The organism is Polaribacter sp. Hel1_33_96 (genome assembly GCF_002846595.1).
GTDB lineage: Bacteria > Bacteroidota > Bacteroidia > Flavobacteriales > Flavobacteriaceae > Polaribacter.
The window spans coordinates 3,005,072-3,062,492 of the sequence record NZ_PJMV01000001.1; the positions used below are offsets into that span (position 1 = coordinate 3,005,072).

The following is a 57,421-nucleotide window of genomic DNA, read 5'->3' on the forward strand; positions in this document are numbered from 1 at the left end:
CATTAAAATATTATGTATATATTTACTCCATGGGAAATCAGAAACTATATAAAGGTTCTTTGCAAACCATTATTTTAAAGTTATTAGAAAGTAATGATAAAATGTATGGATATGAAATTACTCAAAAAGTAAAAGAACTCACCAAAGGCGAATTACAGATTACTGAAGGAGCTCTATATCCTGCGTTGCACAAATTAGAGGCAGACGGTTTGTTAGATGTTGAGGTTGCAAAAGTTGGGAACCGTTTGCGCAAGTACTATAAACTTACAGAAAACGGAACCAAAGAAACGGCCAATAAACTAGAAGAAATGCAAGAGTTTTTAAAAACGATGCAGCATTTGGTAAACCCTAAATTTAGTTTGGAGTAATTTTTAGCTATGGAATTAACAAAAAATCAAATACATAAAGTAGAACAGTACTTAAAGCATAAAAACTTTGATTTTGTAGATTTAAAAATTGAAGTTTTGGATCACATTATTTCTGATATAGAAATGAAAATGAGCAAAAGTTTTTCTTTTGAAAATGCATTTAAAATGACAGTTTTAAAATGGAATAAACATTTTAAGGAAACCTCTAGTTTCTTTTTTGGGATGATGTATTCTAACTCTAAAATTGTTGTAAAAAAAGCGGTTAAGCTATTTAAGCCTTTCTATTTTTTATATCTATTAGCGTATATATTGCCTGCTGCTTTTTTTAAATTATTTCCTATAAGTTTCTCTGCAAGTACTGTAGATTTTATAAACGGGTTTTTACATTCTTTTTCTATTGTAATGATAGCATATGTATGCTTTATCTACATAAAAACAAGAATGTCTAAAATAAAAACAACTTATCGTTTTATTTTGAGCACGCAATATTTTGGACTCATTTTATTAATTATGGGCGTATCAGTAGGTGTTTTTAATGAAGATGGTTTGCTAAATCCAGTTTTTACAGGTTTTGTATGCGGTGGCTATGCAGTCGTTTATATCTGTCATTACTTTTATAAAAAACATATAGAAGAAGTTCAAAAATATAAAATATAATAAGCTATGGAATTAACTAAAAATCAAATTGATGAACTTTACAAATTTACCAGAAAGCACTATGTGTATCATTATGATGTACAATCTGAATTGGTAGATCATCTGGCTAATGATATAGAAAATATTTGGCAAGAAACACCCAATTTATCATTTGAACAAGCAAGAGATAAATCGTTTAAGAAATTCGGCATTTTTGGCTTTATGGATGTGGTTGAAAAGAAACAATCTCAAATGACAAAAAAGTACTATAAAATAATTTTCAAGTTTGCAAAAGAGTGGTTTCGTTTACCAAAAATAGTATTGACTTTAGCCATGATTTATGGCTTTTACAAATTACAAAATGTTGAATCTTCGTATACAATTTATTTAATTATTTTCTTTATAGTAATTAGTGCTCAACTTATTGGTGTTTTTATAAACTCAAGAAAACTCAATAAAAAATATCTAGAATCGGGCAAAAAATGGATGTTTGAAGATATTATTTCTATTAATGGATTAGGAAATACAGCATTACTAATTTTTTATGTATTTGATTTTCCTTTTAGAACGAGTGGTGACTTTTTGTTAATGGGAGAGTTTAGGAAGTTTTTATCCGCTTTTTTAATCACTTTTGTAGTACTTTTAGGTTATATTACTCTGGTGGTAGTCCCTAAAAAAGCACAACAATTATTGCAAGAAATGTATCCACAATATAAACTTGTTTAAATTTTTTATTGATGAAACTTACAGCATCTCAAATAGATAATCTTTTTAAATTTACACGCAAACACTATGTGTATCATTATGATGTACAATCGGAGTTGGTAGATCATTTGGCCAATGATATAGAAAGTATTTGGCAAGAAACACCAAACTTATCTTTTGAACAAGCAAGAGACAAATCGTTTAAAAAATTCGGAGTTTTTGGTTTTATGGATGTTATAGAGGCCAAACAAAAACAAATGAATAAACGGTATTGGAAAATTCTATTAAGATTTGTAAAAGAGTGGTTTACGATGCCTAAGCTTCTTACTACAATACTCATGTTTTCAGGTATTTATTTAGTGCTTCAAGTTCAGTATTCAAAATTTATTATTTTAGGAAGCCTGTTATTAGCGATTATTTTTGAGTCTGTATATTTATACAAAGACAGGCAGGCTCAAAAGAAAAAAACCGAAAAAAAAGAAAAGATATTCTTATTAGAAGCAATGATTGGGCAAACGAAAGGTGGTTTTGTAAGTATTGCTTTTGTAAACATTTTCAATTTTATTCATTTAACTAAAGTTGAATTCAGTTCTTTAGAAACGCATTGGCTCCTTTTAATCGCATTTTGTACCACTGTTGTAATGATCATGTTTTACGTTACTTCTTATGTGATTCCTAATAAATGTCAAGAATTATTGCAAGAAACCTACCCAGAATATAAACTTGCAAAAAGTTTGTAACAATACACTTAAAACGAATACTTATTATAAGACCAAACGAACTAAAACTATGACTTTACGCTTTTTAAAATTAGAATGGAAACAATTTGTTCGTTCTGCTTCCTTTGGGAAAAGTATTGCCTTAAAAATAATTATGGGCTTTTTTGCATTATATTTTTTGGTTTCTTTTTTGGCAATCGGCATTGGAGGTTACTTTATCTTAAAGAAAGAATTTCCAGCGTCTGACCCATTGCAATTAGTAAATTCTTATTTACTTTTTGCCATTCTTGGAGATTTAATTTTGAGGTATTTAATGCAAACATTACCAATTATGAATATAAAGCCAATGCTTACTTTACCTATCAAGAAAAGTAAGTTAGTGCACTTTGTTTTAGGAAAATCATCTTTTTCATTTTTTAATATTTTAGGATTGTTTTTTTACATTCCTTTTGCAATCGTTTTAATAAAAGAAGGATATCAAACGGCAGGTGTTTTAGGATGGTTATTAACCATGATTTTAATTATTCAATCTGCAAATTTCATAAATTTCTTAATTAATAAAAATAATGTTGCTTTGGTTTTTATTGTTGGACTATTTGTGATTTTAATTGGTTTGCAAAAATTCAAAATTGTTGATGTTGTTAGTTTTGGAGGTCAAATATTTGATGCTATTTATGTAAATCCAATCTTTTCTTTAATTAGCGTTGTTCTGCTGTTGGTGTTATATTGGTTAAATTATAAGCAATTACGAAACCAAGTGTATTTAGACGAAGCAGTTGCAGCTAAAGTAGAAGAAGCAAACACCTCTGATTTGTCTTGGGCAGATAAATTGGGCGATGTTGCCCCATTTATAAAAAATGATATTCGTTTAATCTGGAGAAATAAAAGAACGAAGACGGTGTTTTTAATGTCTTTTTTATTCCTTTTTTATGGTTTAATTTTTTATACTATGGACGCTTATAAAGACTCGCTGCCAATGTTGATGTTTGCGTCCTTATTTGTGACTGGAGGTTTTACGTTAAATTACGGACAATTTATACCTGCTTGGGATAGCGCACATTACAAAATGCTAATGAGCCAAAGTTTTAGGTACAGAAAATTTTTAGAGTCGAAATGGGTTTTAATGGTCTCAATGACTACTATTCTGTATTTTTTAAGTTTCCCTTATTTGTATTTTGGGATAGATATCTTTTTAATGATCACTGCAGGTGCAATTTTTAATATTGGCTTTAATTCACTCTTTTTATTATATGCAGGTTCGTTTAATAGAAAAAGAATAGATTTAACCAAAGGTGGTTTTGGAAACACACAGGGAACAAGTGCAACACAGTTTCTCGTTGTAATTCCACTAATGTTATTTCCAATGTTATTATTTTGGGTTTTCAATACGTATGTAGGATATAATTCAGGTTTTATAATCGTGGCAAGCATTGGGTTAATTAGTTTATTATTGAAAAATTACGCGATGAATTTCATTGAAAAGAAATACATTAAAGACAAATATGCTATGATTAACGCTTTCGGAAAAGAAGCATAATTTAAATTAAAAAAAGACAATGATTACATTAGATACGATTTCAAAGAAATATGGAAAAGCAGAAGTGTTAAATGTTCCATCAATAGAAATTCCAACAGGCGAAAGTTTTGGCTTGGTGGGAAATAATGGGGCAGGAAAAACCACCTTATTTAATATTTTATTAGATTTAATTAGACCAACAACAGGATCAATTACAACGAATGATATCGTTGTGAATACGAGTGAAGAGTGGAAAAAATTTACAGGATCTTTTATAGACGAATCTTTTTTAATTGGCTATTTAACACCAGAAGAATATTTCGAATTTATTGGAGATTTAAGAGGAATGAACAAAGGCGATGTGACAACTTTTTTAGCTCAGTTTAATGAGTTTTTTAATGAAGAAATTTTAGGTAAGAAAAAGTATTTAAGAGATTTAAGTAAAGGAAATCAGAAAAAGGTAGGGATTGTTGCTTCAATGATGGGGAATCCAAAAGTGGTTATTTTAGATGAGCCTTTTGCTAATTTAGACCCAACAACACAAATTAGATTAAAAATATTGATTAAAGAATTGATTAAAAATAAAGAAGTTACCGTTTTAATTTCCAGTCACGATTTAACACATGTAACAGAGGTTTGTGAGCGGATTGTAGTTCTAGATAAAGGAAATGTGGTAAAAGATATTCAAACATCGACGGAAACTTTAAAAGAATTAGAAAGCTATTTTTCAGTTTAAATAGGCTATTCTTAATTTATTACTATTTTTACACGCTGATTTATACTATTTTCTAAAGATTTTAGTTTTAAATAAGAGTTTCTAGTTTTTTTAAAACAAATTTTTAATTTAGATTTACCTGTGTGAAAAACACCCAAAAAATAATAGCCTTTCTTGTTCTTTTTGTTGCTGCATTTGCCTGTAGCACAAAAAAAGATACTGTTGTCAGCAGAAATTTTCATGCGATAACTACCAAATACAATGTCTTATTTAATGGTAAAGAGGCCTTTAAAAAAGGAATTGAAGACATCAACAACAATTATAAAGACGATTGGTTTCAGCGTTTGCCAATTGAGCCAATTGAGTTTGAAGAAGATAAAATAGTTTTATCTTCCTTTAATAACAATGGTCCAGGAGCAGGTTTTGGGAGCAATGAAGATGAAGAGAAAAAAGAGCTAACGACCTTTGAGAAAGCAGAAGAAAAAGCAGTAAAAGCGATTCAAAGGCATGGTATGAATATCGACGGAATTGAACGCAACAGACAAATAGATGATGCCTATTTGTTGTTAGGCAAGTCTCGTTATTATACACAACGTTTTATTCCTGCAATTGAAGCGTTTAATTATGTGATTGCAAATTACCCACAAGCAGATTTAATTGCAGAAACAAAAATTTGGAGGGCAAAGGCAAATACTAGAAATGATAATGAAGAAATTGCTATAGAAGCAATGAAATTATTATTGGTTGTTAGAGACAGTTTAGAAACTAGCTTGCCCGATAAAATTAAAGAGCAAGCGCACACAGCTTTGGCGATGGCCTATGTAAAAAGTGATAGTATGCAAAAGGCTAAAAAGCATTTGCAATTGGCAACTAGAACTTTAAAAAATAGAGACCAAGGAGCAAGAAACCTATTTGTTTTGGGGCAAATATATAGTAATGAAAATAAAAAAGATTCTGCTTTTTATGTTTTTGAAAAGTTATCCAATTTTAAAAAAGCACCCTACAAATACAAGATTCATGCAAACATAGAACTTGCGAAAAATTTCTCTAAAGATTCAATATCAACAACCATATTAGAAAGAATACAAAAACTGATTAAAAATAGAGATAATAGACCTTATTTAGATGAGTTGTATTATCAAGTAGCGGTTTTGCATCAAAATAAGGACAGCATTCAATTGGCCTTAAGCAATTACAATAATTCATTAAGAGCTAAAAATGGTAGTGATCAGCAGAAAACTTTTACGTTTGAAAAATTAGGAAATCTTTATTTTAAAGATGCTGAATATCAATTTGCAAGTGCTTATTATGATAGTGTTTTGCAAGTCTCTACAGATACTTTAGATATTAGAATTAGACGTGTTAAAAGAAAGTATAGAAATTTAGCATCCTTAATTAAGTTTGAAGAAGTTGTAGCTACAAATGATAGTATTGTAAGAATTGCTGCTTTATCGAAAGACGAACAAAAATTATTTTTTGAAAGTTATATAGAAAAGTTAAAGAAAGCAGATGAGGAAGCTGCTCAATTAAGATTGAATCAGCTTGCATTCGGGGATTCAGGCGATGGTTTGCAATCTTCTAACAAAGGAAAATGGTATTTCTACAACAGTCAATCTTTAAGTTTTGGTAAAACGGAATTTCAAAAGATTTGGGGAAGCAGAAAACTAGAAGATGATTGGAGATGGTCTGAAAAAGCAACAATTGGAGGTGCTTCAGAAAAAGATTCTACTCCAGTAAATAAGGTAAATTTAAAATATGATTTAGATGCTTACTTAAGTAGTATTCCCGTTAAAAAAGAAAAAATAGACAGTTTACAAACAGAAAGAAATCAGGCATTATATGAATTAGGTTTGATTTATAAAGAGCAATTTAAAAATCAAAATTTAGCAAAACTAAGATTAGAGAGATTGACTAGGTTACAACCAAAAGAAGCATTAATTCTACCAATAAATTGGCATTTGTATCAGATTTATAACAGCTTAGAGGATGCCGAAATGACTGAAAAATATAAGAATGTAATTCTTACCCAATTTGCGGGTACAAAATTTGCAAAAGTAATATTAAATCCAGAGGAAAAAATAATTGAAGAAGTTGCTGTTGACGAGGTAGAAAAAGTTTATAAAGAAGTGTATTATTTATATAAAGCAAACAAATTTGAAGAGGTAATCTCTAAAATTAGTAAGTATGTCGCCAAAGTACCAGGTTCAACCTTAGTTCCGAAATTCGAGCTTTTGAAAGCATTTGCAATTGGTAAATATCAAGACCCTCAGGCTTATAAGATTGCATTAGATTTTGTAGCAGTAAGTTATGGAAGCACAGAAGAAGGTAAAAAAGCCAAGGCAATTTTAAAGCAATTAGAAAAATAAAAAATAGCGTTTAAAAACTGAGCCAAAAAATATGGAAAGAAATGTTATTGGTAAAAACACCATTATTGTTGGAGAAATAAAATCTGACGGAGATTTTAGAATCGACGGAACTTTAGAGGGAAATTTAACAATTAAAGGAAAGGTTATTATTGGTGCAGCAGGCATAGTGAAAGGAAATATATCGGCTTCAACTGCAGATATAGAAGGTGAAACTTCCGGCCAATTAAAAGTAATAAAAACCCTTACCGTTAAAGCAATGGCTAAAATTTCTGGCGATGTAGTAGTTGGTAAACTTTCTATTGAACCTGGCGCTACTTTTAATGCCAGTTGTGTTATGAAAGGTTTCGCGAAAGAAGAAAATAAACCTGATGAAAAACAATCACAATCAAAAAAACAACCCCAAAAAACCTTTAAATAAAGCACTTCAACTTTCTGGGGCAGGTTTACAAATGGGACTTACTATTTATCTAGGTTTTCTTCTAGGTAAATGGTTAGACAGAAGTTTAGAAACTAACTTTTTAAAAGAAACAGTAACCTTGATTGCTATTTTTTTAGCAATGTATTCATTGATAAAACAAGCCAATAAAATTAATGATTAAAGCAATTTTCGGTTACTCTTTAGTATTTTTTTCTTTATTTTTTATAGGGCTTTTTTTTCACGAAAATGTGATAGAAAAACAAGGGGTTATTTTACCTTTTTCATTAAAAAAAGTATACCTTTTTCACTTGGGGTTTTCATTGTTAATTTGTGTCAATTTTAAATTGTTTTCGACTGTTGATAAAGTTTTTGAACAACTAGGTTTTATCTATTTAGGAACACTTCTTTTAAAAATTGTGCTTTTCTGTGCAATCTTTTACAAGTCTATCTTCACAGAAGAAAACTTAACTCAAATTTCAAGATTATCATTCTTTATTCCAGCAATTATTTTTTTATTAACAGAGACCATTTTTGTAGCAAAAGTTTTGAATAAAAAAAATATTTAAAAAAAGGGTTTGTAGTTTTGAATTATTACGTATTTTTGCGCCGAATTTAGAAAGCGTATTTGAACAATGAAGATTGCAGAAAAAACAGTCAGGTTTCTTACAATAGCAATGATAGCTCTTTTTACAGCTGCAGGATTTGCTGCTGTTACAGATAAAAAACAAGACATTCAAAATGATGGTGGGCGTGTAAATACGAAGGAAGAAGTAGAGGCTTATATTTTACATCACATCAAAGATTCTCATGATTTTTCTTTATGGTCTTATACTTCGGATGAAGGCGAAAGAAAGCACGTTGGTTTTCCTCTACCTGTAATTCTTTGGACAAGTAAAGGGCTAGTAACTTTTATGTCTTCAGAATTTCATCACAACGATGATGGACATGTAATCGTAGAAAAAGATGGATTAAAATTTGCGAAGATTCACTCTAAAATTTTTGAATTAGACAACAATGCTGTAACGATTTCTTTTGACGAAACGCACCATGCAACAAATGCACACAAGTTATTAGATTTTTCTATTACTAAAAGTGTTGTAGGAATTTTGTTCATAGGATTCTTACTGTTGTTTTGGTTTTCTAGATTGGCAAAACAATACAAGACGAAACAAATACCAACAGGTTTTGCAAGAGTTTTAGAACCTTTAGTATTGTATGTGCGTGACGAAATAGCAAGACCAAATATTGGTGATAAACATTATAGAAGATTTACTGGGTATTTATTAACGGTATTTTTCTTCATATGGGTTTTAAATTTAGCAGGTTTAACCCCTTTAGGTTTTAATGTAACGGGACAATTAGCAGTAACAGGATGTTTAGCAATTTTTACATTAGTAATTTATACAGTTAGTGGAAATAAAGATTATTGGATGCACATGATTTGGATGCCAGGAGTTCCTTTTTTAATTCGTCCAGTTTTAGCAATTATAGAATTAGCTGGAGCATTAATCATTAAACCGTTTTCATTATTAGTACGTTTGTTCGCAAACATTTCAGCAGGTCATATTGTGGTAATGAGCTTAATTGCAATTATGTTCACTTTAAAAGAATCTTTAGGGGTTGTAGGTGCAACAGGATTGTCTTTAGTCTTATCATTTTTTATAACATTAATTGAGGTTTTAGTGGCTTTTTTACAAGCATATATCTTTACAATGCTTTCTGCATTGTTTATCGGTATGGCTGTGGCAGATCACTCGGAAGCTCATTAATACAAATTTGTTTAATTTAATATAAATACATTTATTATGTACAATTTAATTGGAGCAGGATTAATCGTAATCGGAGCAGGAATTGGTCTAGGTCAAATTGGTGGAAAAGCAATGGAAGGAATTGCTCGTCAACCAGAAGCAACTGGAAAAATTCAAACAGCAATGATTATTATCGCTGCATTATTAGAAGGTTTAGCATTTGGAGCATTATTCTTAGGGAAATAATCCAAATAAAAACAAAGATAGCGTTCTGCAACGGTTGGTTGCAGAACCTATTTTAAAATTAAACAAAAGAAATAAAAAAATAATTAGTTTATAGAATGGAAACTTTATTAAACGATTTTTCACCAGGATTATTTGCAGTGTCAACAATCTTATTGCTCGCATTAATTGCATTAATGGTAAAATTTGCTTGGAAACCAATTTTAAATTCTTTGGAAGAAAGAGAGTCTGGAATCGAAAATGCTTTAGCAGCAGCAGAAAATGCGCGTAAAGAAATGCAAAACTTACAATCTGATAATGAAAGATTAGTAAAAGAAGCAAGAGCAGAGAGAGAGGCAATGATGAAAGATGCAAGAGATATTAGAAATAATATAATTGCCGAAGCAAAAGAAGATGCCAAAGAAGTTACTACAAAATTAATAGAAAATGCGCAGGCAGCGATTATTCAAGAAAAGCAAGCAGCCATTGCAGAATTGAAAAAGAATGTTGCAGAGCTATCTATTTCAATTGCAGAATCAGTAATTAAAAGAGAATTATCTTCTAAGAAAGATCAGCTAGAGTTAGTTGAAGGAATCTTAAAAGATGTTACTTTAAACTAAGTTAATCATGAAAGACGCAAGAGCAGCAATACGTTATGCAAAAGCAATCTTAAATCTTGCTAAAGATTCTAAAGAAGAAAAGGCGGTAAATGACGATATGTCATTGATATCAACTACTATTGCTGACAATGATGAATTTGAAGTAATGTTAAGAAGTCCTATTGTTAAATCTTCGGATAAAATTAAAGTTTTAAATGCTTTGTTTGATGGTAAGGTAAACAATATCACGCTTGGCTTATTTCACTTATTACAAGATAACAAAAGAATTGCAATGTTGCATTCTATTGCAAAACAATATGTAATTATTTATTCTTTTGACAAGCATATGCAGGTTGCTAAAGTAACAACAGCAGTTCCTTTAACTAAAGAAATAGAAGTAAAAATTTTAGAAAAAATAGTTTCTTTAACAGGAAAGAAAGCAAATTTAGAAAACGTAATAAATGAATCAATCTTAGGAGGGTTTATTTTACGTGTTGGAGATGTGCAATATGACGCAAGTATCTCTAATTATTTAAACGAATTGAAAAAGGAATTTGACAACAGTCATTACATTCCAAAAATTTAATTATACATCAAATTATAAAAGATGGCAAGTATCAAACCAGCTGAAGTATCAGCAATTTTAAAGCAACAGTTAACAAATTTTGAAGCAAAAGCTACTTTAAACGAAGTAGGAACTGTTCTACAAGTAGGAGATGGAATTGCTCGTGTTTACGGTCTTTCAAATGTTCAATATGGTGAATTAGTAGAATTCGATAATGGATTAGAAGGTATTGTATTAAACCTAGAAGAAGATAATGCAGGTGTTGTATTATTAGGAGCTTCTACTTCAATTAGAGAAGGTTCTACGGTAAAGCGTACTGAAAGAATTGCATCTTTAAGAGCAGGAGAAGGAATTGTAGGAAGAGTAGTAGATACTTTAGGTAGCCCGATAGATGGTAAAGGACCTATCGCTGGAAAAACGTATGAAATGCCTTTAGAGCGAAGAGCTCCTGGAGTTATTTATAGAGAACCAGTAACTGAGCCATTACAAACGGGTATTAAATCTATTGATGCAATGATTCCTGTTGGTAGAGGTCAACGTGAATTAATTATTGGAGACCGTCAAACTGGTAAGTCTACGGTTGCGCTTGATACCATCTTAAATCAGAAAGAATTTTACGATGCTGGTGAGCCAGTATTTTGTATATACGTTGCTATTGGTCAAAAGGCTTCTACTGTGGCTGCAATTGCAAACATGTTAGAAGAAAAAGGCGCAATGGCATATACTACTATTGTTGCAGCAAATGCATCGGATCCTGCAGCAATGCAGGTTTATGCACCATTTGCTGGAGCTGCTATTGGAGAATATTTTAGAGATTCTGGAAGACCAGCTTTAATTATTTATGATGATTTATCGAAACAAGCTGTTGCTTACCGTGAAATTTCTTTATTATTAAGAAGACCTCCAGGGCGTGAGGCATATCCTGGTGATGTATTTTATTTACACTCAAGATTATTAGAACGTTCTGCAAAAGTTATTAATGATGACAAAATTGCTAGTGAAATGAACGATTTACCAGATTCTTTAAAAGGAATTGTAAAGGGTGGAGGTTCTTTAACTGCATTACCTATTATTGAAACACAAGCAGGAGATGTATCAGCATACATTCCAACAAATGTAATTTCGATTACAGATGGACAAATTTTCTTAGATGGAGATTTATTTAACTCTGGTGTTCGTCCAGCAATTAACGTGGGTATTTCGGTTTCTCGTGTTGGTGGTAACGCTCAGATTAAAGCGATGAAAAAAGTATCGGGTACATTAAAATTAGATCAAGCTCAATACCGTGAATTAGAAGCGTTTGCAAAGTTTGGCTCTGATTTAGATGCAGCTACAATGAGCGTAATTTCGAAAGGACAACGTAATGTTGAAATTTTAAAGCAAGCACAAAACGATCCTTTTTCAGTAGAAGATCAAATTGCAATCATTTACGCAGGTTCTAAGAACTTGTTAAAAGATGTTCCTGTAAATGAAGTAAAGAAATTCGAGAAAGATTATATCGATTACTTAAACGCAAAGCATAGAGATACTTTAGATGTATTGAAGTCTGGAAAATTAACACCAGAAGCAATTGCTGTATTAGAAGCAGCAGCTAAAGAAATTTCTACTCATTTTGCATAATAAATAGTTGTCATTCCCGCGAAATCGGGAATTTCAAAATTACAAAAGAATGGCAAACTTAAAAGAAATACGGAATAGAATTACTTCTATTAAATCAACAATGCAAATTACATCTGCCATGAAAATGGTTTCTGCTGCAAAGTTGAAAAAAGCCCAAGATGCAATAACGGCAATGCGCCCTTATTCATCCAAACTAACTGAATTGTTGCAGAATTTAAGTGCAACTTTAGATAGTGATGCTGGTGGAGTATATTCAACTCAAAGAGAAGTTTCTAAAGTTTTATTAGTAGTAATAACTTCCAATAGAGGTTTGTGTGGTGGTTTTAATTCATCAATTACTAAAGAAGTTATTAAAACAGTTAAAGATAAATACAATAATGTTGAAGTAGATTTATTTGCTATCGGTAAAAAAGGTGGTGATGTTTTATCGAAACAGTTCAATATTGTAGCAACAAGAAACGATATTTTTGATGATTTAACTTTTGATAATGTTGCGGCAATAGCAGAAAATTTAATGAGTATGTATGCCGAAGGAACCTATGATAAAATAGAAGTTCTTTATAATCAGTTTAAAAATGCAGCAACTCAAATACCACAAGTAGAACAGTTTTTACCAATCAAACCTGTTGAAGGGTCAGATTCAACAGAAGTAAATTCTGATTATATTTTTGAACCATCTAAAGAAGAGATTGTTTTAGCATTAATACCAAAATCTTTAAAGACACAACTATACAAATCTATTAGAGACAGTTTTGCTTCGGAACATGGTGCGCGTATGACTGCAATGCACAAAGCAACAGATAATGCAACGGACTTAAGAGACGACTTATTATTAACTTACAATAAAGCACGTCAAGCAGCAATTACGAATGAAATTCTTGAAATTGTTGGTGGTGCAGAAGCATTAAAAAATTAAGAAATTATAAGTTATATATATTGAAAGCGAACCAATGTGGTTCGTTTTTTTATTTTTATAGACATGATTAATACAAAGACAAACTAGTTTGCTGATTTTTTATATCTTGGCACAACGTTTGAAATATATTTATTAAATATAAAAAATTGAAGAGAATGAAACTTTTATCAATAATTGCAATTATAGTTAGTTTTACACAATGTGGGAGCTTAAAACTTGAAAATAATCCTCCTTTTAAAATAGAAAAAGCATCTTACAATAAATGGGTTGGTGGACAGCCTGGAGTTTCAGGGACTAAAATAGAAATAGCGTTGAAAGAAAATTCAACGATTGTTTTTGATTCATTATTTTTTCAAAATAAATCAACTAAAGTGGAAATTAATATTGCTGCCGGCAAAACCCTTTTAATAGGACATTTCAGTACATCAAGTAAACAAAATAGAGATCTTATTTTAGATATAGATGCTACCAAAGAAATAGAAAATACCTTACCAGAAGTTAACAAGCTTCCTTTTGAATTAGAAGAGAACGAAGCGATTCTTAGTTATAAGGTAGGAGATAAAATCAAATATTTTAAAATTAAAGATATAGAGGAATCAAAACCTGCGTTTTTTCCAAGAGCAAATAAAAATCAGTAAGTTATCTAAAATCAGTACTTTACCTATTCTAATTAGAATAGGTATTTTTTTTGGCACACATTTTGAATCTTTGTAAGTATATCTTATAAATACAAAGCTTATGAAGACTCTAAAACTACTTTTTACAATTATTATAGCAGGCGCGCTACTAACTTCTTGTTCTACCATTTTCGAGGATTCTTATTATGAGTATGAGCCAACTTTAGAAGAAGTAGTTTCGGAATATGATTTATGGTATGTAGATTATCACAGAACTATTGGAAGTGGCGATATACCTTATGTTTCCAGAGCATTTACATTATCATTTATAAACGGTGTAGTATATGCAAATAACAACATTGTAGATATTGGTAAAACAGGCAATGGTTTAGGAATTGATGTAGGAAACTACAATACATATAATGGATTGCTAGAAACCAATCATGTACTAGATGGCGCAAACGATTTTGAAGTAACTATTATTTCGAATAATGAAATAAGGCTATATAATTATAGAGAAAATGTAAGCTATTACTTAATAGGGTACAATGCTCGAAATTTTGATTACGATAAATTATTTTATGAAAATATAGAATATTTTTTACAAGAATATATCGCTTGGGAAAAAGTAGATGCTGTTGGCGGAACTCAAAATGTTTTTGATCAAGAAAATTATCTCTCCTTTACTCCTGAAGATATAACAACATTTTATAGTTCTCAGGACACTCTTGGCACAAATATTGATTTAATTAATTGGAATTTTGTTGGAGGATATGAAGTGTATGATGTAGTAGATTATGAAGATCTAAAGATTTTAACACTTAATTATGATGAGGGAGATACGGAAGAATTTGAATTGAACGTTATAGATGACAATATTATTCGTTTGTATCATGTAAATTCAGATACTATATACGATTTTTCTGGAAGAGGATTTTTACAGTATTTGAAAAGTGAAAAAACTGGAAAAAATAGTAAACAAATTGTAAGAAACAACAACAGAAAACGTACTAAAATAAATAGAAAGACAAAGATTAGAAGAAGTTTAAAATAAGTTTGGTTAGTTGATTTTTGGTTGGTTATTTCTCAATAATCAATCGAAAGGAAAACCGCTCTGAAAAGAGCGGTTTTTTCTTTGTTAATAATTGATGAAAAATTCAAATTTTAAAGAACAAACGAAACAATTTGTTTTTATACTTTTATATTAGGTTTGGTATCGCTGAAAATAAGATGTTTTTTGTTAGAAGGTAGCGCACATGCTTTAGGAAAGTCAATTGATAAATATCTTTTTTTTAATGAGTATTTAAAATAAATTATGAATAAAACAGCATTTATTACAGGAGCAACATCAGGAATTGGAAAGGCAACTGCAGAAATTTTTGCCAAAAATAATATTAGGTTAATTCTATGTGGTAGAAGAGCAGAGCGCCTAAAAGAACTTCAAAATGAATTAAGTAAACTAACAGAAGTAACTACTTTACAGTTTGATGTTTCTAAAAGAACAGAAGTTGAAGCCGCCATGAATGCACTTCCCGAAAACTTTAAACAAATAGATATTTTAATAAATAATGCAGGTAATGCCCATGGATTATCAACAATACAAGACGGAAATGTTGATGACTGGGATGCAATGTTAGATATTAATGTAAAAGGGTTGTTGTATGTTTCAAAAGCGATCATTCCTCAAATGATTGAAAACAATAATGGTTTTATCGTAAATATTGGATCTACAGCAGGAAAAGAGGTTTATAAGAACGGAAATGTATATTGTGCATCAAAGTTTGCTGTGAACGCCTTAAATAAGTCTATGAGATTAGATTTGAATGAACACAATATTAGAGTTTCTGCAATTCATCCAGGTTTGGTGCAAACCGAATTTTCTGAGGTTCGTTTTAAAGGTGATATAGAAAGAGCAGAAACGGTTTACAAAGGCTATAAAGCATTACAGGCAGAGGATGTTGCAGATATTATTCATTTTGTTATTACAAGACCATATCATGTAAATATAGAAGATTTGGTAGTTTTTCCTACAGCACAAGCAAGTGCAACTATGATTCATAAAACCTAAAAGGGAAACAAAAAGCTACTTTTTCCGAATAATAATAAGAAAAGTAAAATATAATTAAGTATATTTTAAATAGAGTAAAAAGAGGATGGTGTAAACACCTAAGTAAAATCGATAGAAATTTCGTTGTTTAATATATTCCTTATTTTCAGGAAATAAATTACCCAACAATCCTTTAAATTCTTTTATAAAAAGTGGTTTAATATTGATTAGCCAACTATCTGTTTGGTACACTATTTTCCTGAATTTACTTCTGTAAATACTTAAAGGAAAACCCCAAATTAAGAAGAGTATAAACCAGATATTTTCTTTTAAAAAATCAATCATCTTTATTTTTTAGGAAACCAAGGAAAAAAGGAATTCGTGTTTGCTATATACTCCTTATATTTTGGTTTTGTGTTATTTAATGTTTTTTCTAGCAAGGCAACTCCAGAAACTTTTATAATTAATAAGGTCATAATTACCGCTCCAATAATTTGCCAATAACCACCTGCAGCAACACTAAATAAAGCATATGCCCACCAAACTGCAGTATCTCCAAAATAATTAGGATGCCTTGTATATCTCCAAAAACCAGTATTTAAAACTTTTCCTTTATTGCTTGGATTTTTTTTGAATTGGTACAATTGATAATCGCCACCTGCTTCAAAGCTAAAACCAATACCCCATACAAAAATTGCGATGTAATCTAACCAAATGAATTCTCCAAGAGTTGTATTGGAGTGAATACCTAATAGAGGTAAAGAAACAATTAGAATTAAACCGCCTTGCAGCAAAAAAACTTGAAAATAACTAAACCACCAATATCGTTTTTCGCCATAATCTTTTCTGAATTGTTGGTATCTAAAATCTTCTCCTTTACCAATATTTCTGAGCGCTAAATAGATACTTAAACGCAAACCCCAAATAGAAACTAGCGCTAACAATAACCAATTTCTTGGATTTATTTCTTCTAAATTGTACACATAAAAAGTATTGACAACTACAAAACCAAAACCCCAGAAAATATCTACAATGCTTACATTTTTAATCAAAACACTCCATGCCCAAAGCAGGGTTACTAGAATCCAAATTAAAAGTGTTGCTTGTATAAATTGTGACATAAATTTGATTATTGAGCTATAAAGTAAAATTCATTAAAAAGAGAGTATATTTAATTGGTTCGTTTAACGTTCTTGTATAAGATGAGCGACGTGTCTTAACCCACTAAATTTAGCAAATACATACAGATAGAGAATCCGCTGTGACTTTCGTAAATCGGCTAAAACCAGCAATTAATTTTATACATTGTTAGGCAAAGTATTTTTTTCAAATTTATTATGGATTATTATTATTGCTAATCCAAACAGGACAGCTAATACAATTAAAATTGTACTTATTAATCCGCTTACTCCGAATGACATACGGATTAAAATCGTTGAAACTACAAATCCTGAATTTCTTATTATTTTATGAAATTTATCTGTGTAAAAGAAGGAAATTAATAGCAGAACAACATCCACTAAAATCAGAACGGTAAAAAATTCGTCAAAGAATAGATTATTAATTGTTTCAAAACTAGCCAGATCATTAGAACCAAGAGAAACATCTGAAGTCCAATTGAAAAGTGTAACGAAAGCCATCATAAAAAAAATCGGAACCAGCGCAATGGCAATTATTTTCTTTCTACTGATGAATCTTTCAATTTTTAGTTTATTGTCCTTTTGTTGCGTTGATTTTTGCATTCCCTGTTTTTGAAACTGAAAAATCAGATAGAAAAGAATAACTGACGCCAAGATATCATAAGTGAATTGCAAATCTCCTTTTATTTGAAACCAATCTGATGTCAGTTCAAGAGCAGATAAGTCTTTAAATAATTTTCGAATGATTATAAGTGTTATAATTTCATACTGTTTAGTTATATAGGTGGTAAATGACTTTGGTAAGTAATAGATTAATAAGTAAACTTCATAAACAAGTATAAATGAGAATGGGGTGTAAATTGCCGATATCGGATTTTTAAATAATTCCGATTCTAAAGACAAATTTACTACACCGAATTTTGATAAGTAAATTAAAATTAAGTGGATAAAAAAGCCAAATAACGCAACATAGAGTATTGTTTTTTCAATCCGCCTTTTGGCGAACTCAGATAGAAAAATTTGATAAATTTTATTTAATAAATTCATATGCTATTAAGTCTGATATATTTTGTCTAATATAATGATATCGAACGTTTTAATGTTTTATATCAGAAGTTAAACGAATTTAGTTGTTTTTTATGAGAAAGTCAAGTTTAAGAAAGCTAAAAGCCCAACTCTTTTGAGTTGGGCTTTTATATGTTTTTAAATATTAAAATCTATTAAAGATCAAACTTAATTCCTTGTGCTAAAGGTAATTCATCAGAATAGTTAATGGTATTTGTTTGTCTTCTCATATATACCTTCCATGCATCAGAACCTGATTCACGGCCGCCACCTGTTTCTTTTTCACCACCAAAAGCGCCACCTATTTCTGCACCAGAAGTTCCAATGTTTACGTTTGCAATACCACAATCTGAACCGGCATAAGACAAGAATTTTTCAGCCTCTTTTAATTCGTTGGTCATAATTGCAGATGATAATCCTTGCGCAACACCGTTTTGTTTTCCGATAGCATTTTCTACTTCGCCAGCATATTTTATTAAGTATAAAATAGGCGCAAAAGTTTCATGCTGTACAATTTCGAAATGATTTTCAGCCTCGATAATAGCGGGTTTTACATAACAGCCACTTTCGTAACCTTCTCCTTCTAGAACACCGCCTTCAACTAAAATAGTTCCGCCTTCAGCTTTTGCTTTTTCAATGGCAGCTAAATAGGTGTTTACAGAATCATGATCGATTAATGGTCCAATATGATTTCTTTCATCTAAAGGGTTTCCGATTGTTAATTGCCCATACGCACCAACAATGGCATCTCTTACTTTATCATATACAGATTCGTGAATAATTAATCTTCTTGTAGATGTGCAACGTTGTCCACAAGTTCCAACAGCGCCAAAAACCGCTCCGGGAACTACTACTTTTAAATCTGCAGTTGGTGTTATAATAATGGCATTATTTCCGCCTAATTCTAATAAAGATTTTCCAAAACGTTGGGCAACAGTTGCACCAACAATTCTTCCCATTCTTGTAGATCCAGTTGCTGAAACTAACGGTATTCTAGTATCGGTGGTCATCATTTCACCGACTTTATAATCTCCATTAATAATACAAGAGATTCCTTCTGATAAATTATTTTCTTTTAATACATCTGCAATGATATTTTGACAAGCAACCGTGCATAAAGGTGCTTTTTCAGAACCTTTCCATACACACACATCACCACAAATCCATGCTAAAGCTGTGTTCCAAGCCCAAACTGCAACTGGAAAATTAAATGCAGAAATAATACCAACAACACCTATTGGATGCCATTGTTCCCTCATTACATGCCCGGGTCTTTCAGAAGGAATTGTTTGTCCGTTCAATTGTCTTGACAATCCAACAGCAAAATCACAGATGTCGATCATTTCTTGAACCTCACCCAAACCTTCTTGGTATGATTTTCCCATTTCATAAGAAACCAATTTTCCAAGAGCTTCTTTTTTTTCTCTTAATTTATTTCCAAACTGACGTACAATTTCTCCCCTTTGCGGAGCAGGCATATTTCGAAAAGAGAGAAAAGCTTCCGTAGCTGATTCCATTACTTTTTCGAAGTCTTCTTTGGTAGTAGCTTTTACTTTACCAATCAGTTTCCCGTCAACTGGAGAGTATGATTCAATAATTTCGCCGTTAGAAAAATTATTAGAACCAGTAGAAGTTCCCTGATTTATATCTTTTACGCCTAATTCCAGCAAGGCTTCTTTAATTCCAAAATCTGTCATTTTGTAGTTTGGTTTTAGTTGTTTAAATTCGAGGAACGAATTTACGAATTATTTCACAAATAAATAAATTAAACAGAAATTACATTTTTTGTTTAAAATCAAACAAAAATATATGAATAAATTACTTTTTATGGCATCCGTTCTAATGATTTTTTTCGGATGCAAAGCAGATGAATCAATGGCAGAGAAAGAGAAAACTCAAAAAACAAATAATTTTGCAATAATAATTCATGGCGGAGCAGGTACTATTTTAAAAAAAAATATGTCTAATGAAAAAGAAGGCGAGTACAAAGCAAAGTTAGAAGAAGCCGTAAAGGTTGGCCATAAAATATTGAAAAACGGAGGAACAAGCCAAGAGGCAGTAATGAGAACAATTCAAATTATGGAAGCTTCACCATTATTTAATGCTGGAAAAGGGGCTGTTTTTACACATGAAGAAACGAATGAATTGGATGCGTCTTTTATGGATGGAAAGACGTTAAACGCTGGTGCAGTTGCAGGAGTTACAAATGTAAAAAGTCCTATTGAGTTAGCAATTAAGATTATGACAGATTCGGATCATGTAATGCTTTCCGGGAGAGGGGCCTCTATATTTGCAGAAGAAAAGGGTTTAGAAATTGTTAACCCGAGTTATTTTTATACAGAAAGACGTTTTAAATCCCTGCAAAGAATAAAAGATAGAGAGAAAACAGAATTAGATCATGATGATAAAAAGGCTGCTTTTTATGATACCGACATTAAAAATAGCAAATTCGGAACTGTTGGCTGTGTGGCTTTAGATAAAAATGGAAATATTGCTGCTGGAACTTCAACTGGAGGAATGACAAACAAACGTTGGGGGAGAATTGGTGACGCACCGATTATTGGTTCTGGAACCTACGCCAATAATAAAACTTGTGGGGTTTCTTCAACAGGCTGGGGAGAATATTTTATTAGAAGTCAGGTTGCATATGATATTTCTGCACAAATGGAATATCAGCAAAAAACATTAAAACAAGCTACAAAAGATGTGATTCAGAATAAACTAACAAAACTAGGAGGCACGGGAGGTGTAGTTGCATTAGATAAAAATGGAAACATGTCTTTTGAGTTTAATACGGCTGGAATGTACAGGGCTTCTATGAATGATAAAGATGCATTGATTGTGAAAATTTATAAAGAATAATCTAGCCACTCTTCAGGCAAATACCCCAGGTCAATTTCTATTTTCGTTGTTTTTATTTTCTTTTTCACCCCTAGTTTAGAAATCTTTATTAGTGATAAATTGATGTTATTTTTTTTATTGATTTTTGCTAAGACAGATTCCATAGATTTTTTAGCGCATAGCACCAAACTATTCATCATAGCATTTGACTCAATAGATAAATCATATAAATCTACATAAAAAGCAGGTTTGTCATCTTGATAGATAATCCATTGTGTTGGTCTTCTATTGGGGATTTCAATAACTTTCTTTGTGCCGCTGAAAGTTCTATAAGTAGTTTCAATAAGTTTCATTTCGTATTCTTTTAATAAAATTAGCTTCATAGCAATTATTTTTTAAAAGGAAATAGTAAGCATTAAGTGAAAGGGCTTCCCCAAAGATAATATTTATGCGCATTCAAAATATTTTAATTTCGATAGAAGTGAATTAATAATCGTTTAAACGAAGTATTTTAATTAACGATGGTTTCTTTGATATTTATAAAATTGTGTTTTATTTATTCTAATAAGAGCTTTGTTTCTTAAAATTGGTAATGAATTCCCGTATAAATGCCAATAGTATAAGGTTGAAACCTATCTGGATTTTTATTAAAAGTATTTAATTGGCTTTTAAACATTGGATTGATATGCAAAGACCAATTTGTATTAAGGCTGTAATTGAAATCAACTCCTAAATTCCCGCTAAAATTTATATTATTTAAATTATTGGCTTTTCCCTCTTTATTGAACGAAGAAGTAGATAAGCGAATCTGATTTTCTTTTAAAAATAAAGTACTGAACCCTCCGATTAAATGAGTTTTAAATTTATTGTCACTAATTTTATAGGTAGTGGTTTCTGAATCATATTTTGGTTCAATCCAAGAACCTAATAAAAGGTTATTTGAATTGATTGCAGTTTCATTAATTTCACAAGAGAAGAATAAAATTACAAAAAGGATGCTAAAAATATTTTTTAAATTCATAAGTATTGATTTTAAGTCGGGTAGTTTTATTTTTTTTAATCTATTATTTCTATTGCAATTAGAAAACCTTTCGCCAGCAGCGGCAAAAGAGATAAAAATAAAATAGCAAAATAACAGCAAAAGAGACTTCATAGTTGTTTAAATAAATATAAGATGTAAAAAGATTAAAAAGGTTGTGGCTAATAATCTTATTTTTGCAAAAGTTTATGCAAGAATCCATTTTTAACATACAAAACGAAGAAAATTTTACAAGAGTAGCTTTAGAGGTTTTTAGACATCAGTTTAAAAATAATAAAGTGTACCGTTCTTTTTGCGATTTGTTATATGTACATCCTTCGGATGTTACAAAAGTTGAGCAAATTCCTTTTTTGCCCATTCAATTTTTTAAGATAAAAAAAGTACTGTCTTCACTCGATGAAGTTAAAGAAACGTTTACAAGTTCTGGAACAACAGGTAGCATTGCAAGTAAACACTTTGTTACGGATATTAAATTTTATAAAGAAAGTTATTTAAAAGCGTTTGCTCATTTTTACGGAGATATTGAAGACTATGTTGTACTCGCTTTATTGCCAAATTATTTGGAGAGAAATGGTTCTTCTTTGGTTTTTATGGTTGATGATTTAATCGTAAAATCTAAAAATCCTGAAAGTGGATTCTATCTGAATAATATTGATGAATTGGCCAATAAACTGATTAGTTTGGACAAAAAAGGCCAAAAAATCTTGTTGATTGGTGTTTCTTTTGCATTATTAGATTTGATTGAAAAACATCAATTTAATCTTAATAACACTATAGTGATGGAAACTGGAGGAATGAAAGGAAGAAGAAAAGAATTGATTAGAAATGAGTTGCATCAATTATTGCAAGAAGGCTTTAAGGTAGATGAAATTCACTCAGAATATGGAATGACAGAACTTTTAAGTCAAGCCTATTCTAAAGGAAAAGGAGTTTTTGAAACGCCTTCTTGGATGAGAATTTTAACCCGAGATACAGAAGATGCATTAAGTATTTTACCAACAGGAAAGGCAGGAGGAATCAATATAATTGATCTAGCAAACTATAATTCTTGCTCATTTATCGCGACTCAAGATTTAGGAAAAGTGCATCAAAATAAATCTTTTGAAATTATTGGGAGGTTTGATAATTCAGATATTCGAGGGTGTAATTTAATGGTATTATAAGATTAAAAGTATGAAATTATATAGAGAATTTAAAGAGTTTGCGGTTAAGGGAAATATGATTGATATTGCTATTGGCGTAATCATAGGAGCAGCCTTTAATAAGGTTGTGAATGTTTTGGTAAAAGAGGTTTTAATGCCACCTTTATCTTTTATGACACAAGGTAAAAATTGGGCAAATAAAAAGATCGTTTTAAGGGAGGCAGGTATAGTTGATGGTGTTGTAAAACTAGAAGAAATTGCAATAGGCTATGGAAAACTGATTGAAGCTGGTGTAGATTTTCTAGTGATCGCTTTTACTGTTTTTTTAGTTGTTAAGGTGATGAATTCCATTAAGAAAAAAGCAGACGACCCTAAAAATACAACTGTTGTAACTCCAAAAAATATTGAGTTAATGAATAAAACCAATGAGTTATTAGAAAAACAAAATGCGTTTTTGATGAAGGTGTTAGCGCAAAAAAAGTAGCAGTAAAAGGAAAGGTTTCTAAAAAAAAATAAAAAAAGTAGCTGAATTTTTCAGCTACTTTTTTAAATTTAATTTATGCTACAATCAATAAGTAATAATTCTTCTTACCTCTTTGTAATAAAACATATTTATTAGCAATTAAGTCATCAGAAGTAATGATAAAATCCTCTTTTACTTTTTCCTTATTTACTGAAATTGCATTTTCTTTTAAGGCCCTTCTTGCATCCCCATTAGATTTTAAAAAATTGGTTTTTGCCGCTAGAGCTCCTATCATATCTAATCCTTCAGAAAAATCAGAAGCTGAAATTGTAGCTTGAGGCACACCATCAAACACATCTAAAAATGTTTGTTCATCTAGAGATTTTAAATCAGAAGCTGTAGATTTTCCGAATAAAATATTAGAAGCGGCAATGGCTTTTTCATATTCTACTGCACCATGCACTAAGACAGTAACTTCTTTTCCTAAACGTTTTTGTAAAACACGTAAATGAGGTGTTTCTTTATGCTCTTCAATTAAGGCATTGATTGTTTCTTGATTTAAAAAAGTAAAGATTTTAATATATTTCTCTGCATCTTCATCAGAAGTATTTAACCAATATTGATAAAATTTATAGGCTGAGGTTCTTTTAGCGTCTAGCCAAACATTTCCTCCTTCAGATTTTCCGAATTTAGAACCATCAGATTTTGTGATTAAAGGGCAGGTAATTGCATACCCTTTTCCACCGCCAATTCTTCTAATTAATTCAGTTCCTGTTGTAATATTTCCCCATTGATCAGATCCACCCATTTGAATCGTGGTAGCGTTTTCTCTGAATAAATGAAGGAAATCATACCCTTGAACCATTTGATAGGTAAACTCTGTAAAAGACATGCCGTCTTTAGATTCAGCACTAATTCGGTTTTTTACAGAATCTTTGGCCATCATATAATTTACGGTAATATGTTTACCTATATCTCTAATAAATTCTAAGAATGAAATATCTTTCATCCAATCGTAATTATTTACCAGAATTGCAGCGTTTTTTTCATCAGAAGTAAAATCTAAGAAATGACCTAATTGTGCTTTTACGCATTCTTGATTATGTCGTAATGTTTTCTCATCCAATAAATTACGTTCAGCAGATTTCCCCGAAGGATCACCAATCATACCAGTTGCCCCTCCAACTAAAGCAATAGGTCTATGACCACATCTCTGATAATGTGCTAATAACATAATAGGAACTAAGTTTCCAATATGTAAAGAGTCTGCTGTTGGATCAAAACCAACATAAGCACTTCTCATTTCTTCTAACAAATGCTCTTCCGTTCCTGGCATGCTGTCGTGCAACATTCCTCTCCATTGTAATTCTGCAATAAAATTATTCATTGTAAATTTTAATTAATTCAATTTTAAAATTGGGATGTCAAACTAAACTGCTCACAGTTTCTGTATTTTGATAGCTTAAATTATCACTTCCCACAAGCTCAATCTGCCGTTTTTAAACAGGTTTAAATAAATGCTTTTTAACAAGGCAAAGATAAACTTATCGATGAAAAAACCATAAATTAGCTGTATGATTTTAGTCACTGGAGGTACGGGTTTAGTTGGTTCTCATTTGTTGTATCATTTATGTTTGCAAAATGTTGCAATTAGAGCTATCTATAGAACAAAATCATCTTTAGAAAACGTAAAAAAAGTTTTTAGGTATTATACAGAAGATGAAAATTTATTTTCAAAGATAGAATGGTATCAAGCAGACATTACCGATGTTCCTAAAATGATCCCTGCTTTTTCTGATGTAAAGCATGTATATCATTGTGCTGCATTTATCTCCTTTAATCCTAAAGATTATAGAAAAATGCGCAAAGTAAATATACATGGAACTGCGATTATTGTAAATCTTTGTATTGCTGCAAAAATTGAAAAATTATGTTTTGTAAGTTCTATTGCTGCTGTGGGTGATTCTTTAAAAGGGAAAATAGTTACTGAAGAAAATGAATGGAATAAAGAATTGGACAATAGTGGTTATTCTATCACCAAATTTGGTGCAGAAATGGAAGTTTGGAGAGCTAGCCAAGAAGGAGTTGATGTGGTTGTCGTAAATCCCGGAGTTATTTTAGGAAGTGGTTTATGGAATTCTGGTTCGGGAAAATTATTTTCTCAAGTGAATAACGGATTCCGTTTTTATACGGAAGGAGTTACTGGTTTTGTGTCAGTACAAGATGTTGTAAAACCTATGATTTTATTGATGAATTCACCCGTTAAAAACGAACGTTTTATTTTGATTTCAGAAAATAAATCATTCAAAGAAATTTTCTTTCTAATTGCGGATACTCTTGGTAAAAGTCGACCGTCAATAAAAATAAAACCCTGGCAAACTAATCTCTTTTGGAGGTTTGCCTGGTGCGTCTCAAAAATCGCGAGAAAAGAACCATTGTTGAGCAAATATTCTGCAAGATCAGCTCATTCTGTAGCTGAATATTCATCAGAAAAAATACAAAAAAAAATAAATTATCAGTTTGAAGATCTCGAAAAATCAGTGCAAAGAATCTCTAAACGGTATCTTAAATAGTAGGTTTAATTTTCAAAACTCTTTTCTTTGATTCTTCCAATTTTTCAATCTTCTTTTTATTTTTTGCTCTAATTATATCAAGAGAATCCTTTTTTATAGAATCGAGCCTTTTGCTTATTTCTTCAAAGAAAACTTTTTGCTTCTCTAAAAGTACTTTAGCATCTTTAAAAATTTCTTGATACAAATCTATTTTAGACATATAATACAAGTTACTCTTTTGAAAACGTGTACTATCAATTTTAAATTGGTCATACACTAAAGACATGTACTCAATTTTTTTTTCTAAATTCTTGTTTTTAACATGTTTTGCGGAAGAAGCAATCATCATCTCTTGAATTAAAAGACTCATTGTATCTTTAGGTATTAAGTCTTTTGGTTTCTCAAAAATGGTGTTACTTGTGCAGGAAATCAAGAAACTAAAAATTAGTATGTAGCTTATATTTTTCATATTACCGATTAAAAGTAATTCTTTTTCCTTTAATTTTGTCATTAAAAACCCCCTGGTTATACATCAAATTACCATTTACAAAAGTATGTGTTATGGTTGATGAAAAAGTAGTCCCTTCAAAAGGAGACCAGCCACATTTATATAAAATAGTATCTTTAGAAACGGTTTGAGGCTTGTTGGTATCAATCAAAACTAAATCAGCAAAATAACCTTCTTTTATAAAACCTCTTTTTTCGATTTGAAATAATTTAGCAGGATTATGACTCATCTTTTCAACTGCTTTCTCAATTGAAATTACACCTTCTATTACTTTTTCTAAAATAGCAGGTATTGCATGCTGCACTAAAGGTCCGCCACTTGGCGCTTTTGTGTACACATTGTTTTTTTCCTCTAAAGTATGAGGTGCATGATCTGTTGCTAACACATCAATTCTATCATCCAACAAAGCCTTCCATAAACCTTGTCTATCAGTTTCCGTTTTTACTGCAGGATTCCATTTAATATGTGTTCCTTTTTCTGCATAATCTTTATCAGAAAACCATAAATGATGAATACAAACTTCTGCAGTAATTTGTTTTTCTTCTAAAGGAATGTCGTTTCTAAAAAGTTCGGTTTCCTTGGCTGTTGATACATGAAAAATATGCAGTCTTGCTCCGGTTTTTTTAGCCAACTCAATTGCTTTTGAGGAGGATAAATAACAAGCTTCTTCACTTCTAATAATTGGGTGATATTTTAGAGGAATATCGTCTCCGTATTTGTTTATAAATTCTTGTGTATTTTTCTTGATAGTAGCCTCGTCTTCGCAATGTACGGATATAATCATTTTTGTTGACGAGAAAATTTTCTCTAAAACTTGCTCGTTATCTACTAACATATTTCCTGTAGAGGATCCTAAAAATAATTTAATTCCTGCTACTTTTTTAGGGTCTGTTTTTAGTAATTCATCTAAATTATCGTTCGTGCCACCAAACATAAAAGAATAGTTTGCATATGAATCTTTAGAGGCTATTGTAAATTTATCTTCTAATAAATCTTGAGTTGTAGCTTGTGGAACGGTATTGGGCATTTCAATAAAGGTAGTAATTCCACCAGCAACAGCCGCTCTACTTTCTGAGGCGATAGTTGCTTTGTGTGTTAAGCCAGGCTCTCTAAAATGAACTTGATCATCTATAAAACCAGGAATTAAAAGTTTACCTTCAGCATCAATAACTTCGAAGTTTTCAGTTGCTTTTATTTCTGATGAAATTTTTTTTATAATTTCGTTTTCAATCAAAACATCACCTAAAAAAGTTTTGTTTTCATTTACTATGCTTGCATTTTTTATTAAAATTGATTTTGCCATTTTTCTTTTTAAATATCTATTCTCATATTTACTAAACTTTTGGTAAATCCAAAACGTTCATAAGCTTTTATCGCCCGTGTATTATTACTATATACATCTAATCTCAATTCCTTTAGGTTTTTTGCTTTTGCCCAATCTTTTAAAGATTTTAAAATTAGATTGCTAATTCTTTGGCCTCTAAATGATGGTTTTACGTACATAAAACCGATATAACCATGTTCTGGGTTTTTATGATAGTGTTCAGAATTTTCTAATCTTAGATAACCAGAAGCTACCAGTTTTTCATTAGAAATGGCAACTATAAAATGGATTTGTTGACTAGAAATTAATTCAGGTATATTGTAATAAAACAGCTCGCCTTTTGCCAAAAAAGGATCTAAAGGTCTTTCGGCTTCTATTACTCCTTGCTCAAATTCTAAGAGTGTTTCTAAGTCTTTTAAATCAGCATTTCTGAGAGAAATTACATTCATATTAATCTATCTTGGAAGCCCTTTTAATCTCATTTTTATCACACCAAATAAAGCTTCGGAAACTATGTTTCCGCTCATTTTAGAGGTTCCTAGTGCTCTGTCGGTAAAAACTACAGATACTTCTCTTATGTCAAAACCATGTTTCCAAGCTTTAAATTTCATTTCTATTTGAAAAGCATATCCTATAAATTTTATTTTGTCTAATTGTATTGTTTCTAGTACTTCTCTTTTCCAACACACAAAACCTGCAGTTGTATCAAAAAGAGGAATTCTCGTGATTAAACGGACATATTTTGAAGCAAAATAAGAAAGGAGTAGTCTTTTTATATCCCAATTAACAACGTTAACTTTATTGTTTACATATCTAGATCCAACAGAAACAGCGCCACCTTCTTTTTTACAAGCGTTATATAGGCGAATTAAATCTTTTGGATTATGAGAAAAATCTGCATCCATTTCTATGATGTAATCATATTTTTTTGCAATTGCCCATTTAAAACCATGAATATAAGCAGTTCCTAACCCATTTTTACCTAACCTTTTTTCTAAAAAAAGTCGATTTGGAAATTCTAAAATTAATTTCTCTACAAGTTTGGCAGTTCCATCCGGAGAATTATCATCAACAACTAAAATATGAAACTTTTTTTTTTGGCTAAAAGTAGCTTTAATGATAACTTCTATGTTTTCTTTTTCGTTATAGGTAGGAATAATGACTAACGCGTCTGACATAAATTAATTTTCATGTAGTAAGAACACAAATATACATTATTTAATTACTAATTTTGTGTTAATCTTATTAAATGAAAGTTACTTGCAAGCACTAGATAAAATTACAACTTCTAACCATTGGATTACATTAGTCGTAATGTTTTTACTCTTTGGTATTGTTTTATTAAAAGCAATAAATTTAAGCAGGTTAAAAGGGAGTATATATAGTCTATTTAATATAAATTTTATCGAGACAGAATCTGAAGAGAAAACTAATTTTTTTGATTTTTTTCAAATGGTATTTTTTATATTTTCTGTAATTGTAATATCGCTATTAATTTTTAATTTTAAGATCTACACATTGCCAACAAGTGATGCAAGCTTTTATTCTTTTTTATCAGTTTTTTTTAGTCTGTTTTGTTATTTTTTACTTTTAAAAATAGTAGAATATTTATTTATACAAGTATTTTTAATAAAAAATGAAGTCAGGTTTTTTATTATTTCAAAATCTAGATACTTAAATACAATTTCAATTTTACTATATGTGGCAATAGTTTTAAGTCAATATACAAACTTAAAACATCCTTATTTGTACTATTTTACAGGCTTTATGTTTCTAATAAGATTTGTGTTTCATGTGGTTAGTAATAAAAACCTGATTTTTAAGAAGTTGTTTTATTTTATTTTGTACATTTGCATGTTCGAAATAGCACCGCTATTTATACTATTTAAACTGATGTTTTAATTACAAAACGAAAGCTTATGAAAGTCAAAACGATTTTAGTATCGCAACCACCTCCAAAGACAGAAACTTCCCCTTATTTTGATTTGTCTGATAAACAAAAAGTAAAAATTGATTTTAGATCTTTTATTCATGTCGAAGGAATTTCTGTAAAAGAAGTAAGAGGTCAAAAAATTGACTTAACTAAAGCTACCGCTATTATTTTAACAAGTAGAAATGCGGTAGATCATTTTTTTAGAATTGCTGAAGAAATGCGTTTTAAAGTGCCAGATAGTATGAAGTATTTCTGCCAATCTGAAGCTGTAGCTTATTACTTGCAAAAATATGTTGTTTATAGAAAACGTAAAATTTATGTTGGGAACAGAACATTTCCTGATTTAATTAAGTTAATTAAGAAGCATAAGACGGAACAATTTTTATTACCATCTTCAGATAAATTAAAGCCATTAATTCCAGCTGAATTAGATGCTTTAGGGGTTAATTGGATAAGAGCAGATTTATACAGAACTGTAGTAAGTGATTTATCTGACTTAGAAGATGTTTTTTATGACGTACTAGTTTTCTTTAGTCCTTCAGGAATAGAATCTTTATTTCAGAATTTTCCCAATTTCAAACAAAACAAAACTAGAATTGCTGCCTTTGGTAATTCTACAGTAAAGGCTGTTACAGAAGCCGGTTTAAAGTGTGATATTACAGCGCCAAGCCCAGAAACACCCTCTATGACGATGGCTTTAGATAAGTACATCAAATTAGTGAATAAAAAATAACATATTTTGAAGTTGATTTAGAAACATAGAAGAAAAAAACCGAGCAGAAAAGTTCGGTTTTTTTATGCAAATAAGGTAGCGAAAGCTTCTTCAATTTTACCAACTAAAACCAATTTTATTTCATGGTTTTTAGAAGAAATCTTGTTATATTTTGAAGCTACAAAGGTTCTATAGCCCAATTTTTCTGCTTCTAAAATTCGCTGATCAATTTTTGAAACAGGTCTAATTTCTCCAGCTAAACCAACTTCCGCGGCAAAACAAACATTCGGGTTAATGGCAATATCTTGATTTGATGATAGTATAGCAGCCACAACAGCTAGGTCTATTGCAGGGTCATCTACATTTATGCCTCCAGTAATATTTAAAAAAACATCTTTTGCTCCTAATTTAAAACCTGCTCTTTTCTCTAGAACAGCTAAAATCATATGTAAACGTTTTAGATTGTAACCTGTTGTAGAGCGCTGAGGGGTTCCATAAACGGCTGTAGAAACTAGAGCTTGTATCTCAATCATTAATGGTCTAATGCCCTCTAAAGTTGATGCAATTGCTGTTCCACTTAAATCTGCATCTTTTTTAGAAATTAAGATTTCAGACGGATTTGAGATTTCTCTTAAACCTGTTGCAAGCATTTCGTAAATTCCTAATTCTGATGTAGAGCCAAATCTGTTTTTTTGTGACCGTAAAATTCTGTAGGTATGATTCCTGTCGCCTTCAAATTGTAAAACAACATCTACCATATGTTCTAAAATTTTAGGTCCAGCAATGTTTCCTTCTTTGTTTATATGACCAATTAATAGAACTGGAGTAGCAGTTTCTTTGGCAAATTTTATGAGCTCTGCAGCCGTTTCTCTAATTTGAGAGATACTTCCAGGAGAGGCTTCTATTGCACTTGTGTGCAATGTTTGTATAGAATCTATAACCAAAACTTCTGGCTCCGTTTCTTCAATGCTTTTGAAAATTTGTTGTGTGTTGGTTTCGGTTAAAATCAAACAATTAGAAGTATTCGCTTTTAACCTTTCTGCTCTCATTTTTATTTGAGATTGACTTTCTTCACCAGAGACATACAGTACTTTCTGACTGATATTTAAGGCAACTTGCAATAATAAAGTGGATTTTCCAATACCAGGCTCACCTCCTAAAAGAGTTACAGAGCCTTTTACCAGACCACCACCTAACACAGTGTCTAGTTCGTTATTATTAGTAACAACCCTTTCTTCCGGGTTTAGCTGAATATCAGCAATTTTTAAAGGTTTATTTATAACCTGTTTAGCTGTTGTAGATTGTTTCCAGATACGTTTTTCTTCTTTTTGAATTACTTCTTCTACAATCGTATTCCATTCTTTACATGCGCCACATTGTCCAACCCATTTTGCATGTTGAGTTCCACAGTTTTGACAGAAAAAAGTTGTTTTGGTTTTTGCCATTTAAAAAGAATTTCCAAGTTTGAAAGTAACAAAGTAACAAAGTTACAAAGTTTATGAGTTGATAACTTTTAAAAAACAGATAAAAAATAAGATTTTCTTAAAGTCGGTAAAAAGTTGCGTTAGTGATTGAATGGTATATTTGAGCTTTTTTTTAAAATACTGATTTTTATGACCACAAGCAAAAAGCGATGAATGAAAGCGCATCCTTTTGGTAACCTCAAAAAACTACTTGTCTTTGTTGTAAATAGGTAAAAACAAAAAGGCCAATCCGCCAAAAACGATAATCATTGCAGTTTGTGCGGTCCACATAATCCAGCCAAAAGCGGTGGCTGGTTCTGCAGGAATATCAAATAAAGCAAGAGCTCCAGCAACCGCAATTGGGTACAATCCAATTCCTCCATTTGTTGCAGCGATAGAAAATCCACCAGCAATAAAGCCGATTAAAATTCCACCTAAAGGAACTTCTAAGCCTTCAATTGCAGGAATTGTTGCCCAAAACATAGCAACATACATTGCCCAAATAAATAAGGTATGAAAAATAAAGGCCCATTTTTTTTTCATTTTAAAGATGCTCGTAACACCCTCTATTAGGCCAGAAACAAAGGTTTTAATCTTTAATAAAAACCCAGATTTTGCTTTTTTAATAATAGATGTTAAAATGTAAAAAGCAATTATTAGAATTGCTAAACCAATTATTATTTTCGTTGGATTAAAATTCTTGGTTAAGAGTTCATAAATAAAATCGAATTGAACAAAAAGTGTGATTAAAATGATGCATAACATCATAATTAAATCTGCAATTCTTTCTGCTACAATGGTCCCAAACCCTTTTTCAAAAGGGATGTCTTCATAGTTCTTTAAGACTAAAGCTCTAGAAACTTCTCCTGCTCTTGGTACTGCTAAGTTAACTAAATAACCCACTAAAACTGCCAAAACACTGTTTGTGAATTTAGGTTTAAAGCCTAAAGGATCTAGCATAAATTTCCATCTATAAGCTCTAGAAAGGTGGCTTAAAACTCCAAAGAATAATCCAAGAAAAATCCAAGTGTAATTTGCTTCTTTAAAGTAATCGATTAATATCTCAATAGAGATTTTAGAGATTGAATACCAAACTAAAAGACCTCCCAAAACGAGGGGAAGTATAATTTTTAAAATCTTTTTTATATTCAAAACTAAGTGCTTAGATTTTACAACTTGAATTATCAAGGGGTAAAAATACTGTTTTTTTACTAATCTTATTATAATCTAATGTTATCAATTAATCTAATTTTACCTGCAAATACGGCAATAAAAGCACGATATTTTTTATTAGATTCTCTATTTTTTATAGTTTCTAATGATTTTTCATCGGCAATTGTAAAATACTCTAATTTAAAGAAAGGATGCTTTTTAAACTGATTTTCTACCCATTCATTTAGCTCAATAATATTTTCTGGTCCAAATTTATTTCTAACTTTTTTAAGGACTTTATAAATAAAAGGTGCCGCCGCTCTCTGTTCTTCTGATAGTCGTGTATTCCGAGAACTCATCGCTAAACCATCATTTTCTCTAAAAATTGGACATCCTTTAATTTTTACATTTAAACGGTTTTTTCTAACCATTTTTTTAATGATTTGCAATTGCTGAAAATCCTTCTGACCAAAATAAGCTTTGTTAGGCGCTACAATTTTAAAAAGTGTTTTTACTATGGTGCCGACACCATCAAAATGACCTGGTCTAAATTTCCCTTCCATTTGATGTTCTAAACCATCAAAGTCAAATTTTTCTGATAAAATACGATGATCATATATTTCTTCCACAGAAGGAAAAAACAAAACATCACAAGAAATACTTTCTAATAATTGTGTATCGTTTTCTATCGTCTTTGGGTAATTTGTTAAATCTTCTTTTTTGTCAAATTGTGTAGGATTCACAAAAATACTTACGACAACTATATCATTTTTTTTCTTAGCTTTTTTAACCAAGGACAAATGACCTTGGTGTAATGCACCCATTGTTGGAACAAAACCAATAGTTTTGTGCTCCTCTTTTTGAGTGGTTAAGTATGATTTTATCTCTTGTTTAGTGTTAAAAATTTTCATTCTTAAAAATTAAGTAAAGTCTGCAAACTTACCATTTTAACACGATATTAGCATAATAATTTGTACTTTTGCGCTTCTCACAAAAGAGTTTGATTTAATGAAGGACAAGAGAATTTTATTTGTATCGTCTGAAGTGGTTCCGTATTTACCCGAAACAGAACTGTCTTCCACAGCTTTTAATTCAGCTAAAAACGCACATTCTAAAGGAGTTCAGACACGAATTTTTATGCCAAGATATGGTGTGATTAATGAGCGAAGACATCAATTACATGAAGTAATACGTTTATCTGGAATGAATCTCGTTGTAAATGACTTAGATATGCCATTAATAATTAAAGTTGCCTCTATTCCAAAAGAACGAATGCAGGTTTATTTTATTGATAATGAAGAGTATTTTAAAAGAAAAGCCGTTTTTACGGATGAAGATGATGAGTTATTTTCAGATAACGATGAGCGTGCAATTTTCTTTGCAAAAGGTGTTGTAGAAACTGTAAAAAAGTTAAACTGGGCTCCAGATATTATTCATGTTCATGGATGGATGGCCTCTTTATTACCTCTATATTTAAGAGAGTTTTACAAGGAAGAACCATTATTTAAGGAGAGTAAAATTGTTACTTCACTATATAATAGCGGTTTTGAGGGGGAATTAAATTCAGATTTAGCAGTGAAAGTTAAGTTTGATTTATCTGAAAATGACAAGATATCGACTATAGAGACACCTACCCATACTAATATTTTAAAAAGTGCAATAGAAAATTCTGATGCAATTATTCACGGGAGTGAAATAATTTCAGAAGAATTAAGTTCCTTTATTGAAGAAAAAGGAATGCCTGTTTTAGAATATGAATCAGAGAATTTAAAAGAATCTTATTTGAATTTTTACGCTGATTTACTATCAGCTAATTAATTGTTTTTTAAAGTGATAAAAATTATTAAAAAGAGTGTTTATATAGGTGTTTTGTTGTCATTTTTTTCAGCAATCATATCATGTGAAGAGGACTTTACAGACATTGGATCGAATGTTATTAGTAATACAAAGTTTAACACAAGCGCATATTCTGTAGAGATTAAAGCAGAAAATAGTCTAGTTGAATATGTATTGTCAGACAATATTACGAGAGAACCAAGCGAATATTTACTGGGAGTACATGCAAGCTCAGAGTATGAAAAAATAGAAGCATCTGTGGTTTCCCAGATAGCGATAAGAAACGGATTACAAGTAGTAGATGATGAAAATATTTATGGTCTCGATACTGTTGTTGTCACTACAATAGATACTGTTTTCGTAAAGTTACCGTATACTGCTACTTTAGATGAAAATACATCCTCAGGTCCAAATTACACCTTAAATTCTATTATCGGAGATCAATCAAAAGCATTTACTTTTAATGCATATGAAACAAGTACTTACCTAAGCAGACTAAATCCTGCAGATCCATCAAAATTAAATTCATACAGTTCGAACGATGTTTTTGACAAGAAAGGAACTGAGTTAAATGATCCAATTAATTATCAATTTAAACCTAATAAAAACGACACAGTAATCGTTGTAAAAAGAAGGTTAAGTAGTAATGTATTGTATTCAAAAGACACTATAAAATATGTAACTTCTACTGCATCTGGAGTGCCTTTGCCATTTGCTGTGATTCCGTTAAATGAAGATAAGTTTAAAGAAATATTTTTAGATAAATATGAATTATCAGAATTTGAGTCTCAAGATGCATTTAATGATTATTTTAGAGGAGTAATTCTAGAAGCAAAAGGAGATGAAGGGTCTTTAATTTCTTTTAATTTTAGTAATACTGTTCCATCATTAAATCCTTCTATTGAAGTTTACTACACCAATACAGTATTGACTAAAGGTCAGGTTATCGATACAATTCAAAAAAACGATTCATTTTTATTTTCAGGAGTAAGATCTGCTATTTATAAAATGGAAGAGAAAGTATATCCAGTAAACAATCAAATAAAACTACAAGGAGCTGCAGGTAGTGAGGTTTCAATAGATCTTTTCGGAGAGGATGCTGATAGTAACGGTATTGCAGATAAAATTGAAGAATTGAGAAATAATAATTGGTTAATTAATGATGCGTCTTTAACGTTTTATATTAATCAATCAGTTGATACAACAGCAATTCCTAGTAGACTCTACATGTATAGAATTGTTACAGATTCAAGTTCTCCAACAGGTTTCAGTCAAATAAAAGATACGTATAGTGAAACTACTTTTGGTGGTAACTTAGAAAGAGACGATAATGGAAGAGCAGAGAAATATACTTTTAGAATTACAGATTATATTTCAGATGTAATTAGCGGTGAGGATGATATTTTACCGATATTAAAATTAAAAGTACATAATAGTAGTGATGATCCGCTTTCTAGTACTGTTTTTGAAAATTATAACTGGAATCCAAAAGCTGTTACTTTGTTGAATCATGAGGTCATTAATGGAGATAAAAGAGCGGTACTTAAAATTTCATACTCAGAGAAAAAGAATTAAAAAAAAGAATTGTTATGTGTGGTATATCAGCATATATAGGTTTTAGAGAAGCATATCCAATAGTCATAAATGGTTTAAAAAGATTAGAATACAGAGGTTATGACAGTACTGGAATAATGATCTTCGATGGAGAGGAAATGCAACTTTCTAAAACTAAAGGAAAAGTATCCGATTTAGAACTTATAACGGATAATGATGAAGTAAGAAAAAAAGGAAATATTGGAATGGGTCATACGCGTTGGGCAACTCATGGAGTGCCTAATGATGTAAATTCTCATCCACATTTTTCACAATCTGGAGACTTGGTTATTGTACACAATGGAATTATAGAAAACTATGATACCATTAAAAAAGAATTAATTAATAGAGGTTACATTTTTAAAAGTGATACAGATACAGAGGTCCTTGTTAGCTTAATTGAAGAAGTAAAAAAGAGAGAAAACTGTAAACTGGGACAAGCGGTGCAATTGGCTTTAAATACTGTAATAGGTGCGTATGCAATTACGGTTTTTGATAGAACAAAACCAGATGAAATAGTGGTTGCACGTTTGGGAAGCCCTATTGCAATTGGAGTAGGGGAAGATAATAAGGAATTTTTTATAGCCTCAGATGCTTCACCATTTATAGAATATACAAAGAATGCTATTTATTTAGAAGATGAAGAAATGGCAATCATTAAAATAGGTAAAAAAGTAAAAGTTCATAAAATTCATGATGATTCTAAGGTAGACCCTATTATTCAAAAGCTTCAAATGAATTTAGAGCAAATTGAAAAAGGGGGGTATGATCACTTTATGTTAAAGGAAATTCATGAGCAACCTAAGGCAATTACAGATACGTTTAGAGGAAGATTGTTAGCTGATAAAAATATGATTAAGATGTCTAGTATAGACGATAATCTTGATAGATTTTTAAATGCAAACAGAATTATTATTATTGCTTGTGGTACTTCCTGGCATGCAGGTTTGGTTGCAGAGTATCTTATTGAAGATATGGCAAGAATTCCGGTTGAGGTTGAGTATGCATCAGAGTTTAGATATAGAAATCCAATAATCACGGATAAGGATATAGTAATTGCTATTTCACAATCAGGAGAAACTGCAGACACACTGGCAGCTATTAAATTAGCAAAATCTAAAGGTGCTTTTGTTTATGGAGTTTGTAACGTTGTAGGTTCTTCGATTGCAAGAGAAACGCATTCAGGAGCTTACACACATGCAGGACCAGAAATTGGAGTAGCTTCAACAAAAGCATTTACAACACAAATAACAGTGTTAACTTTAATTGCATTAAAATTAGGAAAAGCAAACAACTCTTTAACAGATGATGCTTTTAATAATTATCTGCATAAAATGCAATTAATACCAAAGCAGGTTCAAGAACTATTAAAAATAGATGAGCATGTAAAATCGATTGCAGCGGTTTATAAAGACGCTACAAATTGTTTGTATTTAGGTAGAGGTTTTAATTTTCCAGTTGCTTTGGAAGGCGCTTTAAAGTTAAAAGAGATTTCTTATATTCATGCAGAAGGGTATCCTGCAGCAGAAATGAAACATGGACCAATTGCTTTGATTGATGAAAACATGCCAACTTTTGTAATTGCTACAAAAAAGGGTCATTATGAAAAAGTTGTAAGTAATATTCAAGAAATAAAGGCTAGATCAGGAAAAATTATTGCGATAGTTACAAAAGGAGATACACAGGTTAGAGAAATTGCAGATCATGTAATTGAAATCCCTGAAACAGAAGAGGCATTAACACCGTTATTAACTACAATTCCATTTCAGTTATTATCTTATCATATTGCTGTAATGTTAGGTAAGAACGTAGATCAACCTAGAAATTTAGCAAAGTCAGTGACAGTAGAGTAAACTCATAGTAGCTTTAATTGAAAATATAGGAGAGGTGATTTTTACGTGTATCGTAGAAATCACCTCTCTCTTGTTTTGGGTTCTTCCGGTATCAAAGAAACAAGAAGAAAAGCATGAAGTCATAAAAGATACGAGAATGTATTGTTTTACAGTCCATGTTATACATGACTGTTTATGTTTTGACGTTTTTATACCATAACGGATATAGAGTTTTTCTTTACAACAATTTTTGGAGTACTTTATAAAATGAACACAAAGATGGCTTCACTAAAAAATTATAATTGCGACTTATTATACAGATTAGTGAAAATTATAATGACCATTTTGATCTAATTAAAAATCCAGCTTAAAAGCTGGATTTTTTTATTACCTAACTTCAAATGTTATCGGTATACTATAACTTACGCCTACTGGATTTCCTCTTTGTTTACCTGGTTTCATTTGTGGTAAAGAACCAATAACTTTAGCCACTTCTTTCTCTAAAACAGGGTGAGGTCCTCTTGATCTTACATTGATGACCTTTCCGGTTTTACTAATTGTAAAAACTACAAATAATCTTTTTTTACCCGGTAGCAGGCCTAATTCAGTAGCTAAATCTAAATTAAATTGTCTCCCAAAGTGTCCTGTTACTTTTTTAGTAAAACAAGCTTTAAGTTCTTTGTTATTTCCTTTGCATCCAGGAAAAACAGGTACGTCTTCAATTAAAATAAAAGGAATGTCTTCGATAAACTCTTCTGCTTCTTCAACTTCTTCAATATCCTCAGTATTTACAACAATAGCCTCACCTTCATCAGTTTCTGTAGATTCTATAATGGTTTCTTCTATTTTTAAATCGTCTTCGACAATTTTGATTTTCTCTATTGTAGGGGGAGGTGTATTTTGTTTTGGAGGTTCTACTTTTTGAATTTCAATAATTGGAATTTCTTCCTTCATTTCATCAACCATATGTACGATGCCTAAGTGTGATGAATTATTTTTTTCAAATGTTTTATGCTCCATTGACACGTAAGTGATAAATAGCGAAAGTACTAAACCTATTTGCATAAAAATTTTACTATAATTTTCTAACTGTTGTTTTGGGTTTTTTTTAATTTGCATCTTTTAACTCTTTAATGTTTCTAAAAAATATAAAACGACTATTATTAATAACAGTCTATTGTTAAATGAATGGAATTAAACCAATAAAAACAGAGTCACTTAACAGATATAAAATTAGACAGTAAAAGAGAATTAAAACATGATTTTCCTCATACTTTATCATGCACTTTTGTTGGTGTATGATCGTTCCAAAGAGTAAGGATATCTGTGGCTACAGAAGCACCACTTCCTGCAGCAATTGCAAATTGACTTCGTAAACCAGCGATTGTACCGCAGCAATACAACCCTTTTTGTATGAGATGATTTTCATTATTTAATTGAATTCTATCTTTTTCTGGGTTTGCTTTTTTGTGAGGAATAATATATTTGTTTAAACCATTTATAGAAAAGGGTTTTGAGTAGTTTAATGCAATGACTATAATTTTCGATTGATAGCTGTTCTTAGTTGTTTCTATAGTATAAATGCCATCAATTTTTCTTATTGACAAAACTTTTTCGTTATTAATATGAGAAACATGAGGATATAAAGTTGTTAATTGCTCTTTACCTTCAGTTAAAATATCTTTTCCTAATGTTTTTGGAGCCAGACCTAAAACATTATTAAACAAGGCATTTTCTAAATGAGAAGCTCTTTGGTGCATTATAATTCCTATTTTTTTATGAGCAGCAAAATGCTTGTTTTTTGCAGAGCCTAAAATGAGTGCACACTGCATTCCGGAAACTCCTCCGCCAATTATTAATGCATCAAAAATCATTTTATATAAATAGCATTTTTATGTTTTGAGTAAAAAGTTTTACAGAGATAGCTAAGAGAATTACGCCAAAAATTTTACGAATTATCTGAATTCCTGAAGGACCAATTAAACGTTCTATTTTAGACGATGTTTTTAAAACGATGTATAAGAAAATTACATTTAAAATTACAGCTACAATAATGTTTTCTATGGCAAATTCTGCCCTTAAAGAAAGTAACGTTGTTAAACTTCCTGGACCCGCAATTAAAGGAAAAGCTAGAGGGAATACGGTGGCAGTTATGGAGGAAGAATTACCATCTTCCTTATATAAAGTAATGCCTAAAATCATTTCTAAAGCGATAAAAAATAAAATAAAAGCACCAGCAACAGCAAAAGAATTTACATCAATTCCAATTAAACCTAATAAGCTTTGACCAAGAAACAAGAATACAATCATAATGAAACCTGCAATAAGTGATGCTTTTTCAGACTGTATATGTCCTGATTTTTTTCGTAAATCAATAATAATAGGAATGTTACCAATGATATCTATAACAGCAAATAATACCATAAATGCAGTTATAATTTCTTTTAGGTTAAATTTCATAATCTATAAGTTTAATTTATTGCAAAATTAGAAAACTTACTTTATGAATTTGTAAAAAAATAAAAAAAAATAATCATATTTTTGTTCGCATGTTTCAACTAGGGAAAACAATCGTTTCAGAAGATATTATCGAAAAAGATTTCGTGTGTAATTTAGCCGCCTGCAAAGGTGCTTGTTGTGTAAATGGTGACGCTGGAGCTCCATTAGAAAAAGAAGAAGCTAAAATATTAGAAGAAATTTATCCAAAAGTAAAACCTTTTTTAAGAAAAGAGGGAATTGAGGTTATTGAAAAAGAAGGAGCTTGGGTTACAAGTGAATGGGGAGAATTAGAAACACCTTTGATTAATGGGGCAGATTGTGCTTATGTAATTTTTGATGAAAAGAATACAGCCTTGTGCGCTATCGAAGAAGCGTATAATCAAGGAGAAATTGATTGGAAGAAGCCAGTTTCTTGCCATTTATATCCAATAAGAGTTAAAGATTATAGTGAGTTTTCTGCAGTAAATTATGATAAATGGGAAATTTGTGATGATGCTTGTTCTTTAGGCAAAGAATTTCAAGTGCCAGTGTACAAGTTTGTAAAACAAGCTTTAGTTAGAAAGTTTGGGCAAAATTGGTATGATGAATTAGAAAAAGTGGCGGAAAAACATTTAAAATAAAGTACCTATATAGCAAAATTTTCTAGAATGTTATACAAGGATTACAAAGTAAAAAACTAGCAAAGGTTAGATATAAATTGCCTTTTTCTTTCTGGGTAGATTAAAATTTAAACCCAACTTTATGCTGGTTTTTTTTTATTACGTATTTTTGGTAGTATGAAAATTAATCAATTCTTAGATGCTACTTATTTAAAGACAGCAACTCAAGCAAGTATTACAGAAGAAGAGAATCAACAAAAAGTAGTTGATTTAATAAATGAAGCCATTTTGTACAATTATAAATTAGTAATGATTCGTTCAAAATATATTTCATTAGCAAAAAAAATGTTTTTAGAATCAAAAGCTGACTTTTTAATAGGAACTGTAATCGATTTTCCGGAAGGGAACTCATCTACTGAAATTAAATTAAAAGAAGCCCAAAAAGCGATTGATTTAGGTGCAGATGAATTGGATTTTGTTGTCAATTATACCGCTTTTAAAGAAGGTAAAATTGCGATGATAAAAGAGCAAGTTTTAAAAGCGACTAAACTTTGTATTGAAAACAATAAAGTTGCAAAATGGATCATAGAAGTAGCTGCCTTGACGAGAGAAGAAATTATTGTAATTTCAGAACTAATAAAGGAGGTTGTTCTTGAAAATTTTGATGAAGCTGCTGTTAAAAAAGTGTTTGTTAAATCATCAACAGGATTTTTTAAAACTCAAGACAACACGCCAAATGGTGCTACTTTTGAAACTATGAAACTAATTTCTGAAAATGCAAAACCATTGCAAATAAAGGCTGCAGGAGGCGTGAGGGATTATGGAACGGCATTAAAAATGATTTCTATAGGAGTTGATAGAATAGGAACTTCATCATCTAAAGAGATTTGTACTAAAGAGAAAATTCACAAGACAGGATATTAATACTTTATGGATTATTTTGCACACGAAACGGCAGTTATAGATGATAATTGTACTATAGGGAAAGGGACAAAAATTTGGCATTTTAGTCATATTATGTCTAATTGTAGTATTGGCGAATCTTGTAATCTCGGTCAAAACGTTGTGGTTTCTCCTGAAGTTATTTTAGGTAAAAATGTAAAAGTGCAAAACAACGTTTCTATTTATACGGGTGTTATTTGTGAAGATGATGTTTTTTTAGGGCCTTCCATGGTTTTTACAAATGTTATAAATCCAAGAAGTGCTATTATTAGAAAAAATGAATATTTAAAAACAATTGTAAAAAAAGGAGCGAGTATTGGCGCAAATGCAACCATTGTTTGTGGTAATGATATTGGCGAATTTGCTTTTATTGGAGCGGGAGCAGTTGTGACAAAAGAAATTTTACCATATGCATTGGTGGTTGGGAATCCATCAAAACAAATAGGCTGGGTGGGGGAGTTTGGCCATAGATTAGAATTTAATAAACAGGGTTTTGCAACGTGTAAAGAAAGTGGGCAAGAGTATCAATTGAAGGATAATAGTGTTATAAAAGTAAAGTGAAAATAGATTAAAAGTGTTTTAAACTCATTCGAATTATAAAGCTACAAAACCAGATACTGTCAATTAATAGTATCTGGTTTTCTACTTTATTTAAAGTGTCTTTTTTTAAGGTGCAGGATTCGGAATTGCTGCATGAACAGCTTCAATTTCTTTTAAAGTTTCATCAGATAATTCAACATAAATAGAATTGATATTCTCTTTTAATTGACTCATTTTTGTAGCGCCAATGATATTACTGGTTACAAATGGTAGCTGATTTATATAAGCTAAAGATAATTCAGTAAGTGTTAAATTATTCTTTTTAGCAATTTCTAAATATTTTAGAACCGCAGCTTCTGAGCCTTTATTTCTGTATCTAGCAATAAACCTGGGGAACAAAGTTCCTCTTGCGCCTTCAGGTAAATTTCCATCTATATACTTCCCTGATAAAACACCTTGTGCTAAAGGTGAATAAGCTAATAAACCTATGTTTTCTCTCATTGAAACTTCAGACATGCCAACTTCATATCCTCTGTGAATTAAAGAATATGAATTCTGAATGGTTACAGGTTTTGGTAAATTATATTGTTCTGAGGCTTGTAAATATTTCATAGTTCCCCATGGAGTTTCGTTCGACAAACCGATATATTTTATCTTGCCTTGTTTTATAAAATCACTTAAAGTTTCTAAAATTTCTAAATGATTTTCTGCTTCTTTACTAGCTGTTTTATAAGGATAATCTCTAACTCCAAAACAGTTTACTCCTCTAGAAGGCCAGTGCAATTGATATAAATCCATATAATCTATTTGTAAACGTTTTAGGCTATTTTCAATTGCTTCAGTAATGCCTTTTTTACTAAAGCCATTTTTTCTAATATGTGCTGTATAATCACCGCCTCCAGCAATTTTTGAAGCCAAAACTACTTTATCTCTATTTCCTGTTTTTTTTAGCCAATTACCGATAATTCTTTCAGTATCGCCATACGTTTCTGCATTTGCGGGTACAGGATATAATTCGGCGGCATCTATAAAATTTACACCTTTTTCTAAAGCATAATCCATTTGTTCATGTGCTTCTGCTTCTGTATTTTGGTTTCCCCAAGTCATGGTTCCTAAACAAATTTTAGAAACTTTTGTCTCTGTGTTTGGTAACGTTGTATATTTCATTTTGATGTTTAATTTTTTTAGAATAACAAAAATAAGGCTTATTTAACACTAATTATAGGCATAAAAAAAAGTTCTCATTTTTGAGAACTTTTTTAACATATGTTTTAAGCGTTTTTATTTCAAAATTGCTTCAATTCCTGGTAAAGATTTACCCTCTAACATTTCTAGCATTGCTCCACCACCCGTAGAAACATAACTTACTTTGTCTGCAAAACCAAATTGTTTCACAGCTGCAACAGAATCTCCACCACCAACTAAAGAAAATGCTCCATTTTTAGTTGCTTTATCAATTGAATGACCAAGTGCAATCGTACCTGCAGCAAAAGAGTCCATTTCAAAAACACCTAAAGGGCCGTTCCATAAAATAGTTTTACATTGGTTTGCAATTATATCAAAAATTTCTCTAGATTTTGGTCCAGCATCAACTCCTTCCCAGCCATCTGGTATTTTGTTAATATCACAAACTTGCGTATTTGCATCATTGCTAAAATCATCAGCAGCAACAACATCAACAGGAATGTGAATTTGAACATTTTTAGCTTTTGCTTGTTTTAAAATGTCAAGTGCTAACTCCATTTTGTCATCTTCACAAATTGAGTTACCAATTTTTCCGCCTTGTGCTTTTATAAATGTAAAACTCATTCCACCACCAATAATCAAGTGATCTACTTTATCTAAAATATTTTCAATTACCGTAATTTTTGAAGACACTTTTGCCCCTCCTAGAATTGCTAAAACTGGTTTTTCTGAATTATTTAATACTTTATCTATACTTTCAATTTCTCTCGCTAATAAGTTTCCAAAGCATTTATTATCTCCAAAAAATTGTGCAATAATTGTGGTTGATGCATGCGCTCTGTGTGCAGTTCCGAAGGCATCGTTTACATAAATATCTCCTAGTTTAGACAATTTTTCTGCAAAAGCAACATCTCCTTTTTTCTCTTCATCGTAAAAACGAAGATTTTCTAGTAATAAAATTTCTCCATTTTCTAAATTAGCAACAGCTTCTTCAGCTTTTTCACCGATACAATCTTCAACAAACTTTACGTTAACACCTAAAATTTCTTTTACTTTGGCAACAATATGTTTCAAAGAAAACTCTTCTTGCTTGCCTTTTGGACGACCTAAATGTGACATTAAAACGCAGCTTCCTCCATCTTCTAAAACTTTTATAATGGTAGATTTAGCAGCTTCAATTCTAGTAGCATCTGTAACTTCGAATTGATTATTTAAAGGCACATTAAAATCTACACGGATAATTGCTTTTTTATTTTGGAAATTAAAATCTTTTAGTGTTTTCATTTTTGTTGATGTATTTTTAACAAAAATACTTTTTTATTTACGGTTACTAAAATTGAAAACTCAAAAATTAAGATAACGTTTGCGTAAATTTATCTGTTATATTTGCATATGCTTTTCAACCAAATTATAGGTCAAGAACACATTAAGAAACATTTGCAAAAGTCTGCTGAGAATGGCAGAGTTCCCCATGCACAGCTGTTTGTAGGCAAAGAAGGTTGTGGTTCGCTGCCAATGGCAATTGCCTATGCACAATTTTTATTGTGTAATTTTTCTGAAGATGCAGGAGCATGTAATATAAAATGCAACAAACTCCAACATCCAGATTTACATTTTGCATTTCCTGTAACTACAAACGATTCGGTAAAAAAACATGCTGTAAGTGATTTGTTTTTAGAAGATTGGCGAGATTTTATTGCAACACAACCTTACGGTAGCTTATTTAATTGGTTACAACATATAGGTGTAGAAAATAAGCAAGGTTTAATTGGAGTTGACGAATCTGAAGCTGTTGTTAAAAAGTTAAAGCTTAAAAGTTATGAAGGTGGCTTTAAAGTAATGATAATTTGGATGGCAGAAAAAATGAATATTGCTGCTGCCAACAAATTATTAAAATTGATTGAAGAACCACCACAAAAAACTGTTTTTTTATTGATTACAGAAAATGAAGAACAGATTATAAACACTATTAGATCGCGCTGCCAAGCATTGCATTTTCCTGCTTTGAGTGAACAAGATATCGCAAATGCTTTGATTTTAAAGAATCAAGTTGCGGACAACCAAGCGACAAAAATTGCACATCAAGCAGAAGGAAATTATAACAAAGCATTGCATTTATTACAAAATGATTCTTCCGATTTAGTTTTTGAAGAATGGTTTATTGCCTGGATAAGAACTGCTTTTAGGGCTAAAGGAAATGCTTCAGTGGTGCAGCAACTAATTTCTTGGTCTGATACCATTGCAAAAACGGGAAGAGAAACCCAAAAACGTTTTTTAGACTATTGTTTACAATTCTTTAGACAAGCACTATTGATGAACTACAAGTCTGATCAGTTGGTTTTTATGGAATCAAAATCAGGTTTTGATTTGTCTAAATTTGCGCCTTTTGTGCATTCAGGAAATATTCTAGAAATAGAAAAAGAATTAAATGATGCCATGTATCATATTGAAAGAAATGGGAATGCAAAGATTATTTTATTAGATCTTTCTATGAAACTTACCCGTTTTTTGCATAAAAAGGAAGAGAAGCTTTAGTTGTTATAAGCAGCTAAGCGCGCAACATATTTTCCAATAACATCAAACTCTAAATTTACAATCTCACCAATTTCTAAAGTTTTAAAAGTAGTGTGTTCTTTTGTATAGGGAATAATAGCGACACTAAATTCATCATTCTTAGAATTCACTACAGTTAAACTAACTCCATTTACAGTAATAGAACCTTTTTCTATAGTGATGTTGTTTTTATCAGAATTGTATTGAAAAGTATACATTGTACTTCCGCTTTCATCCTTGATATTTTTACAAATTCCTGTTTCATCAACATGCCCTTGCACAATATGCCCATCTAATCGGTCACCCATTTTCATGGCACGCTCTAGATTTATAATATGAGTATTTTTTAGTCTTCCAATATTTGTTTTGTCTAAAGTTTCTTTAATTGCGGTTACGGTATATTCATCATTATCAATAGCAACAACCGTTAAACAAACTCCATTATGAGCGATACTTTGATCCACTTTTAGTTCATTCGTAATATCACTTTGTATTGTTAAATGAACATTTTCTTGCTCTTTTACAATATTTTTTACGACTCCTAGTGTTTCTATAATTCCTGTAAACATATCCCTAAAATTTGGTTACTTTTGTACACATCAAAAATACTAATATTACAAGAGTTATATGGAAAAATATGATAAAATAATCGTTGGAATTTCAATAGGAGATTTAAATGGTATTGGAATTGAAGTAATTTTAAAAACATTCCAAGATAAAAGAATGTTAGATTTTTGTACACCTGTTCTTTTTGGGGCAACAAAAGTGATTTCATACCATAAAAAAGCTTTAGGTATAGAAACTCCTGTTCATGGAATTACATCGATGTCTCAACTAAACCATTCTAAAATAAATGTTTTAAACATTTGGAAAGAAGAAGTTGCAATAGAACTTGGTAAAACCACTCAATTTTCTGGGGATTACGCAGCGAGGTCTTTAGCATCTGCGGTAAAACATTTAAAAGAAAATAAGATAGATGTTTTAGTAACAGCACCAATCAATAAAGAAAACATACAATCTGACACCTTTAATTTTCCTGGTCATACGGAGTATTTAGAAGCTAATTTAGAAGGCAAGAGTTTAATGATTTTAATGACTGATGCATTGCGAATTGGACTAATTACAGGTCATATTCCAATCGCTAAAGTAGCCGAAGCCATTACTCCAGAGTTAATTAAAAGTAAGGTGGAAACAATGCATGAATCTTTGGTTAAAGATTTTGGAATTAGTAAACCAAAAATTGCTGTTTTATCGTTAAATCCACATTGTGGAGATAAAGGTGTAATAGGTAAAGAAGATGATGAAATCATAAAACCAACTATTTCAGAAATTAAAGAAACAGGTAAATTAGTTTTTGGACCTTATGCTGCAGATGGTTTTTTTGGTTCTGAAACTTACAAGCAATTTGATGGTGTCTTAGCCACGTATCATGATCAAGGTTTAGCTCCCTTTAAAGCATTGTCTTTTGGCAAAGGAGTTAACTTTACAGCAGGTTTAAGTCATATTCGAACCTCACCAGATCATGGAACCGGTTATGAAATAGCGGGAAAAAATTTAGCAAATCCATCATCATTTACAGAAGCTTTGTTTACTGCAATTCAAGTTTTTAAAACTAGAAATGAGTATTTAGAGCTCACTAAAACTCCTTTAGATTTAAAAAAGAGGTAAAGATTGTTTTTTTTTGATATAAAATATTGCAGAAATACATTTTTTTGTATCTTTGCCGGCTCAATTGATGTTTGATAATGAAATACTTAAAACAATTCAACATACAGTTTGTAGGATTAAAAGAAGGGAGTCATCTGTTCAACTATACGATTGATAATAAGTTCTTTGAAGCTTTTAATTTTGATGAATATAAAAGTTCATCTATAGAAGTTTCTCTAACATTTGTAAAAAAAAGCACATTATTCGAGCTTAGTTTTATTGCAGCAGGGACAATTGAAATTCCTTGTGATTTAACTAACGAATTATATAATCAAGAAATAGCATCAGAATTACCATTGGTAGTAAAATTTGGGCCATTATATAATGATGAAAGTGAGGAGATTTTAATATTGCCTCATGAAGCGTATGAGTTTAATGTTGCTCAGTTTATTTATGAAATGATTGTTTTAGCAGTTCCGAATAAAAGAGTTCATCCAAAAGTTTTAGATGGCACTATGGAATCGGAAGCATTAAATAAATTAAAAGAACTAACAATAAAAGAAGAAAAAACTGTAGTAAATACAGACCCAAGGTGGGATAAATTAAAGAATTTAATAACAGAAAAAAAGACATAAAATGGCACATCCTAAAAGGAAGATATCCAAAACAAGAAGAGATAAGAGGAGAACACATTATAAAGCATCTTATCAACAGATAGCTACAGATCCAACAACTGGAGAATCTCACTTATACCACAGAGCTCACTGGCATGAAGGAAAACTTTATTACAGAGGACAAATTGTTTTAGAATCTGCATCTGCTGCTGCAGAAGCTTAGAAGTAATCTTCTATAAACACACAAAAACCCTCAATTTTGAGGGTTTTTTTACGTTTTTTAAGTAAAAACTATCTCTTTTGATGAGTTTTACGTAAAAAAGTGAAATATTTTTCACTACTTTTGATTTTCCAAATTATTTGGTAACAAACAACGATTATGAAAAAAATCACTGCAGCAATTTCAGCAGTAGGGAAGTATGTTCCCGAATATATTTTAACGAATAAAGAGTTAGAGTCTTATGTAGATACTAACGATGAATGGATTACTTCTAGAACAGGAATCAAAGAAAGAAGAATTCTCAAGGGCGAAGGATTAGGGACGTCTTACATGGCTATAAAATGTGCAGAAGATTTAATTCAAAAATCAAATATAAATCCTGAGGAAATAGATTTGGTTCTGGTTGGTACTGCAACTCCAGATCTACCAGTAGCCTCAACAGCTGCTTATGTAGCTTCAAAAATTGGCGCAACAAATGCCTTCTCATATGATTTACAAGCTGCATGTTCTAGCTTTTTGTTTGGTATGTCCACAGCAGCTAGTTATATAGAGTCTGGGAGGTATAAAAAAGTGCTATTAATAGGTGCAGATAAAATGTCTTCTATTATCGATTACACAGATAGAGCAACGTGTATTATTTTTGGTGATGGAGCAGGAGCAGTTTTGTTTGAGCCAAATAATGAAGGTTTAGGATTGCAAGATGAGTATTTAAGAAGTGATGGAATAGGTAGAGATTTTCTAAGGATAGAAGCAGGAGGGTCTATAATGCCGCCTTCAGAAGAAACTGTAAAAGGAAAAAAGCATTTTGTATATCAAGAAGGAAAGACTGTTTTTAAATATGCAGTTTCTAATATGGCTGATGTTTCAGAGAAAATGTTAACCAGAAATAAGCTTACAGAAGAAGACATTCAGTGGTTGGTGCCACACCAAGCTAATAAAAGAATTATTGAAGCAACAGCAAAAAGAGTAGGTGTTAGCTCAGAAAAAGTAATGATGAACATCCATAGATATGGAAATACAACATCGGCAACTTTACCTCTTTTATTAGCAGATTATGAAAATCAATTAAAAAAAGGAGATAATTTAATTTTTGCTGCATTCGGCGGTGGTTTCACATGGGGAGCCATTTACTTAAAATGGGCATACAATTCGTAAAAATTAATAACTAAACAGTAAGAAACATGGATATTAAAGAAATTCAAAATCTTATAAAATTTGTAGCAAAATCTGGCGCTAGCGAGGTAAAGTTAGAAATGGAAGATATAAAGATTACAATTAAAACCGGTTCTGGAAAAACAGAAACTACAATTGTTCAAGCTGCTCCTGTAGCATCTTTACCTCAAGCTATAGCTCCCGTAAGTGCAGAGGCAGTAGCGCCTATTGTACCTGCAGTAGCGCAGAATGAGGGAGTTAATTATATTACCGTAAAATCTCCTATCATTGGAACTTTTTACAGAAAACCTTCTCCAGACAAACAAAATTTTGTTGAAGTTGGTACAGATATAAATATTGGTGATACAGTTTGTGTTATTGAAGCAATGAAATTATTTAACGAGATTGAATCTGAAGTTTCAGGTAAAATTGTTAAAGTTTTAGTTGACGATTCTTCCCCGGTAGAATATGATCAACCTTTATTTTTAGTAGATCCATCTTAATTTAGATGCTTAGATTTCTAGATTTTTTTAAATACTTATTATTTTATAAAATCGAACAATCAAATTTTCTAACGAACTAATTTAACAAAGATGTTTAAAAAAATATTAATTGCCAATAGAGGTGAAATTGCATTACGTGTAATTAGAACCTGTAAAGAAATGGGCATAAAAACGGTTGCTGTATATTCTAAGGCAGATGAGGAAAGTTTACATGTTAGATTTGCTGATGAAGCCGTGTGTATTGGCCCAGCTCCTAGTAGTGAATCTTATTTAAAAATGTCAAATATTATAGCCGCTGCAGAAATTACAAATGCAGACGCTATACATCCAGGATATGGATTTTTATCTGAAAATGCTAAGTTTTCTAATTTATGTGAAGAACATAACATCAAGTTTATTGGAGCTACGGGTAGAATGATTGATCAAATGGGAGATAAAGCGAACGCTAAGTCTACTATGATAGAGGCAGGTGTGCCTTGTGTTCCAGGTTCAGAAGGGGTAATAACTGATTTTGAAGAATGTGAGAAGGTAGCTTTAGAAACAGGTTACCCGGTAATGCTAAAAGCTTCTGCGGGAGGTGGTGGTAAAGGAATGCGGGCTGTTTGGAAGTCTGAAGACTTAAAGGAAGCTTGGGATTCTGCAAGACAAGAAAGTAAGGCGGCTTTTGGTAATGATGATATGTACATGGAGAAGCTGATTGAGGAGCCAAGACATATTGAGATTCAGATTGTAGGAGATTCTTATGGAAAAGCTTGTCATTTATCAGAAAGAGATTGTTCTGTACAAAGGCGTCACCAAAAATTAACAGAAGAAACTCCTTCTCCTTTCATGACAGATGAACTGAGAGAAAGCATGGGAAATGCGGCTGTAAAGGCAGCAGAATATATTAAATATGAAGGTGCAGGGACTATAGAATTTTTGGTGGATAAACACAGAAATTTCTACTTTATGGAGATGAATACTCGTATACAAGTAGAGCATCCTATTACTGAAGAAGTTGTGAATTACGATTTAATTCGTGAACAAATTTTAGTAGCAGCTGGAGTGCCTATTTCTGGGAAAAATTACTACCCACAATTACACTCTATTGAATGCAGAATTAATGCAGAAGATCCTCATAATAATTTTAGACCAGCCCCTGGGAAAGTTACTACGTTTCATGCTCCTGGAGGTCATGGAGTTAGAATGGATACACATGTATATGCTGGTTATATGATTCCGCCAAATTACGATTCTATGATCGCCAAGTTAATTGTTACGGCTCAAACAAGAGAAGAAGCAATTAATAAAATGAAACGTGCGTTAGATGAATTTGTAATTGAAGGAATTAAAACAACAATACCTTTCCATAGACAATTAATGGAACATCCAGATTATGTTGCGGGTAACTACACGACTAAATTTATGGAAGATTTTTTAATGAAGCCTTAGATTAGAGTCTAGTATCAATACTATATTAAAAATAGAGAATACACTTTTGTATTCTCTATTTTTTTATCTTTACCTTAAATATTTTTAGAATGAAAATTGATGGGATTGATAAAATTATTATAAAAAGATTAGTAAAAGACGCCAGAACACCTGTGTTAAGTATTGCTAGAGAAGTTGGTATTTCTGGAGCAGCTATTCATCAACGTTTAAGAAAGTTAGAAAAATCTCAATTAATTGATGGTTATAGAATGGTTCTAAACCCTAAATCATTAGGGTATACAACAACAGCTTTTGTTGGTGTTTTTTTAGATTCTTCTAGTTTATATTCTTCAGCAATAAAAAGATTAAAAGATATTCCAGAGGTTATAGAAAGTCATTATACAACTGGTAATTACGCAATTTTTATAAAGATTTTATGCAAGAACAATGAAGATTTAATGCATCTTTTAAATAAAGATATTCAAAATATCAAAGGAGTCTCAAGAACCGAAACTTTTATTTCATTAGACCAACAAATTGATAGGCAGATACATATTTGATAAAAAATCATTTATCCATTAAAAAGTTACTCTTTAAAGATCTTTAGAAACAACTTAACCAGTAAACATATTTATTTCATTTTTTTAATTCATTTTTGTTTAAATTACTAATTAATGATGGAGAAACCTAACTTATCTTTTATTATAGAAATTGCCGGAGATGATGAAGCATTTCAAAATAGTATTTTGGAAATCATAAAAACAGAATTTAGAGAAGAGGTAAATTTATTTAAAACAAACTTCTCATTAAAAAAGTACAAAGAAGCAGCTCATAATGTGCATAAAATAAAGCATAAAATAGGCCTATTAGGGTTAGAAAAAGCCTTAATAAAAGCATCAGAATTTGAAAAAGCATTAAAAATTGGAAATACTACACTTCATCATAGTTTTTTAGAAATTTTAAACAAAATTCATGTATTTTTATACCCTTAAATAATATTGCTATTATTATGAATTGTATTATAATCGATGATGATGCAACTGCTAGATTAATTATAAGTCAGCTTTGTGAAAAATCGGAGTGGATTAATGTTTTAGCGGAGTTTTCTTCAGCTATAAATGCAATAAAATATTTAAATAGCAATACTGTAGATTTGGTTTATTTAGATATTCATATGCCTACTTTTTCTGGTTTTGATTTTATTCAGACTTTAAAAAATCCACCCAAAATAATCTTAACAACTTCAGACAAAAACCTTGCTTTAGAAGCCTTTGAATATAAAAGTGTCATAGATTATTTAGTGAAACCAATATCAAAAGAAAGGTTTAATAAATCTTTAGAAAAATTAAAAATCTTTTCAATTGAAGAAGAAAATGCTTCTTTAGAATCAAAAAAACTATCAGATTACATCTATGTAAACGTAGATAAAAGATTGGTAAAAATTAATATACCTAGTATTTATTTAATTGAAGCAAAAGGCGATTATATAAATATTAAAACAAACATAAAAAATTACTTGGTACACTCAACTTTAAAAAAGATAGAGGATAAACTTCCTTCAAATATGTTTTTTAGAGTGCATAGGTCATTCGTCATAAATTTTTCAGAAATAGTTGATATTGAGGATAACACTGTTTTGGTGAAACAAGATATTGTTCCTATAAGTAGATCTCTTAAAAGTGAATTAATTAGAAAATTAAATCGTCTCTAGTTATTTTTTTCTTAATAATCTAAATTCAAAAGTTTCATTTGCTAAAGAAGCTATAATTCCTTTAAATTGGTAGTCTTACAAAATATTAATACTTTCCAATATGTTTTGTGTAATTTTTCATTCGACTTTATAATGTTTTTGACGACCATAATGCAGACAGTTGTCTTTATGGTAGTAAAACAGTATTTCAACCTGTTAATATTAAATGGCAGATAGCGCTGATGCTGAAGGTTTTTTATGGGGGATTTAATTTTATGGATTATTAAGATACCCAGAAGATAATTAAATCACATTACATTTTGTAGGTTTATCAGCTTACTAAAAACTTACTATTAAGTGCAATGCTTCAAGAAGAGTAGTATTTTAATATTCAATAAAAACATTATTTTATTGATTGAGCTTTACAGATAATTTTATTAAAAAACAGAAGCTAACATTATCAGCTAAAAGAGCTATTTTTAGTATCTCAAAATACGAAGTCATGTTCAAAAAATTAATTCTTTTTTTATTGATATCTATCTTATCTATCAATTGCAAAAATGCTAATCTTACAGTATTATCCTCATCTAATGTTGCAGATATTATCAATAATGAGTTTACCGGTGATTTAGCTTTTAACACTGCTTCTTTTGTTGAAAAATATTGGAGAGTTGTGGGTAATACTGGCTTTAATAAAAGCATTTATAAGATTGCTGAAGAACTCGAAAAAACAGGTTTTGTTTTAGAAGAAAATGCAACAGAAAATGATATTTTAACCTACAGAATTGAAAAACGTCCGCTTAAAAATCCAACTTGGGAGTCGGTAAATGCAATTGTGAAAATTGAGGGTAAAAATGACACTTTACTGCAACATGCCACTAACAGAAATATGATTGCTTTAAATTCGTATAGCACACCAAAAGATGGAGTTTCTGCTGAAGTTATTTATGTACGTGATCTCGAAAAAATTGTAGATTTAGATGTAAAAGGGAAAATAGTTTTTGCAGAAACAAGTCCTTATGGTATATACAAATCTGCGATTATTGAGGGTAAGTCAGTAGGAATTATAACGTATAATAATCCTTCTTATTTACAACCCGAAAAAAATACAACATCAATTCAGTTTCGTTCAATTCCTTTAGATACTGTAAATAAATCTTGGGCCATTGCAATGTCTTTCGCTGCGAAAGAACGGTTAAAAGCATCTTTAGAGAAGGGGAAAACAACCTTAAAAGTTCGTGTTAAAACTAATATTTATCCTTCAGAAGAATTAACAATTGTTGCTGATATTAAAGGGAGTGAAATGCCAGAAGAACGGTTAGTTTTTAGCGCTCATATCCAAGAACCTGGTGCTAATGACAATGCAACGGGTGTTGGATTAGCACTAGAAATGGCTTCATTAACAGCAAAGTTTATTAAACAACAACAATATGAACCAAAACGAACCTTAACTTTTTTATGGGGCGATGAAATTATATCGACACAAAGATATGTGCAAGAAGATTCTATTAGAGCGAAATACATTAGATGGGGCATTTCTTTAGATATGGTTGGTGAAGACACTGAAAAAACTGGAGGAACATTTTTGATTGAAAAAATGCCAGATCCAAGTGCAATTTGGACTCGTGGCAATGATAAGCACACAGAATGGGGAGGTTCTAAAATGAAATTAGAGCAAATGAAACCTCATTATTTAAATGATTTTCTAATTGATAAATTTAAACAACAAGGTAAAAGAGCAAATTGGATTGTAAGTACAAACCCCTTTGAAGGAGGAAGTGATCATGTTCCTTTTTTAAGACAAAACATACCTAGTGTTTTGTTTTGGCATTTTACAGATCAGTTTTATCATACGGATAATGATAGAATTGATAAAGTTTCTAAAACTACTTTAAAGAATGTAGGCACAACCGCATTAATAGCTGCTTATACTTTGTTAAATGCTGATAAAAAGGTTGCGAAATCAATTTTATTAAATTTAGAAACAGCTGCGGTAAGTCGTTTGAATGAAGAATTTAAGCAGAGTAAAATTGCCATAAATAATGGAGATTCTTTATCTACACAAATAGAAATTATTACTGCTTGGAAAGATTGGTATCAAAAATCTTTTACAACAACTTCAGGGTTATTTTCGGATGAAAAAGTCATCAATAATGATATTGAAAAATCTCAAAAATTAATAGATTCTATTTCATCAGTAATTATAAAAGAACTTCAGAAAAAGAACTAAAAAACAGCATCAATTGCTGAAATAAAATCAGGATAAATGATGCCGTTTAATCGTTGAATTTTAGGTTTAGTAATCAGAACCATCATGTTTTCCAACTTCAAAGCCATGTTTTCCTAAAAACTGATTTCCACTGCCTATAGCGTCTTCTTCAAGAGTTGTTCCCATAGAATCATTCCATCTATTTAAATACCCAAAGAGAGAAATTACTCCTAAGATTTCTACAATTTCACCTTCGTTCCAATATTTATATAATTCTTTTTTGATGTCTGCATTAACAGCATTTGGAACCATAGAGGCTGCTAAAGAGAAATCTAGAGCTGCTCTTTCTGCATCAGAAAAAGCTTTGTGAGTTTTGTATTCCCAAATATTATCTAATTGTTCTTGTTCTGCTCCGTAACGTTCTGCAGCTCTAATTGCATGCGCTTGGCAATATCTGCAGCCAGTAGCGTTGCTAGAAACCCAAGCAATCATTCTTTTTAAAGCCGATGTAACACGTCCTTCATTTGCCATTACAGCTTTATTCAAATTGATAAAAGCTTTAGAAATGGCCGGCCTTCTTTGCATTGTTAAAACTGAATTTGGACAAAAGCCTAAAGTTTCATTAAAAAATTCTGCTAATTTTTTTGTTTCTAAATCGTGTTCTGCTAATAACGGTGTTACTAATGCCATGTTTTTTTTAGTTATTGAATTAAATAATTTATTTTTTATCTGGTCGAACTATTGAGATCACTATGGGAATCGAATAAAAATTTTTCGATATTTGTATCACATGATTAGGATCTTTTAAAATCGGACACAATATTAATTGCCCTTTCTATATAAAATGTTTACTTATTTTTAGTGAAAACTGATGGTGTCATATCTATTCGTAATAAACAGTATAAAGTCATTAACAAAAAAAATGAGTATTCACAATCTTATTTTAATTTGTTGAGATTTATTCATTTTAACCTCTTCTTCGTTTGTGTTTTCCTATTTTTGTTAGAAAGCTCAATTTAAGAATTCAATTTTAAAAAAAACATAAAAGATGGAGAAGAATATAATTATGACCAAATGGACACAAAAGTCACAGTTTGAGAGTGATAATCCTAGTGGGCATTCATTTACGATGTTTGATAAATCTCAAGATAATGGAGATGTGATTGGTTTTGCGCCAAAAGCCTTAATGCTATCTTCTTTAGCTGGCTGTTCTGGATTAGATGTAGTTTCATTGTTAGAAAAAATGCGTGCAGAAGTTGCCGATTTTAAAATAGAGGTTACAGCAGA

General features: G+C 30.9%; 64 protein-coding genes (1 of these 64 only partly in view). 43 read left to right on the forward strand and 21 right to left on the reverse strand.

What is annotated here, in order from left to right; translation table 11 throughout:
• Positions 1-29: 29 nt before the first annotated feature.
• From ATE90_RS13000 to ATE90_RS13090, 19 genes are all read left to right on the forward strand, one after another.
• Positions 30-368 carry a PadR family transcriptional regulator gene (locus ATE90_RS13000; protein WP_036784688.1) on the forward strand — a complete coding sequence of 113 codons (339 nt, stop codon included), beginning with the start codon at positions 30-32 and terminating at the stop codon, positions 366-368.
• A 9-nt stretch (positions 369-377) separates the two neighbouring features.
• Positions 378-1,025: a hypothetical protein gene (locus ATE90_RS13005; protein WP_101451482.1), complete on the forward strand. Its 648-nt coding sequence runs from the start codon at positions 378-380 to the stop codon at positions 1,023-1,025.
• 6 nt (positions 1,026-1,031) lie between these two features.
• Positions 1,032-1,730, forward strand: a complete 699-nt coding sequence (locus ATE90_RS13010) for a hypothetical protein (RefSeq protein ID WP_036784694.1) — start codon at positions 1,032-1,034, stop codon at positions 1,728-1,730.
• A gap of 11 nt (positions 1,731-1,741) precedes the next feature.
• Positions 1,742-2,449: a hypothetical protein gene (locus ATE90_RS13015; RefSeq protein WP_036784697.1), complete on the forward strand. Its 708-nt coding sequence runs from the start codon at positions 1,742-1,744 to the stop codon at positions 2,447-2,449.
• 49 nt (positions 2,450-2,498) lie between these two features.
• Positions 2,499-3,965, forward strand: a complete 1,467-nt coding sequence (locus ATE90_RS13020; RefSeq protein ID WP_036788090.1) for a DUF5687 family protein — start codon at positions 2,499-2,501, stop codon at positions 3,963-3,965.
• Positions 3,966-3,984: 19 nt separating this feature from the next.
• Positions 3,985-4,680, forward strand: coding sequence for an ABC transporter ATP-binding protein (locus tag ATE90_RS13025; protein ID WP_036784700.1), 696 nt, complete (start codon positions 3,985-3,987; stop codon positions 4,678-4,680).
• Positions 4,681-4,802: 122 nt separating this feature from the next.
• Positions 4,803-7,025 (forward strand): type IX secretion system periplasmic lipoprotein PorW/SprE, encoded by a 2,223-nt coding sequence (gene porW, locus ATE90_RS13030; RefSeq protein ID WP_036784702.1) that lies wholly within the window; start codon positions 4,803-4,805, stop codon positions 7,023-7,025.
• 31 nt (positions 7,026-7,056) lie between these two features.
• Positions 7,057-7,443, forward strand: coding sequence for a bactofilin family protein (locus ATE90_RS13035; RefSeq protein WP_052107508.1), 387 nt, complete (start codon positions 7,057-7,059; stop codon positions 7,441-7,443).
• Complete coding sequence (locus ATE90_RS13040; protein ID WP_036784704.1) at positions 7,394-7,624, forward strand: AtpZ/AtpI family protein; 231 nt, start codon at positions 7,394-7,396, stop codon at positions 7,622-7,624. Before ATE90_RS13035 ends, ATE90_RS13040 begins: the two co-directional genes overlap by 50 nt.
• Positions 7,617-8,009, forward strand: a complete 393-nt coding sequence (locus ATE90_RS13720; protein WP_036784707.1) for a DUF6168 family protein — start codon at positions 7,617-7,619, stop codon at positions 8,007-8,009. Before ATE90_RS13040 ends, ATE90_RS13720 begins: the two co-directional genes overlap by 8 nt.
• A gap of 66 nt (positions 8,010-8,075) precedes the next feature.
• Positions 8,076-9,212, forward strand: a complete 1,137-nt coding sequence (atpB, locus tag ATE90_RS13050) for a F0F1 ATP synthase subunit A (protein ID WP_036784709.1) — start codon at positions 8,076-8,078, stop codon at positions 9,210-9,212.
• 36 nt (positions 9,213-9,248) lie between these two features.
• On the forward strand, positions 9,249-9,437 hold the full coding sequence (gene atpE / locus ATE90_RS13055) for an ATP synthase F0 subunit C (protein ID WP_013993139.1): 189 nt from the start codon (positions 9,249-9,251) through the stop codon (positions 9,435-9,437).
• A gap of 95 nt (positions 9,438-9,532) precedes the next feature.
• Complete coding sequence (locus tag ATE90_RS13060; RefSeq protein ID WP_036784715.1) at positions 9,533-10,033, forward strand: F0F1 ATP synthase subunit B; 501 nt, start codon at positions 9,533-9,535, stop codon at positions 10,031-10,033.
• A gap of 7 nt (positions 10,034-10,040) precedes the next feature.
• The gene (gene atpH / locus ATE90_RS13065; protein WP_091952212.1) at positions 10,041-10,598 is read left to right on the forward strand and encodes an ATP synthase F1 subunit delta; all 558 of its coding nucleotides are present in this window, start codon (positions 10,041-10,043) and stop codon (positions 10,596-10,598) included.
• 21 nt (positions 10,599-10,619) lie between these two features.
• A complete protein-coding gene (gene atpA / locus ATE90_RS13070) occupies positions 10,620-12,197 on the forward strand; it encodes a F0F1 ATP synthase subunit alpha (protein WP_036784719.1) in 1,578 nt (525 codons plus the stop codon).
• A 49-nt stretch (positions 12,198-12,246) separates the two neighbouring features.
• Entirely contained in the window at positions 12,247-13,113 is an 867-nt protein-coding gene (atpG, locus tag ATE90_RS13075; RefSeq protein WP_036788092.1) for an ATP synthase F1 subunit gamma, read from the forward strand.
• A gap of 155 nt (positions 13,114-13,268) precedes the next feature.
• Positions 13,269-13,751, forward strand: a complete 483-nt coding sequence (locus ATE90_RS13080) for a hypothetical protein (RefSeq protein WP_052107509.1) — start codon at positions 13,269-13,271, stop codon at positions 13,749-13,751.
• A gap of 100 nt (positions 13,752-13,851) precedes the next feature.
• A complete protein-coding gene (locus ATE90_RS13085; protein ID WP_036784721.1) occupies positions 13,852-14,784 on the forward strand; it encodes a hypothetical protein in 933 nt (310 codons plus the stop codon).
• Positions 14,785-15,045: 261 nt separating this feature from the next.
• Positions 15,046-15,798, forward strand: a complete 753-nt coding sequence (locus ATE90_RS13090; RefSeq protein WP_036784722.1) for an SDR family NAD(P)-dependent oxidoreductase — start codon at positions 15,046-15,048, stop codon at positions 15,796-15,798.
• A gap of 54 nt (positions 15,799-15,852) precedes the next feature.
• Here the strand turns inward: ATE90_RS13090 and ATE90_RS13095 are convergent, their stop codons facing one another.
• The 4 genes from ATE90_RS13095 to amaB all read right to left on the reverse strand — a co-directional run bounded on the left by ATE90_RS13095 (position 15,853) and on the right by amaB (position 19,678).
• Positions 15,853-16,122: a hypothetical protein gene (locus ATE90_RS13095; protein WP_036784725.1), complete on the reverse strand. Its 270-nt coding sequence runs from the start codon at positions 16,120-16,122 to the stop codon at positions 15,853-15,855.
• Between the two features lie 2 nt (positions 16,123-16,124).
• On the reverse strand, positions 16,125-16,898 hold the full coding sequence (locus ATE90_RS13100; protein WP_036784727.1) for a DUF1295 domain-containing protein: 774 nt from the start codon (positions 16,896-16,898) through the stop codon (positions 16,125-16,127).
• 177 nt (positions 16,899-17,075) lie between these two features.
• Positions 17,076-17,963, reverse strand: a complete 888-nt coding sequence (locus tag ATE90_RS13105) for a hypothetical protein (RefSeq protein ID WP_036784730.1) — start codon at positions 17,961-17,963, stop codon at positions 17,076-17,078.
• Between the two features lie 173 nt (positions 17,964-18,136).
• Positions 18,137-19,678, reverse strand: coding sequence for an L-piperidine-6-carboxylate dehydrogenase (gene amaB, locus ATE90_RS13110; RefSeq protein WP_036784732.1), 1,542 nt, complete (start codon positions 19,676-19,678; stop codon positions 18,137-18,139).
• Between the two features lie 112 nt (positions 19,679-19,790).
• On the opposite strand from amaB, the gene ATE90_RS13115 reads away from it, so the two are divergent.
• Positions 19,791-20,843, forward strand: coding sequence for an isoaspartyl peptidase/L-asparaginase family protein (locus tag ATE90_RS13115; protein WP_036784735.1), 1,053 nt, complete (start codon positions 19,791-19,793; stop codon positions 20,841-20,843).
• Here the strand turns inward: ATE90_RS13115 and ATE90_RS13120 are convergent.
• Positions 20,831-21,205: a hypothetical protein gene (locus ATE90_RS13120; protein WP_231960021.1), complete on the reverse strand. Its 375-nt coding sequence runs from the start codon at positions 21,203-21,205 to the stop codon at positions 20,831-20,833. The two genes, ATE90_RS13115 and ATE90_RS13120, sit on opposite strands and share 13 nt — an antisense overlap.
• Positions 21,206-21,402: 197 nt before the next feature.
• On the reverse strand, positions 21,403-21,843 hold the full coding sequence (locus ATE90_RS13125) for a hypothetical protein (RefSeq protein WP_143741125.1): 441 nt from the start codon (positions 21,841-21,843) through the stop codon (positions 21,403-21,405).
• A gap of 206 nt (positions 21,844-22,049) precedes the next feature.
• Between ATE90_RS13125 and ATE90_RS13130 the strand changes: the two genes are divergently transcribed.
• Together ATE90_RS13130 and mscL are read left to right on the forward strand one after the other, a co-directional pair.
• Entirely contained in the window at positions 22,050-23,024 is a 975-nt protein-coding gene (locus ATE90_RS13130) for a LuxE/PaaK family acyltransferase (protein WP_036784739.1), read from the forward strand.
• Positions 23,025-23,034: 10 nt separating this feature from the next.
• Positions 23,035-23,487, forward strand: coding sequence for a large conductance mechanosensitive channel protein MscL (mscL, locus tag ATE90_RS13135; RefSeq protein ID WP_036784742.1), 453 nt, complete (start codon positions 23,035-23,037; stop codon positions 23,485-23,487).
• 73 nt (positions 23,488-23,560) lie between these two features.
• On the opposite strand, the gene tyrS is transcribed toward mscL, so the two are convergent.
• Positions 23,561-24,853, reverse strand: a complete 1,293-nt coding sequence (gene tyrS, locus ATE90_RS13140) for a tyrosine--tRNA ligase (RefSeq protein ID WP_091952178.1) — start codon at positions 24,851-24,853, stop codon at positions 23,561-23,563.
• Positions 24,854-25,040: 187 nt separating this feature from the next.
• Between tyrS and ATE90_RS13145 the strand changes: the two genes are divergently transcribed.
• Complete coding sequence (locus tag ATE90_RS13145) at positions 25,041-26,039, forward strand: SDR family oxidoreductase (RefSeq protein ID WP_101451483.1); 999 nt, start codon at positions 25,041-25,043, stop codon at positions 26,037-26,039.
• On the opposite strand, the gene ATE90_RS13150 is transcribed toward ATE90_RS13145, so the two are convergent.
• The 4 genes from ATE90_RS13150 to ATE90_RS13165 are packed head-to-tail and all read right to left on the reverse strand — an operon-like array spanning position 26,032 to position 29,028.
• Positions 26,032-26,529, reverse strand: coding sequence for a DUF4296 domain-containing protein (locus ATE90_RS13150; RefSeq protein WP_235317700.1), 498 nt, complete (start codon positions 26,527-26,529; stop codon positions 26,032-26,034). The genes ATE90_RS13145 and ATE90_RS13150 overlap by 8 nt on opposite strands.
• Positions 26,489-27,829 (reverse strand): dihydroorotase, encoded by a 1,341-nt coding sequence (locus ATE90_RS13155; protein WP_101451484.1) that lies wholly within the window; start codon positions 27,827-27,829, stop codon positions 26,489-26,491. Before ATE90_RS13155 ends, ATE90_RS13150 begins: the two co-directional genes overlap by 41 nt.
• An 8-nt stretch (positions 27,830-27,837) precedes the next feature.
• On the reverse strand, positions 27,838-28,299 hold the full coding sequence (locus ATE90_RS13160; RefSeq protein ID WP_101451485.1) for a GNAT family N-acetyltransferase: 462 nt from the start codon (positions 28,297-28,299) through the stop codon (positions 27,838-27,840).
• Positions 28,300-28,305: 6 nt separating this feature from the next.
• Complete coding sequence (locus ATE90_RS13165; protein ID WP_036784754.1) at positions 28,306-29,028, reverse strand: polyprenol monophosphomannose synthase; 723 nt, start codon at positions 29,026-29,028, stop codon at positions 28,306-28,308.
• 55 nt (positions 29,029-29,083) lie between these two features.
• On the opposite strand from ATE90_RS13165, the gene ATE90_RS13170 reads away from it, so the two are divergent.
• On the forward strand, positions 29,084-29,752 hold the full coding sequence (locus tag ATE90_RS13170; protein WP_302849301.1) for a DUF4271 domain-containing protein: 669 nt from the start codon (positions 29,084-29,086) through the stop codon (positions 29,750-29,752).
• Between the two features lie 17 nt (positions 29,753-29,769).
• Complete coding sequence (locus tag ATE90_RS13175) at positions 29,770-30,516, forward strand: uroporphyrinogen-III synthase (RefSeq protein WP_036784758.1); 747 nt, start codon at positions 29,770-29,772, stop codon at positions 30,514-30,516.
• A gap of 62 nt (positions 30,517-30,578) precedes the next feature.
• Here ATE90_RS13175 and radA read toward each other — a convergent pair whose 3' ends face one another.
• The 3 genes from radA to panC all read right to left on the reverse strand — a co-directional run bounded on the left by radA (position 30,579) and on the right by panC (position 34,021).
• Positions 30,579-31,940, reverse strand: coding sequence for a DNA repair protein RadA (gene radA, locus ATE90_RS13180; protein ID WP_036784761.1), 1,362 nt, complete (start codon positions 31,938-31,940; stop codon positions 30,579-30,581).
• 225 nt (positions 31,941-32,165) lie between these two features.
• Complete coding sequence (locus tag ATE90_RS13185; protein WP_101451542.1) at positions 32,166-33,110, reverse strand: lysylphosphatidylglycerol synthase transmembrane domain-containing protein; 945 nt, start codon at positions 33,108-33,110, stop codon at positions 32,166-32,168.
• A gap of 68 nt (positions 33,111-33,178) precedes the next feature.
• The gene (gene panC, locus ATE90_RS13190) at positions 33,179-34,021 is read right to left on the reverse strand and encodes a pantoate--beta-alanine ligase (RefSeq protein ID WP_101451487.1); all 843 of its coding nucleotides are present in this window, start codon (positions 34,019-34,021) and stop codon (positions 33,179-33,181) included.
• 97 nt (positions 34,022-34,118) lie between these two features.
• Here panC and ATE90_RS13195 point away from each other — a divergent pair, with 97 nt between their 5' ends.
• From ATE90_RS13195 to glmS, 3 genes are read left to right on the forward strand one after another with little or no spacing between them, the layout of a single operon-like run.
• Complete coding sequence (locus tag ATE90_RS13195; RefSeq protein WP_036784765.1) at positions 34,119-34,928, forward strand: glycogen/starch synthase; 810 nt, start codon at positions 34,119-34,121, stop codon at positions 34,926-34,928.
• A 12-nt stretch (positions 34,929-34,940) separates the two neighbouring features.
• Positions 34,941-36,521, forward strand: coding sequence for a DUF4270 family protein (locus tag ATE90_RS13200; RefSeq protein ID WP_101451543.1), 1,581 nt, complete (start codon positions 34,941-34,943; stop codon positions 36,519-36,521).
• Between the two features lie 14 nt (positions 36,522-36,535).
• Positions 36,536-38,392 (forward strand): glutamine--fructose-6-phosphate transaminase (isomerizing), encoded by a 1,857-nt coding sequence (glmS, locus tag ATE90_RS13205; RefSeq protein WP_101451488.1) that lies wholly within the window; start codon positions 36,536-36,538, stop codon positions 38,390-38,392.
• A 366-nt stretch (positions 38,393-38,758) separates the two neighbouring features.
• On the opposite strand, the gene ATE90_RS13210 is transcribed toward glmS, so the two are convergent.
• The 3 genes from ATE90_RS13210 to ATE90_RS13220 all read right to left on the reverse strand — a co-directional run bounded on the left by ATE90_RS13210 (position 38,759) and on the right by ATE90_RS13220 (position 40,831).
• Positions 38,759-39,490: an energy transducer TonB gene (locus ATE90_RS13210; RefSeq protein WP_036784768.1), complete on the reverse strand. Its 732-nt coding sequence runs from the start codon at positions 39,488-39,490 to the stop codon at positions 38,759-38,761.
• Between the two features lie 149 nt (positions 39,491-39,639).
• A complete protein-coding gene (locus ATE90_RS13215) occupies positions 39,640-40,245 on the reverse strand; it encodes an NAD(P)/FAD-dependent oxidoreductase (protein WP_036784770.1) in 606 nt (201 codons plus the stop codon).
• A gap of 1 nt (position 40,246) precedes the next feature.
• Entirely contained in the window at positions 40,247-40,831 is a 585-nt protein-coding gene (locus tag ATE90_RS13220; RefSeq protein ID WP_036784771.1) for a MarC family protein, read from the reverse strand.
• Between the two features lie 89 nt (positions 40,832-40,920).
• Between ATE90_RS13220 and ATE90_RS13225 the strand changes: the two genes are divergently transcribed.
• From ATE90_RS13225 to ATE90_RS13235, 3 genes are all read left to right on the forward strand, one after another.
• Positions 40,921-41,490, forward strand: a complete 570-nt coding sequence (locus ATE90_RS13225; protein WP_036784774.1) for a DUF3109 family protein — start codon at positions 40,921-40,923, stop codon at positions 41,488-41,490.
• A gap of 156 nt (positions 41,491-41,646) precedes the next feature.
• The gene (deoC, locus tag ATE90_RS13230) at positions 41,647-42,393 is read left to right on the forward strand and encodes a deoxyribose-phosphate aldolase (protein ID WP_101451489.1); all 747 of its coding nucleotides are present in this window, start codon (positions 41,647-41,649) and stop codon (positions 42,391-42,393) included.
• Positions 42,394-42,399: 6 nt separating this feature from the next.
• Positions 42,400-42,972 carry an acyltransferase gene (locus tag ATE90_RS13235; RefSeq protein WP_101451490.1) on the forward strand — a complete coding sequence of 191 codons (573 nt, stop codon included), beginning with the start codon at positions 42,400-42,402 and terminating at the stop codon, positions 42,970-42,972.
• 105 nt (positions 42,973-43,077) lie between these two features.
• On the opposite strand, the gene ATE90_RS13240 is transcribed toward ATE90_RS13235, so the two are convergent.
• Entirely contained in the window at positions 43,078-44,118 is a 1,041-nt protein-coding gene (locus ATE90_RS13240) for an aldo/keto reductase (RefSeq protein ID WP_101451491.1), read from the reverse strand.
• Positions 44,119-44,232: 114 nt separating this feature from the next.
• Positions 44,233-45,420, reverse strand: coding sequence for a phosphoglycerate kinase (locus ATE90_RS13245; RefSeq protein ID WP_036784784.1), 1,188 nt, complete (start codon positions 45,418-45,420; stop codon positions 44,233-44,235).
• A 108-nt stretch (positions 45,421-45,528) separates the two neighbouring features.
• Between ATE90_RS13245 and ATE90_RS13250 the strand changes: the two genes are divergently transcribed.
• On the forward strand, positions 45,529-46,671 hold the full coding sequence (locus ATE90_RS13250; RefSeq protein ID WP_036784786.1) for a DNA polymerase III subunit: 1,143 nt from the start codon (positions 45,529-45,531) through the stop codon (positions 46,669-46,671).
• Here ATE90_RS13250 and ATE90_RS13255 read toward each other — a convergent pair.
• Positions 46,668-47,258: a riboflavin synthase gene (locus tag ATE90_RS13255; protein WP_036784788.1), complete on the reverse strand. Its 591-nt coding sequence runs from the start codon at positions 47,256-47,258 to the stop codon at positions 46,668-46,670. The genes ATE90_RS13250 and ATE90_RS13255 overlap by 4 nt on opposite strands.
• Positions 47,259-47,316: 58 nt before the next feature.
• Between ATE90_RS13255 and pdxA the strand changes: the two genes are divergently transcribed.
• The 10 genes from pdxA to ATE90_RS13305 all read left to right on the forward strand — a co-directional run bounded on the left by pdxA (position 47,317) and on the right by ATE90_RS13305 (position 56,155).
• Positions 47,317-48,357 carry a 4-hydroxythreonine-4-phosphate dehydrogenase PdxA gene (gene pdxA / locus ATE90_RS13260; protein WP_036784791.1) on the forward strand — a complete coding sequence of 347 codons (1,041 nt, stop codon included), beginning with the start codon at positions 47,317-47,319 and terminating at the stop codon, positions 48,355-48,357.
• A 77-nt stretch (positions 48,358-48,434) separates the two neighbouring features.
• Positions 48,435-48,971 (forward strand): YceD family protein, encoded by a 537-nt coding sequence (locus ATE90_RS13265; RefSeq protein ID WP_036784794.1) that lies wholly within the window; start codon positions 48,435-48,437, stop codon positions 48,969-48,971.
• Position 48,972: 1 nt separating this feature from the next.
• Entirely contained in the window at positions 48,973-49,173 is a 201-nt protein-coding gene (rpmF, locus tag ATE90_RS13270) for a 50S ribosomal protein L32 (RefSeq protein WP_036784796.1), read from the forward strand.
• A gap of 156 nt (positions 49,174-49,329) precedes the next feature.
• Positions 49,330-50,325 (forward strand): beta-ketoacyl-ACP synthase III, encoded by a 996-nt coding sequence (locus ATE90_RS13275; RefSeq protein WP_036784799.1) that lies wholly within the window; start codon positions 49,330-49,332, stop codon positions 50,323-50,325.
• A 26-nt stretch (positions 50,326-50,351) separates the two neighbouring features.
• The gene (accB, locus tag ATE90_RS13280; protein WP_036784801.1) at positions 50,352-50,825 is read left to right on the forward strand and encodes an acetyl-CoA carboxylase biotin carboxyl carrier protein; all 474 of its coding nucleotides are present in this window, start codon (positions 50,352-50,354) and stop codon (positions 50,823-50,825) included.
• 90 nt (positions 50,826-50,915) lie between these two features.
• A complete protein-coding gene (accC, locus tag ATE90_RS13285; protein ID WP_036784803.1) occupies positions 50,916-52,256 on the forward strand; it encodes an acetyl-CoA carboxylase biotin carboxylase subunit in 1,341 nt (446 codons plus the stop codon).
• Between the two features lie 89 nt (positions 52,257-52,345).
• Positions 52,346-52,795, forward strand: coding sequence for an Lrp/AsnC ligand binding domain-containing protein (locus ATE90_RS13290; RefSeq protein WP_036784805.1), 450 nt, complete (start codon positions 52,346-52,348; stop codon positions 52,793-52,795).
• Positions 52,796-52,909: 114 nt separating this feature from the next.
• Entirely contained in the window at positions 52,910-53,227 is a 318-nt protein-coding gene (locus ATE90_RS13295; protein ID WP_143741126.1) for an Hpt domain-containing protein, read from the forward strand.
• A gap of 17 nt (positions 53,228-53,244) precedes the next feature.
• Positions 53,245-53,946, forward strand: coding sequence for a LytR/AlgR family response regulator transcription factor (locus tag ATE90_RS13300; protein ID WP_101451493.1), 702 nt, complete (start codon positions 53,245-53,247; stop codon positions 53,944-53,946).
• A 481-nt stretch (positions 53,947-54,427) separates the two neighbouring features.
• Positions 54,428-56,155, forward strand: a complete 1,728-nt coding sequence (locus ATE90_RS13305) for a M28 family peptidase (protein WP_101451544.1) — start codon at positions 54,428-54,430, stop codon at positions 56,153-56,155.
• 66 nt (positions 56,156-56,221) lie between these two features.
• Here ATE90_RS13305 and ATE90_RS13310 read toward each other — a convergent pair whose 3' ends face one another.
• Positions 56,222-56,824 (reverse strand): carboxymuconolactone decarboxylase family protein, encoded by a 603-nt coding sequence (locus ATE90_RS13310; RefSeq protein ID WP_036784815.1) that lies wholly within the window; start codon positions 56,822-56,824, stop codon positions 56,222-56,224.
• A gap of 358 nt (positions 56,825-57,182) precedes the next feature.
• On the opposite strand from ATE90_RS13310, the gene ATE90_RS13315 reads away from it, so the two are divergent.
• A protein-coding gene (locus ATE90_RS13315) for an OsmC family protein (protein WP_036784818.1) crosses the window boundary here: on the forward strand, positions 57,183-57,421 show its 5' portion. The gene runs 187 nt beyond the window's last position; 239 of the gene's 426 nt are visible here — the first part of the coding sequence; it begins with the start codon at positions 57,183-57,185; its stop codon lies off the right edge, out of view.

Coding starts and splice junctions, on each gene's coding strand:
- ATE90_RS13000 (WP_036784688.1), top strand. CDS start 30: ATGGGAAATCAGAAACTATATAAAGGTTCTTTGCAAACCATTATTTTA.
- ATE90_RS13005 (WP_101451482.1), top strand. CDS start 378: ATGGAATTAACAAAAAATCAAATACATAAAGTAGAACAGTACTTAAAG.
- ATE90_RS13010 (WP_036784694.1), top strand. CDS start 1,032: ATGGAATTAACTAAAAATCAAATTGATGAACTTTACAAATTTACCAGA.
- ATE90_RS13015 (WP_036784697.1), top strand. CDS start 1,742: ATGAAACTTACAGCATCTCAAATAGATAATCTTTTTAAATTTACACGC.
- ATE90_RS13020 (WP_036788090.1), top strand. CDS start 2,499: ATGACTTTACGCTTTTTAAAATTAGAATGGAAACAATTTGTTCGTTCT.
- ATE90_RS13025 (WP_036784700.1), top strand. CDS start 3,985: ATGATTACATTAGATACGATTTCAAAGAAATATGGAAAAGCAGAAGTG.
- ATE90_RS13035 (WP_052107508.1), top strand. CDS start 7,057: ATGGAAAGAAATGTTATTGGTAAAAACACCATTATTGTTGGAGAAATA.
- ATE90_RS13040 (WP_036784704.1), top strand. CDS start 7,394: ATGAAAAACAATCACAATCAAAAAAACAACCCCAAAAAACCTTTAAAT.
- ATE90_RS13720 (WP_036784707.1), top strand. CDS start 7,617: ATGATTAAAGCAATTTTCGGTTACTCTTTAGTATTTTTTTCTTTATTT.
- atpB (WP_036784709.1), top strand. CDS start 8,076: ATGAAGATTGCAGAAAAAACAGTCAGGTTTCTTACAATAGCAATGATA.
- atpE (WP_013993139.1), top strand. CDS start 9,249: ATGTACAATTTAATTGGAGCAGGATTAATCGTAATCGGAGCAGGAATT.
- ATE90_RS13060 (WP_036784715.1), top strand. CDS start 9,533: ATGGAAACTTTATTAAACGATTTTTCACCAGGATTATTTGCAGTGTCA.
- atpH (WP_091952212.1), top strand. CDS start 10,041: ATGAAAGACGCAAGAGCAGCAATACGTTATGCAAAAGCAATCTTAAAT.
- atpA (WP_036784719.1), top strand. CDS start 10,620: ATGGCAAGTATCAAACCAGCTGAAGTATCAGCAATTTTAAAGCAACAG.
- atpG (WP_036788092.1), top strand. CDS start 12,247: ATGGCAAACTTAAAAGAAATACGGAATAGAATTACTTCTATTAAATCA.
- ATE90_RS13080 (WP_052107509.1), top strand. CDS start 13,269: ATGAAACTTTTATCAATAATTGCAATTATAGTTAGTTTTACACAATGT.
- ATE90_RS13085 (WP_036784721.1), top strand. CDS start 13,852: ATGAAGACTCTAAAACTACTTTTTACAATTATTATAGCAGGCGCGCTA.
- ATE90_RS13090 (WP_036784722.1), top strand. CDS start 15,046: ATGAATAAAACAGCATTTATTACAGGAGCAACATCAGGAATTGGAAAG.
- ATE90_RS13095 (WP_036784725.1), bottom strand. CDS start 16,122: ATGATTGATTTTTTAAAAGAAAATATCTGGTTTATACTCTTCTTAATT.
- ATE90_RS13100 (WP_036784727.1), bottom strand. CDS start 16,898: ATGTCACAATTTATACAAGCAACACTTTTAATTTGGATTCTAGTAACC.
- ATE90_RS13105 (WP_036784730.1), bottom strand. CDS start 17,963: ATGAATTTATTAAATAAAATTTATCAAATTTTTCTATCTGAGTTCGCC.
- amaB (WP_036784732.1), bottom strand. CDS start 19,678: ATGACAGATTTTGGAATTAAAGAAGCCTTGCTGGAATTAGGCGTAAAA.
- ATE90_RS13115 (WP_036784735.1), top strand. CDS start 19,791: ATGAATAAATTACTTTTTATGGCATCCGTTCTAATGATTTTTTTCGGA.
- ATE90_RS13120 (WP_231960021.1), bottom strand. CDS start 21,205: ATGAAGCTAATTTTATTAAAAGAATACGAAATGAAACTTATTGAAACT.
- ATE90_RS13125 (WP_143741125.1), bottom strand. CDS start 21,843: ATGAATTTAAAAAATATTTTTAGCATCCTTTTTGTAATTTTATTCTTC.
- ATE90_RS13130 (WP_036784739.1), top strand. CDS start 22,050: ATGCAAGAATCCATTTTTAACATACAAAACGAAGAAAATTTTACAAGA.
- mscL (WP_036784742.1), top strand. CDS start 23,035: ATGAAATTATATAGAGAATTTAAAGAGTTTGCGGTTAAGGGAAATATG.
- tyrS (WP_091952178.1), bottom strand. CDS start 24,853: ATGAATAATTTTATTGCAGAATTACAATGGAGAGGAATGTTGCACGAC.
- ATE90_RS13145 (WP_101451483.1), top strand. CDS start 25,041: ATGATTTTAGTCACTGGAGGTACGGGTTTAGTTGGTTCTCATTTGTTG.
- ATE90_RS13150 (WP_235317700.1), bottom strand. CDS start 26,529: ATGACAAAATTAAAGGAAAAAGAATTACTTTTAATCGGTAATATGAAA.
- ATE90_RS13155 (WP_101451484.1), bottom strand. CDS start 27,829: ATGGCAAAATCAATTTTAATAAAAAATGCAAGCATAGTAAATGAAAAC.
- ATE90_RS13160 (WP_101451485.1), bottom strand. CDS start 28,299: ATGAATGTAATTTCTCTCAGAAATGCTGATTTAAAAGACTTAGAAACA.
- ATE90_RS13165 (WP_036784754.1), bottom strand. CDS start 29,028: ATGTCAGACGCGTTAGTCATTATTCCTACCTATAACGAAAAAGAAAAC.
- ATE90_RS13175 (WP_036784758.1), top strand. CDS start 29,770: ATGAAAGTCAAAACGATTTTAGTATCGCAACCACCTCCAAAGACAGAA.
- radA (WP_036784761.1), bottom strand. CDS start 31,940: ATGGCAAAAACCAAAACAACTTTTTTCTGTCAAAACTGTGGAACTCAA.
- panC (WP_101451487.1), bottom strand. CDS start 34,021: ATGAAAATTTTTAACACTAAACAAGAGATAAAATCATACTTAACCACT.
- ATE90_RS13195 (WP_036784765.1), top strand. CDS start 34,119: ATGAAGGACAAGAGAATTTTATTTGTATCGTCTGAAGTGGTTCCGTAT.
- glmS (WP_101451488.1), top strand. CDS start 36,536: ATGTGTGGTATATCAGCATATATAGGTTTTAGAGAAGCATATCCAATA.
- ATE90_RS13210 (WP_036784768.1), bottom strand. CDS start 39,490: ATGCAAATTAAAAAAAACCCAAAACAACAGTTAGAAAATTATAGTAAA.
- ATE90_RS13215 (WP_036784770.1), bottom strand. CDS start 40,245: ATGATTTTTGATGCATTAATAATTGGCGGAGGAGTTTCCGGAATGCAG.
- ATE90_RS13220 (WP_036784771.1), bottom strand. CDS start 40,831: ATGAAATTTAACCTAAAAGAAATTATAACTGCATTTATGGTATTATTT.
- ATE90_RS13225 (WP_036784774.1), top strand. CDS start 40,921: ATGTTTCAACTAGGGAAAACAATCGTTTCAGAAGATATTATCGAAAAA.
- deoC (WP_101451489.1), top strand. CDS start 41,647: ATGAAAATTAATCAATTCTTAGATGCTACTTATTTAAAGACAGCAACT.
- ATE90_RS13235 (WP_101451490.1), top strand. CDS start 42,400: ATGGATTATTTTGCACACGAAACGGCAGTTATAGATGATAATTGTACT.
- ATE90_RS13240 (WP_101451491.1), bottom strand. CDS start 44,118: ATGAAATATACAACGTTACCAAACACAGAGACAAAAGTTTCTAAAATT.
- ATE90_RS13245 (WP_036784784.1), bottom strand. CDS start 45,420: ATGAAAACACTAAAAGATTTTAATTTCCAAAATAAAAAAGCAATTATC.
- ATE90_RS13250 (WP_036784786.1), top strand. CDS start 45,529: ATGCTTTTCAACCAAATTATAGGTCAAGAACACATTAAGAAACATTTG.
- ATE90_RS13255 (WP_036784788.1), bottom strand. CDS start 47,258: ATGTTTACAGGAATTATAGAAACACTAGGAGTCGTAAAAAATATTGTA.
- pdxA (WP_036784791.1), top strand. CDS start 47,317: ATGGAAAAATATGATAAAATAATCGTTGGAATTTCAATAGGAGATTTA.
- ATE90_RS13265 (WP_036784794.1), top strand. CDS start 48,435: ATGAAATACTTAAAACAATTCAACATACAGTTTGTAGGATTAAAAGAA.
- rpmF (WP_036784796.1), top strand. CDS start 48,973: ATGGCACATCCTAAAAGGAAGATATCCAAAACAAGAAGAGATAAGAGG.
- ATE90_RS13275 (WP_036784799.1), top strand. CDS start 49,330: ATGAAAAAAATCACTGCAGCAATTTCAGCAGTAGGGAAGTATGTTCCC.
- accB (WP_036784801.1), top strand. CDS start 50,352: ATGGATATTAAAGAAATTCAAAATCTTATAAAATTTGTAGCAAAATCT.
- accC (WP_036784803.1), top strand. CDS start 50,916: ATGTTTAAAAAAATATTAATTGCCAATAGAGGTGAAATTGCATTACGT.
- ATE90_RS13290 (WP_036784805.1), top strand. CDS start 52,346: ATGAAAATTGATGGGATTGATAAAATTATTATAAAAAGATTAGTAAAA.
- ATE90_RS13295 (WP_143741126.1), top strand. CDS start 52,910: ATGATGGAGAAACCTAACTTATCTTTTATTATAGAAATTGCCGGAGAT.
- ATE90_RS13300 (WP_101451493.1), top strand. CDS start 53,245: ATGAATTGTATTATAATCGATGATGATGCAACTGCTAGATTAATTATA.
- ATE90_RS13305 (WP_101451544.1), top strand. CDS start 54,428: ATGTTCAAAAAATTAATTCTTTTTTTATTGATATCTATCTTATCTATC.
- ATE90_RS13310 (WP_036784815.1), bottom strand. CDS start 56,824: ATGGCATTAGTAACACCGTTATTAGCAGAACACGATTTAGAAACAAAA.